Annotated in this window: 48 protein-coding genes, 1 tRNA gene and 2 pseudogenes; 27 read left to right on the top strand and 24 right to left on the bottom strand. The window is 67.6% G+C overall.

Annotated features, from left to right (window positions below):
* Positions 1–133: 133 nt before the first annotated feature.
* A complete protein-coding gene (locus tag ACFXHE_RS13080; RefSeq protein ID WP_379382685.1) occupies positions 134–415 on the top strand; it encodes a hypothetical protein in 282 nt (93 codons plus the stop codon).
* A gap of 42 nt (positions 416–457) precedes the next feature.
* Here the strand turns inward: ACFXHE_RS13080 and ACFXHE_RS13075 are convergent, their stop codons facing one another.
* The 7 genes from ACFXHE_RS13075 to ACFXHE_RS13045 all read right to left on the bottom strand — a co-directional run bounded on the left by ACFXHE_RS13075 (position 458) and on the right by ACFXHE_RS13045 (position 9,647).
* On the bottom strand, positions 458–1,201 hold the full coding sequence (locus tag ACFXHE_RS13075) for a DUF899 family protein (RefSeq protein WP_379382683.1): 744 nt from the start codon (positions 1,199–1,201) through the stop codon (positions 458–460).
* 266 nt (positions 1,202–1,467) lie between these two features.
* On the bottom strand, positions 1,468–2,775 hold the full coding sequence (locus ACFXHE_RS13070; RefSeq protein ID WP_379382681.1) for an FAD-binding oxidoreductase: 1,308 nt from the start codon (positions 2,773–2,775) through the stop codon (positions 1,468–1,470).
* Positions 2,776–2,800: 25 nt separating this feature from the next.
* Positions 2,801–4,264 carry an amidase family protein gene (locus tag ACFXHE_RS13065; protein ID WP_379382679.1) on the bottom strand — a complete coding sequence of 488 codons (1,464 nt, stop codon included), beginning with the start codon at positions 4,262–4,264 and terminating at the stop codon, positions 2,801–2,803.
* Positions 4,261–4,722: a DUF2871 domain-containing protein gene (locus ACFXHE_RS13060; protein ID WP_379382678.1), complete on the bottom strand. Its 462-nt coding sequence runs from the start codon at positions 4,720–4,722 to the stop codon at positions 4,261–4,263. Before ACFXHE_RS13060 ends, ACFXHE_RS13065 begins: the two co-directional genes overlap by 4 nt.
* 7 nt (positions 4,723–4,729) lie before the next feature.
* Positions 4,730–5,167: a DUF4267 domain-containing protein gene (locus ACFXHE_RS13055; protein WP_379382676.1), complete on the bottom strand. Its 438-nt coding sequence runs from the start codon at positions 5,165–5,167 to the stop codon at positions 4,730–4,732.
* Between the two features lie 73 nt (positions 5,168–5,240).
* Positions 5,241–8,504, bottom strand: coding sequence for a BTAD domain-containing putative transcriptional regulator (locus tag ACFXHE_RS13050; RefSeq protein WP_379382674.1), 3,264 nt, complete (start codon positions 8,502–8,504; stop codon positions 5,241–5,243).
* A 237-nt stretch (positions 8,505–8,741) separates the two neighbouring features.
* Positions 8,742–9,647 (bottom strand): TIGR03620 family F420-dependent LLM class oxidoreductase, encoded by a 906-nt coding sequence (locus tag ACFXHE_RS13045; RefSeq protein WP_379382672.1) that lies wholly within the window; start codon positions 9,645–9,647, stop codon positions 8,742–8,744.
* 79 nt (positions 9,648–9,726) lie between these two features.
* Here ACFXHE_RS13045 and ACFXHE_RS13040 point away from each other — a divergent pair, with 79 nt between their 5' ends.
* Positions 9,727–10,371 carry a TetR/AcrR family transcriptional regulator gene (locus ACFXHE_RS13040; RefSeq protein WP_379382671.1) on the top strand — a complete coding sequence of 215 codons (645 nt, stop codon included), beginning with the start codon at positions 9,727–9,729 and terminating at the stop codon, positions 10,369–10,371.
* 300 nt (positions 10,372–10,671) lie between these two features.
* On the opposite strand, the gene ACFXHE_RS13035 is transcribed toward ACFXHE_RS13040, so the two are convergent.
* The 3 genes from ACFXHE_RS13035 to ACFXHE_RS13025 form a co-directional block, all read right to left on the bottom strand.
* Entirely contained in the window at positions 10,672–11,778 is a 1,107-nt protein-coding gene (locus ACFXHE_RS13035) for a YncE family protein (RefSeq protein ID WP_379382669.1), read from the bottom strand.
* 190 nt (positions 11,779–11,968) lie between these two features.
* Positions 11,969–12,331, bottom strand: coding sequence for an SLOG family protein (locus ACFXHE_RS13030; protein ID WP_379382853.1), 363 nt, complete (start codon positions 12,329–12,331; stop codon positions 11,969–11,971).
* A gap of 425 nt (positions 12,332–12,756) precedes the next feature.
* Positions 12,757–13,317, bottom strand: coding sequence for a hypothetical protein (locus ACFXHE_RS13025; RefSeq protein ID WP_379382667.1), 561 nt, complete (start codon positions 13,315–13,317; stop codon positions 12,757–12,759).
* Positions 13,318–13,474: 157 nt separating this feature from the next.
* Here ACFXHE_RS13025 and ACFXHE_RS13020 point away from each other — a divergent pair, with 157 nt between their 5' ends.
* Both ACFXHE_RS13020 and ACFXHE_RS13015 read left to right on the top strand, forming a co-directional pair.
* Complete coding sequence (locus ACFXHE_RS13020; RefSeq protein WP_379382665.1) at positions 13,475–13,720, top strand: hypothetical protein; 246 nt, start codon at positions 13,475–13,477, stop codon at positions 13,718–13,720.
* Positions 13,721–14,027: 307 nt separating this feature from the next.
* Entirely contained in the window at positions 14,028–14,231 is a 204-nt protein-coding gene (locus ACFXHE_RS13015; protein WP_379382663.1) for a hypothetical protein, read from the top strand.
* A 132-nt stretch (positions 14,232–14,363) separates the two neighbouring features.
* On the opposite strand, the gene ACFXHE_RS13010 is transcribed toward ACFXHE_RS13015, so the two are convergent.
* Positions 14,364–15,308: an NADP-dependent oxidoreductase gene (locus tag ACFXHE_RS13010; RefSeq protein WP_379382661.1), complete on the bottom strand. Its 945-nt coding sequence runs from the start codon at positions 15,306–15,308 to the stop codon at positions 14,364–14,366.
* Between the two features lie 780 nt (positions 15,309–16,088).
* Between ACFXHE_RS13010 and ACFXHE_RS13005 the strand changes: the two genes are divergently transcribed.
* The 5 genes and pseudogenes from ACFXHE_RS13005 (at position 16,089) to ACFXHE_RS12985 (ending at position 21,614) form a co-directional block, all read left to right on the top strand.
* Positions 16,089–16,703, top strand: a complete 615-nt coding sequence (locus tag ACFXHE_RS13005) for a class I SAM-dependent methyltransferase (RefSeq protein WP_379382660.1) — start codon at positions 16,089–16,091, stop codon at positions 16,701–16,703.
* A gap of 160 nt (positions 16,704–16,863) precedes the next feature.
* Positions 16,864–17,145: pseudogene (locus tag ACFXHE_RS13000) on the top strand (tyrosine-type recombinase/integrase); the annotation flags it as partial.
* A 383-nt stretch (positions 17,146–17,528) separates the two neighbouring features.
* Positions 17,529–17,717: a hypothetical protein gene (locus ACFXHE_RS12995; RefSeq protein WP_379382658.1), complete on the top strand. Its 189-nt coding sequence runs from the start codon at positions 17,529–17,531 to the stop codon at positions 17,715–17,717.
* Positions 17,718–17,932: 215 nt separating this feature from the next.
* Positions 17,933–20,083 carry an MMPL family transporter gene (locus tag ACFXHE_RS12990; RefSeq protein WP_379382656.1) on the top strand — a complete coding sequence of 717 codons (2,151 nt, stop codon included), beginning with the start codon at positions 17,933–17,935 and terminating at the stop codon, positions 20,081–20,083.
* Between the two features lie 499 nt (positions 20,084–20,582).
* Complete coding sequence (locus tag ACFXHE_RS12985; protein ID WP_379382654.1) at positions 20,583–21,614, top strand: alcohol dehydrogenase catalytic domain-containing protein; 1,032 nt, start codon at positions 20,583–20,585, stop codon at positions 21,612–21,614.
* Positions 21,615–21,753: 139 nt separating this feature from the next.
* Here ACFXHE_RS12985 and ACFXHE_RS12980 read toward each other — a convergent pair whose 3' ends face one another.
* The 3 genes and pseudogenes from ACFXHE_RS12980 to ACFXHE_RS12970 all read right to left on the bottom strand — a co-directional run.
* Positions 21,754–25,011: a BTAD domain-containing putative transcriptional regulator gene (locus ACFXHE_RS12980; RefSeq protein WP_379382652.1), complete on the bottom strand. Its 3,258-nt coding sequence runs from the start codon at positions 25,009–25,011 to the stop codon at positions 21,754–21,756.
* Between the two features lie 631 nt (positions 25,012–25,642).
* Positions 25,643–25,894, bottom strand: a complete 252-nt coding sequence (locus tag ACFXHE_RS12975) for an SDR family oxidoreductase (protein ID WP_379382650.1) — start codon at positions 25,892–25,894, stop codon at positions 25,643–25,645.
* 121 nt (positions 25,895–26,015) lie between these two features.
* Positions 26,016–26,318, bottom strand: a pseudogene (locus tag ACFXHE_RS12970) (SDR family NAD(P)-dependent oxidoreductase); the annotation flags it as partial.
* Between the two features lie 146 nt (positions 26,319–26,464).
* On the opposite strand from ACFXHE_RS12970, the gene ACFXHE_RS12965 reads away from it, so the two are divergent.
* On the top strand, positions 26,465–27,337 hold the full coding sequence (locus ACFXHE_RS12965; RefSeq protein ID WP_379382648.1) for a helix-turn-helix transcriptional regulator: 873 nt from the start codon (positions 26,465–26,467) through the stop codon (positions 27,335–27,337).
* A gap of 313 nt (positions 27,338–27,650) precedes the next feature.
* Entirely contained in the window at positions 27,651–28,508 is an 858-nt protein-coding gene (locus tag ACFXHE_RS12960) for an alpha/beta fold hydrolase (RefSeq protein ID WP_379382646.1), read from the top strand.
* 784 nt (positions 28,509–29,292) lie between these two features.
* Here the strand turns inward: ACFXHE_RS12960 and ACFXHE_RS12955 are convergent.
* Positions 29,293–30,657, bottom strand: coding sequence for an MFS transporter (locus ACFXHE_RS12955; protein WP_379382644.1), 1,365 nt, complete (start codon positions 30,655–30,657; stop codon positions 29,293–29,295).
* 129 nt (positions 30,658–30,786) lie between these two features.
* Between ACFXHE_RS12955 and ACFXHE_RS12950 the strand changes: the two genes are divergently transcribed.
* Positions 30,787–31,668 carry a LysR family transcriptional regulator gene (locus ACFXHE_RS12950; RefSeq protein ID WP_379382642.1) on the top strand — a complete coding sequence of 294 codons (882 nt, stop codon included), beginning with the start codon at positions 30,787–30,789 and terminating at the stop codon, positions 31,666–31,668.
* Between the two features lie 615 nt (positions 31,669–32,283).
* On the opposite strand, the gene ACFXHE_RS12945 is transcribed toward ACFXHE_RS12950, so the two are convergent.
* A tRNA-Arg gene (locus tag ACFXHE_RS12945) sits at positions 32,284–32,357 on the bottom strand.
* A gap of 203 nt (positions 32,358–32,560) precedes the next feature.
* Between ACFXHE_RS12945 and ACFXHE_RS12940 the strand changes: the two genes are divergently transcribed.
* The 8 genes from ACFXHE_RS12940 (at position 32,561) to ACFXHE_RS12905 (ending at position 45,537) form a co-directional block, all read left to right on the top strand.
* Positions 32,561–34,600 (top strand): cytochrome c oxidase assembly protein, encoded by a 2,040-nt coding sequence (locus ACFXHE_RS12940; RefSeq protein ID WP_379382641.1) that lies wholly within the window; start codon positions 32,561–32,563, stop codon positions 34,598–34,600.
* Between the two features lie 11 nt (positions 34,601–34,611).
* A complete protein-coding gene (locus ACFXHE_RS12935; protein ID WP_354835310.1) occupies positions 34,612–35,556 on the top strand; it encodes a threonine/serine dehydratase in 945 nt (314 codons plus the stop codon).
* Positions 35,557–35,686: 130 nt separating this feature from the next.
* Entirely contained in the window at positions 35,687–36,136 is a 450-nt protein-coding gene (locus ACFXHE_RS12930; protein WP_354834641.1) for a single-stranded DNA-binding protein, read from the top strand.
* 10 nt (positions 36,137–36,146) lie between these two features.
* Positions 36,147–37,823 carry an energy-dependent translational throttle protein EttA gene (ettA, locus tag ACFXHE_RS12925; protein ID WP_379382639.1) on the top strand — a complete coding sequence of 559 codons (1,677 nt, stop codon included), beginning with the start codon at positions 36,147–36,149 and terminating at the stop codon, positions 37,821–37,823.
* 455 nt (positions 37,824–38,278) lie between these two features.
* A complete protein-coding gene (locus tag ACFXHE_RS12920; RefSeq protein WP_379382637.1) occupies positions 38,279–43,183 on the top strand; it encodes an NAD-glutamate dehydrogenase in 4,905 nt (1,634 codons plus the stop codon).
* A 95-nt stretch (positions 43,184–43,278) separates the two neighbouring features.
* The gene (locus ACFXHE_RS12915; RefSeq protein WP_379382851.1) at positions 43,279–43,674 is read left to right on the top strand and encodes an acyl-CoA thioesterase; all 396 of its coding nucleotides are present in this window, start codon (positions 43,279–43,281) and stop codon (positions 43,672–43,674) included.
* 31 nt (positions 43,675–43,705) lie between these two features.
* On the top strand, positions 43,706–44,362 hold the full coding sequence (locus ACFXHE_RS12910) for a hypothetical protein (RefSeq protein WP_379382635.1): 657 nt from the start codon (positions 43,706–43,708) through the stop codon (positions 44,360–44,362).
* 446 nt (positions 44,363–44,808) lie between these two features.
* Positions 44,809–45,537, top strand: a complete 729-nt coding sequence (locus ACFXHE_RS12905; RefSeq protein WP_379382634.1) for a dienelactone hydrolase family protein — start codon at positions 44,809–44,811, stop codon at positions 45,535–45,537.
* Between the two features lie 53 nt (positions 45,538–45,590).
* Here ACFXHE_RS12905 and ACFXHE_RS12900 read toward each other — a convergent pair whose 3' ends face one another.
* Together ACFXHE_RS12900 and ACFXHE_RS12895 are read right to left on the bottom strand one after the other, a co-directional pair.
* Positions 45,591–45,908 carry an AzlD domain-containing protein gene (locus tag ACFXHE_RS12900; RefSeq protein ID WP_379382633.1) on the bottom strand — a complete coding sequence of 106 codons (318 nt, stop codon included), beginning with the start codon at positions 45,906–45,908 and terminating at the stop codon, positions 45,591–45,593.
* 43 nt (positions 45,909–45,951) lie between these two features.
* Positions 45,952–46,698, bottom strand: a complete 747-nt coding sequence (locus tag ACFXHE_RS12895; RefSeq protein ID WP_379382631.1) for an AzlC family ABC transporter permease — start codon at positions 46,696–46,698, stop codon at positions 45,952–45,954.
* A 62-nt stretch (positions 46,699–46,760) separates the two neighbouring features.
* Here ACFXHE_RS12895 and ACFXHE_RS12890 point away from each other — a divergent pair, with 62 nt between their 5' ends.
* Positions 46,761–47,411, top strand: coding sequence for a helix-turn-helix domain-containing protein (locus tag ACFXHE_RS12890; protein WP_379382629.1), 651 nt, complete (start codon positions 46,761–46,763; stop codon positions 47,409–47,411).
* Between the two features lie 30 nt (positions 47,412–47,441).
* Here ACFXHE_RS12890 and ACFXHE_RS12885 read toward each other — a convergent pair whose 3' ends face one another.
* Complete coding sequence (locus tag ACFXHE_RS12885) at positions 47,442–47,804, bottom strand: hypothetical protein (RefSeq protein ID WP_379382627.1); 363 nt, start codon at positions 47,802–47,804, stop codon at positions 47,442–47,444.
* 60 nt (positions 47,805–47,864) lie between these two features.
* On the opposite strand from ACFXHE_RS12885, the gene ACFXHE_RS12880 reads away from it, so the two are divergent.
* The gene (locus tag ACFXHE_RS12880) at positions 47,865–48,320 is read left to right on the top strand and encodes a MarR family winged helix-turn-helix transcriptional regulator (protein WP_379382625.1); all 456 of its coding nucleotides are present in this window, start codon (positions 47,865–47,867) and stop codon (positions 48,318–48,320) included.
* Positions 48,321–48,324: 4 nt separating this feature from the next.
* On the opposite strand, the gene ACFXHE_RS12875 is transcribed toward ACFXHE_RS12880, so the two are convergent.
* Positions 48,325–49,056 (bottom strand): HNH endonuclease, encoded by a 732-nt coding sequence (locus tag ACFXHE_RS12875; RefSeq protein ID WP_354834668.1) that lies wholly within the window; start codon positions 49,054–49,056, stop codon positions 48,325–48,327.
* A 268-nt stretch (positions 49,057–49,324) separates the two neighbouring features.
* On the opposite strand from ACFXHE_RS12875, the gene ACFXHE_RS12870 reads away from it, so the two are divergent.
* The 5 genes from ACFXHE_RS12870 (at position 49,325) to ACFXHE_RS12850 (ending at position 52,844) form a co-directional block, all read left to right on the top strand.
* Positions 49,325–49,729 (top strand): globin, encoded by a 405-nt coding sequence (locus ACFXHE_RS12870; protein ID WP_379382623.1) that lies wholly within the window; start codon positions 49,325–49,327, stop codon positions 49,727–49,729.
* A gap of 134 nt (positions 49,730–49,863) precedes the next feature.
* On the top strand, positions 49,864–51,465 hold the full coding sequence (locus ACFXHE_RS12865; protein ID WP_379382621.1) for a glycoside hydrolase family 13 protein: 1,602 nt from the start codon (positions 49,864–49,866) through the stop codon (positions 51,463–51,465).
* Positions 51,466–51,541: 76 nt separating this feature from the next.
* Positions 51,542–51,820: a hypothetical protein gene (locus tag ACFXHE_RS12860; RefSeq protein ID WP_328289985.1), complete on the top strand. Its 279-nt coding sequence runs from the start codon at positions 51,542–51,544 to the stop codon at positions 51,818–51,820.
* Positions 51,807–52,274: a DUF5130 domain-containing protein gene (locus tag ACFXHE_RS12855; RefSeq protein ID WP_379382619.1), complete on the top strand. Its 468-nt coding sequence runs from the start codon at positions 51,807–51,809 to the stop codon at positions 52,272–52,274. The genes ACFXHE_RS12860 and ACFXHE_RS12855 overlap by 14 nt, the downstream gene beginning before the upstream one ends.
* 177 nt (positions 52,275–52,451) lie before the next feature.
* Positions 52,452–52,844 (top strand): helix-turn-helix domain-containing protein, encoded by a 393-nt coding sequence (locus tag ACFXHE_RS12850; protein ID WP_379382617.1) that lies wholly within the window; start codon positions 52,452–52,454, stop codon positions 52,842–52,844.
* Positions 52,845–52,913: 69 nt separating this feature from the next.
* On the opposite strand, the gene ACFXHE_RS12845 is transcribed toward ACFXHE_RS12850, so the two are convergent.
* The 4 genes from ACFXHE_RS12845 to pepN all read right to left on the bottom strand — a co-directional run bounded on the left by ACFXHE_RS12845 (position 52,914) and on the right by pepN (position 57,355).
* The gene (locus ACFXHE_RS12845; RefSeq protein ID WP_379382615.1) at positions 52,914–53,504 is read right to left on the bottom strand and encodes a ClpP family protease; all 591 of its coding nucleotides are present in this window, start codon (positions 53,502–53,504) and stop codon (positions 52,914–52,916) included.
* Positions 53,501–54,103, bottom strand: coding sequence for a ClpP family protease (locus ACFXHE_RS12840; protein ID WP_379382613.1), 603 nt, complete (start codon positions 54,101–54,103; stop codon positions 53,501–53,503). The genes ACFXHE_RS12845 and ACFXHE_RS12840 overlap by 4 nt, the downstream gene beginning before the upstream one ends.
* Before the next feature lie 81 nt (positions 54,104–54,184).
* The gene (locus ACFXHE_RS12835; protein ID WP_354834689.1) at positions 54,185–54,574 is read right to left on the bottom strand and encodes a hemophore-related protein; all 390 of its coding nucleotides are present in this window, start codon (positions 54,572–54,574) and stop codon (positions 54,185–54,187) included.
* 189 nt (positions 54,575–54,763) lie between these two features.
* Positions 54,764–57,355, bottom strand: a complete 2,592-nt coding sequence (gene pepN / locus ACFXHE_RS12830; protein ID WP_379382611.1) for an aminopeptidase N — start codon at positions 57,353–57,355, stop codon at positions 54,764–54,766.
* Between the last annotated feature and the right edge of the window lie 316 nt (positions 57,356–57,671).

The following is a 57,671-nucleotide window of genomic DNA, read 5'->3' as shown; positions in this document are numbered from 1 at the left end:
CTGAACCCTGTAGGAATCTCCAACCCGATGCGGCAACCCCGGACGTTCTGTTGGACTCCTCCCCGATTGATCGCACCGGTGCCGGAGGAGGACAGTCAACAGCACCGTTCACCCCCACCCCGGATCGCGATACATGTCAGCAACACCCGCACATCGCACACAACGGACCCGCTACACCTCCGTCGGCGGAAAACAGGCCGCATGGCGCATGATCGGCAGCAGCGTCGAAATCCTGGCCCTCACCGTCACAAATGCCGCCCGACCCCCCGACACCGCCGCCTTCGACGACAACACCTGCCACGACCTGTGCTGGGCCCGTGAACGTTTCACCAAATTCGCCGACCTCTGGGACGCGATCCGCAGCGAATACTGGCAACTCCTCTTCCACTCCGACGCCCCTGGATGCGGTCGATGAAGATGGTGAAATCCGCCATGAACCGGGTGAGGAACCGTGACGTCACCAGTTCGCGGGTAGGTGTCGAACTCGCCATTGGCGGAACCGGGGCGATGTGGCCAGATCGAACAGTGTCCAGAGCGGCTCCACCGTGTCGGGATGCTCTGGGTTCTGCCACGGATCATCCGGTGGTACGAACATGAGCTCGCTTGCCCAGTGCAGCCGTATCGTGCCGTCGGGCGAGCGCTTGAAGACGGTCAGCAGCGGTACAGGGTGGCCGGCAGCGCTGTCGCCGCCGTAGTCACTCCGAAAATTCGAGTTCGCCGCCGACAGCACCCGGGTGTGTCGCCACCCCCTGTCGTGTGCGAACGCCGCTACTCGCTCGATGGGGGCCTTGGCAACGATCGCCAAATTGCCACCCAAACCGTCGAAGTGGGGCGTTGTACTGTCCCACATGTCGATCAGCGCGGTGCACGACGGGCACGGTCCTTCGTCTGTGGGCAGTTCCGAGAAGATCCCGCTTGTCGGTCTGGGCCGAACATCTCCCGGGTGACGCGGGAACATGTAGTGATAAAGCATCAGTGTGTCGTTATCGCCGAACAGCTCGGACATACGCACTGTCGTTGCGGCGCCGTCGTCGCCGATTCGATCGAACACATAATCTTCGGGGACCTCGCCGCCAGGCGGAAGTGATTTCCGTTGCGCCGCAACGGACTCCATCAGCTGCTGGAGATCGGCCTCCCGCTGAAGCAACGCCTCACGCGCCTCGCGATACTCCCGCGACTCATTCGGAAAAGCTATCGACATACGGACCTCCTAGACCGTCATGCCATCGACTTACCCTGCTCTGGACACTACTCGCTCGTGGCTAACTGCCAGCGTTGTAGCTGGTCAGTCACCCCATGGATGCGCCCCCGGCGGGGCCCTATAGCTGGGAACGTACCGACCAGCATCTTCTTGCTGGTCTGCCAGTGGTCGAAGCCGAATTCGACCTGTGCAGCGCACTGCCCCGCCGATCACGGTCGGCGGGGCAGTGCTTCGCGGAGGTGCCCGAGGGGCTCGAAACCGAAGGTTCAGTGGGGAATCGGGAAGTTGGCGCGGAATACGCCGTGTGGGTCGCGGGCCTGCTTGAGCTTTCGCAGCCGGTCCAAGGTGCCGGTGTCGAAAACCTCTGCGACACTGTCGCCGGCGGACAGGACGGTATACGGTTTGCGGCCGCTGACCCGCGCGCCCAGATCGGCGAGGATGCGCTTCTGCGTGGCGTGTACCGCGGCAACCGTGTCGGGGTCCGAGCCGATGGCCTGCAGAGACAGTGCGTAGGGCTCCGTGAACGGCGGAACCGCGCCTCGGGTGGGCTCGGCGAGCGCACCTCCCAGCTGCCGGACCTGGATGCCCATCATCGGATCGATCGGCTCGTGCAGCAGGATCTCGGCGGCGGTCTCGTCCAGTGCGGTCAGCAGCTCGGCTCGCACCAGTCCGGGGCCCGGGGCGGTGGGCTCGTTGACGATGGCGCCCAACTCGGCCGGGGACAATTCCCGGCGCGTGTCCGCGAGAACGCCGTCGATCGTGTCCAGCCGTCGCAGCAGGTCTCGTCCACGTGCCGGTTCGCCCAGGTAGGCGGCGGCGATCGCGATTACCGGCGGGGCCTGCGGTAGCTCCAGCCGATTGAGCCAGACCGTGAGCTCGGCCGGTGCGTGATCGGTGATGTCCTGGAAGGCATCACGGACCGCCTCGGTCTGCTCGGCCGGCCAGGCGATCAGGCCACCGAACAAGGCCGGAGCCGCGAACAGATCGAACTCCACCGCCGTCACCAGCGCGAAATCCCCGCCGCCGCCCCGCAATGCCCAGAACAGCTCCGGGTCGGACTCCGCGGTGACCCGGGCTGGACGACCATCGGCATCGATGATGTCGAAGGCCCGGACGCTGTCGGCCGCCCAACCGTACTTGCGGCCGAACCACGACAATCCGCCACCGAGGGTATAGCCGACAACGCTGACCACCGGGGAGCTTCCGGCCAGCCCGGTCAAGCCGTGCGGGGCGGCCGCCGCCTGCAGCTGGCCCCAATTGGTTCCCGCGCCGACGCGGGCACGTCGCCGCGCCGGATCCACCTCGATCCGATCGAGCCGGCGCGTGCGCACCAGGATGGTGCCGGCGGTATTACCGGAAGCGCCGTGGCCGTTGGGCTGAGCGGTCACCGACAGGCCCGCGTCGCGCGCGTAGCCGACCACGGCGGCCATATCCTCCGCGTCTTCGACGTGCACGACGGCCGCGACCGGCTGGTCGATATTCAGATTCCACGGAGTCCGTGCCGTATCGAACTCTTCGTCACCCGGCAGCAGTACCCGTCCTCGCACGGCGGATCGCAATGTGTTGTGTGACATCTGGATTCCCTTCGCTAAAAAATGTTCACCGCGTCGTGCCCGAGCCACTGGACGGAGCCTGGCCCCGGGCGGGGGTCCGAGTGGCCGGGTCGGTCGCCGGGGAGATGGGTGTGGGCATCGGAAAGGCCGCTTCGATATGAGCGGCGGCGGTCAGCGCGCGGCGCTCGGCGAATGGGCCGGTGATCAACTGGACCCCGATGGGAAGACCCTCGGCCGAGACGCCCGCGGGGACCGTGACCGCGGGCAGGGCCAGGTAGTTGGCGGCGATCGTGAGGCGGTGCGCCGCATACATGGTCGCGACCTGTGCGGTGCCGCCGAGGTCGTAGCCGACCGGCCAGGGCAGTTCGTCCGAGACCGGGCCGAGCACGATCGGATGCTCCGCGAGGAAGCGGGACCAGGCCGCGCGGCGGGTGAGGCGCTCACCCAGCGCGGTCATGTAGCCTGCCAGATCCAGCGGCGGGAACAGGTCGATCGCCGCGTCCACGAAGGTGTTCAGTCCGGCGCTGCCGACTCGCCGCATGGCTTCGCGGCGCTGAACCACCACCTCGGTGGAGACCAATCGGCCGTAGTCCGCCGCCACCTCGCGCAATTGCGGCGGATCCAGTTCGGCCACTGGATATCCCGCGCGTTCGAGGGCGTCGGCGCAGCCGAGCAGCGCGGCCCGCACCTGCGGATCGATATCGTCACCGAGGGTGACGGCGATCGCGGGCAGGGCGGTATCGGTCGCGTCACGCACTGGAATCCATCCGGGATCGCGCAGGTCAGCGCTGTCACTGAGGACCTCGAAGGCGGTCGTCAGATCACGCACGGTGCGCGCCAACGGCCCTGGTGCCGCGAACAATTGGTTGGTCGGTGCGGGTGCGGCCCCGGGCAGGCTCGAGGCCACCGCCACCCGGCCGGGCGTGGTGCGCAGGGAGGCTACTCCGCAGAACGCGGCGGGTACGCGCAGTGAACCGCCGAAGTCCGTGCCCAGGCCGAGGGGTGTCATGCCGGCGGCTACCGCGGCGGCGTCACCGCCGCTGGAACCGCCCGGGCTGCGAGTCGGGTTCCACGGATTCACCGTCGGGCCCGCCTCGTCGTTGTCGGTGTGCCAGCGAGTGGCGAAGTCCGGCATGTTCGTTCGCCCGATGACGATCGCCCCGGCTCGCCGCAGTGCGGACACCGCGGGTGCGTCCGCTGCCGCGACGGCCTGTCCGAAGGCCGCCACGCCCCAGGTGGTCGGGCTGCCCGCGACATCGAGGTTGTTCTTGATGGTGACCGGAACCCCGTGCAGCGGCCCCGTTGGCGCCCGGCGGTCGGCTGCGGCCGCCTCCGCACGCGCGGTATCGGCGAATACCGTTGTGAGCGCACCGATTTCGGAATCGACCTGCTCGATGCGTTCGAGATGCGCCTCGACGACCTGGGCCGCGGTGACCGCGCCCTCGGCGATCAGCGCCGCGAGCGAGACCGCGTCCCGCGCCCACAGCGCGCCGTCCCGGCCGGTGATCACGATGCCTCCTGTTCGGCGAATACCGCTGCGGTGCGCGGTGTTCGGCTGTCGTCGATGGATTTGCCGAGGGTGATGAAGAAGACGATCAGCCCGGCGGTCAGCAGGATGTGGCCCAGACCCGCGCAGAGCGCGATCGCCTCATTGCTGCTGCTGCCCAGCACGGTGAGGGTGCCGTGCAGCGTCATGACCGCGACGGTGATGGCCAGGCCGATGTTGTACAGCCAGAAGAACCAGGCGTACAGGCCTTTCCGGGCGCTGAGCGTGAGCTGCTTCTCCAGGGGCAGCACGATGAGGAAGAACAGCATGCCCAGCGCCAGCACGTGGGTGTGCACGACACCGAGCTCCGTCTGCCCGGTGAAATGTTCGGCCTTGGTGATCTCGCGGTAGTAGAACCCGGAGATCAGGCCGATGATCATGTATATGTGAGCGGTATTGACCAGCGTCTTCATCGGGTTCATCGGGCGCTCACCGGCTTTCACGGCGCAGCAGCAGCGCGCCGCTGGCGGCCACCAGGGCGGCGGTGAAGCCGTGCACCTTCAGGGCGGTGGCGGTGGAGCCGCGGCGCACCAGGATGGTGAGCATGTCGCCGGTCGGGATGAGGGCGAGGCTGAGCACGGTGACGCCGACGGCGCGGCGCTGCCCGGCCGCGAGCAGGGCGAGCGGAATCAGGCCGGTGACCACATCGCGGACGCCTTTGACGTTCAGGAAGCCGTCGGCCTCAACGTGCGGCCACTCGGTGAAGCCGAACCCCGAGGCCATTCGCTGCGGGGCGAGCAGATAGCCGCCGCCGACGGACATGATGAACCCGGCGCCCAGGACGGCGCCGGCCGTGCCGAGACGTTCGCCGAGCCGGCGGGAACCACGTACGGAAACAGTTGATTCCGTGTTCGGGGGGACGGACATGAGCACTCCTGGATCGGTGGGATACGAGTCCCGAGCATCCAGTGCTGCCCGTACCGTTCGCTGACGGTCGTTGTCAGCGAACGGTACGAAGCAGTTCGAGCACCGCCTCGTCCGAAAGCCGAGCGCCCGCGAGGAATTCCGCGCCCAGGCGCACGGGCCCGAGCGCCGCTTCCGCCTGGTCGAGCGCCCGCCGCCGGAACGGGCCGATGCGGATCACCCCGGCCCTCCGGTTGATCCGGTCGGTGGCGCCGAGAATGCGGGCCGCGCGCCCCGGGGCGCCCGTCGCCAGAGCAACCAGGGCGTAACCGATACCGACCTCGGCCAGCAGCGCCGCCGAGGTCTGGGCGGCCAGATCGCGGGGCATGGCCAGCTCTCGCAGCGCGTCGTCCGGCCGGCCCGCCGCGACCAGGGTCGCCGCGTGCGCGGTGCTCACGAAGACCAGGTTCACGAAGCGAACGGTGTCGTGGCGTCCGGCGGGTGGCGGGGCGGCGGGGAGCGGACGCTCGGACATCCGCCGGAACAGTTCCATCGCGCGGTCGTTGTCGCCGCGCAGGTGCGCCAGGTGCGCCTGCGTCGCCGCCAGGAAGCGCCCGGGCGCGGGAATGATATGCGGGGTGATCAGGGCCTCGGCCCGCTCGATATAGGTTGCCGCGCAGTCGGTATCGCCGCCGACCAGGTGCATCTCCGCCGCGAAGAGCAGCACGCCCATGCGCTCACCGGCGCCCAGGTCGGGGCTGAGCAGTTCCAGCGCGCTCGCGATCAGCGGGCGGGCGCTGTCCAGGCCGAGCATGCGAGTCCGGTAGCTGGCCAGGGAGACCAGGGCGCGGCTGTGCGACCGGGGGTCACCGTGCGCGCTCAGACAGGTCAGCGCCGCTTCCAGGGTGGGCAGGGCGCGGGCCGGATGGTCGCCGCCGAGTTCATCGAAACCTTGTGCTATCAGCGCATTTCCGCGTAGCCATGGATCGTCGGAGGTGGTGCACGCGGTCAACAGGCTGTCGTCGTCGCCGAGCAGGTCACGCAGCGCCAGAATGAGCACGAACATCGGGTGCGGGGGCCGATCCTCGGTGAGGGCCGCGCGGGTCAGCCGCTCGAATTGCCCCGTGTTCTCCCGGATTTGGCCCCACCAGATGTTGGTGAAGTACGCCGGCAGCTCCTCGGCGTACCGGCAGGCCAGATAGGCCCCGGTGCACCCCGGCGGCGGTGTGTCGCCGAGCAGGGCGAGGACCTCGCGGCGGCGTTCGGAGATGTCGCCGTGCAACCCGCGCAGCAGCCAATACCAGACGAGATTCGCGTACAGGCGAACCGCACGCTCACCGTCGCCGACGTCCAGCGCCCAGCGCAGCGCGGTTTCGCAATTGCCGTGTTCGGTGATCAGGCGCGCGAGCCAATCGGGTTGTGCGGCAGTGCGTAATCCGTGGGCGGCGGTGTCGGTGAATTCCAGGAAGCAGTCGGCGTGGATGCGGGCGACCTCGTCGGCGTCGCCGGCGGCGGTCAATTCCGCTGTCGCATAGGCTCGGATGGTCTCGGCCATTCGATAGCGCCGGCCATCGAAGTCCACCAACGACTTCGTCACCAGTGAAGTGACCGTGTCGATGGCGTCCGGACCGCACACCCGGATGATGGCGTCCAAGGTCGCGCCGCCCGCGAAAATCGAAAACCGCCGGGCTGCTGCGGCTTCCGCATCGGTGAGCAGTCCCCAGCTCCAGGCGACGGCCGCGTACAAGGTGCGATGGCGCGGGACCGCGTGGCGAGTACTGTTGGTGAGCAGCCGGAAGCGATCGGTGAGCCGCTCGGCGAGGTCCGGCAGCGGCAGGCCCCGCAGGCGGGCGGCGGCCAGTTCGATGGCCAGCGGCATGCCGTCCAGGCTGCACACGATGGCGCGGATATCCGCGGAATTACTCTCGGACAGTACGAAATCCGGAAGTGCCGCGGTGGCGCGGTCGATGAACAGCCGGACCGCGGGCGACGCGGTGACCGCCACGATGCCCGCGTCGCCTTCGGGTAGGTCCAAGGTCCGGACCGGATACAGTCGCTCGCCGTCCACACCGATCGGCTCCCGGCTCGTGGTGAGCACCCGCAGCAGGGGCAGCCGCTGCAACAGATCGTCGATCAGGCGCGCGGTCGCCTCCACGACATGCTCGCAGTTGTCGAGTACCAACAGCATTCGGCGACCGGACAGCGTCCGCTCCAGTACTTCGGCCCACTCCGTGGACAGTTCGTCGGGTCGCTCGAACTGAGCGAGCGCGTTTGCTATCGCCACTCCGACCGCGTTCACCGCCGGTCGGGCGGTCCGTTCCCGCTCGAGTGCGGCCAGTTCGACGAAAGCGTAACCGTCCGCCCAGTCCATGGCGTGCGCCCCGACCGTCTCGGCGGCCAACCGGGTCTTTCCCACGCCCCCGATACCCGACAACGTCACCAGTCGGGCCTCGCGCAATGCCAGCCGCACTCCTTCCACGTCGCGTCCGCGTCCGACGAAGCTGGTGTGCCGCCTGGGCAGCAGCGGAGCGGACACCTTCGATGTCTCGCTGGTCCGGGATGCTGCCGTAACTCCCGTTCGACCCGATTCGGGCGTCGTCTCGATGGCAGGTCCGTCGACTGCGGGATCAGGGGGTGCGTTCGTGTGAATGTCGGCCAGGGCCTTGCGCAGCACCTCGGCGGGTGTCGTGCCGAGCTCGTCCAGTAACAGGGCCTCGGTCTGTTGAAACTGTTGTATCGCCTCGGATGTTCGTCCCGCTGCCGCCAGCGCCCGCACGAGTCGTGCGGCCAGTGTCTCCCGGAACGGATGTGCCGCTACTTCCGTGCGGAGTTCACGCAATACCTCGCCGCCTCGGCCCTGGGCTCGAAGGGCGTCCGCTCGCAGTTCGACCGCTTCGAGCCGCTGTTCGGTCAATCGCAGTGCCGCGGAGCGCAATACCTCCGATTCCCCTATATCGATCAACGGCTCCCCGCGCCACAACGCGAGCGCGGTATCGAAGCACGCGATGGCTCGTTCGGCCTCCCCGGCCGCGAGCAATGCCCGCCCCGCCGCGACCTCACGCGTGAATCGATGCACATCGACATCCTCGGGCGCCAGTTCGAGCACATACCCGCCCCCGTCACTCCGCACTGCACCCGGCGCCGCTGCGCGCAACCGACTCGCCAAGGTCTGCAACGCATTCCCGGTCCCCGCCGGCGGGTTCTCCCCCCACACCCCGTCCACCAGTCGCGCGACCGGCACCACTCGCCCGGCTTCGAGCGCCAGCAACCCCAGCAGTGCCCGCACCCGCGGCCCCCCGACCGACGTCCTCGTCCCGTCCGCGGCCTCCACCACCACCGGACCCAATAGCCCTACCAGCATGAATCGTCCATCTCACGATCGATCCTGCGTGGCGCCGGGCCTCTCGTCAACCTGGGCCAACCCGGGGGCTCGCCGCATCGCGGCCATCGAACCAGCTCAGGCGGAAGCCGACGGTCGCGAGGACCGGATCGGTATCGGCGCAGGGGATTTCGGGGCCGTTGCGGGGGCGCCGATGCGCATGCTGTGGGCATGGCGGACTCGGCCGGGCGCTAGGACGCGACGTGAACGGGCCGGCGGTCAGCGGCCGATCTCCATGGAGGCCAGTAGCTTCCACTGCTCCACCGGGATGGTGAACGGCTCGGCGGGTAGAGCCTGCAGACAGACGTGGTCGGCGCCGGCGGCGAGGTGGGCCGCGACCCGTCGGTCTACTTCGTCCTGGCCGACGGCGACCAGGGCGTCGAGAAGCCGATCGCTGCCGGTTCCGGCGAGATCGGCGTCGGTGAATCCGAGCCGGCGCCAGCTGTCACGGTATCCGGGATTGGACAGGTACGCACCGACATGCGCCCGGGCGCGGGTGCGGGCGTTGTCGTCGTCGCTTCCGACCACGACAGCCTGCTCGACCACGAGTGCGCGCTCCGGACCGAGAATGGCGCGAGCCTGCGAAGTGTGTTCGGGCGGAACGAGATAGGTGATCGCACCGTCGGCGCGGTCCGCGGCCAATCGCAGGGCGCGCGGGCCGAGTGCGGCCAGCACGCGGGGCAGCGGGCCGGGGTCGGGTAGCCCGAGCCGACCCCGCAGGGCGTCGGGCTGGTCGAGCTCGTCGAGGTATTCGCCCAGCGCGGCCAGTGGTTTGCGGTACTCCAGCCCGAGGACTCCCTCCACCACAAGGGGATTCGACGTCCCGAGACCGAAGAGGAACCGGCCGGGGTGCGCGTCGAGCACCGCCCGCGCCGAGGCGCGCATCCAATGGGGATGCCTGCCGTAGATCACCGCGATCCCGGTACCCACCACCAGCGACCGGGTCGCGGCGAGCAGCCCGGCGGCGGTGACGAACGGGTCGTGCGCGAGCCCCTCGCTGAGCCAGATCGCGCCCAGTCCCGTCGCCTCGAGTTCGGCGGCCAGTTCGGCGACCATCGTGGGTGGTTGTAGATCGAGGCCGTTCACCCAGAGTCCGGTGCGCGGCATGTTCGGTGGAAGAGTCACGGTCAACCTCGGTGATCTATGATTTGGAATACCGTTCCGAATATATGGAATGGCATTCCGTTTTAGCAAGGAGTAGTTCGTGAGCGATGCTGACTCGCCCCCGCCGGGCGGTGTGCGGGCCGATGCCAGGCGCAGCCGGGCGCGCGTGCTCGAGGCCGCGCGCGCCACCTTCGCTACCGAGGGTGTTGCGGTGTCGTTCAACGAGATCGCGCGCAGCGCCGGGGTCGGCGCGGCCACGCTGTACCGGCATTTCCCGAAGCGGGAGGACCTCATTGCCGCGGTGGTGGGCGAGAGCCTGGGTGAGGTGACTGCGCTGGCGGAATCCCTGTGTGCCGAAACCGATCTCGAGGACGTGCTGCGGCAGTGGCTGGTCGCGCTGGTGTCCCACATTCGTCGGGTCCGCGGGCTGTCGGAGGAGATCGTGCGCGCGCTCGAGACCCCAGGGAATCCGCTGGCGCCGCACTGTGAAGCGGCCATGGTCGCTGCGGAGCGCCTGTTGTCGAAGGCGCAGCGGGCCGGGTACGCGCGGGCGGGGGTTGCTGTCGACGACCTGGTCCGCATGGCGACGGCCATCGCATGGACCGGCGACCGGTCGGCCGGCGACGCGTCCGTCGACCGCCTGCTCGATCTGGTCCTGTGCGGAGTGCTCACTCGGCCGATCGCCCCGAACAATGCAGAGGCGGTGGGCTCCACGGAAACTCGTGACTGTGGAACCCGGGGATAGTGGTGCAGATGCCCGGGATCCGGCGGCCACGCCGACACCGCAGATAATCCAGCAGCTCGAGCATTTCCGCAGGTCCCGTACCGCACTACCGCAAGATGATGCCGGAATCCGCCGGGACCGGGCCTGCCGGTCTACGGTGCTCTATTGCTGATTCTTCAGCCGCCGGTGACCTGACCCCAGGATTCAGGTGCTGGACCGAATCACGGGTCCCGTCAGATCACCTCGATCGCAGGTCGGACGAGGTTCACGAACTCCAGGCTGCCGCGCAGCACCCGGGAGTGCGCGCGGCCCCCGGATCGGCTATGAGGTTGCGAGGATTTCGATGGTGCTGGAGGATTCGCCGTACGTCACATAGACCTCGTGGGTTGTGGGGTCCGCCGCGATCCCCCAGGTACAACGGCCACCGAAGGGAGATGACTTCGCGGCGAGGCGGGAGGCGGTGACGGTGCGCGTCCTGGTGTCGATCATCGTGACGCTGCCGAAGGCCGAAGTAGTGAAATAAAGAGTGTGTACGGCGGGATCGATCGCCACCGCGTAGCCGGCTTCGTGTTGCAACGAGATGTTGCCCACCGCATGGGTTGCGGTGTCGACGGTCATTATCGAGCTCACGTTGAATTTGGTGATGTAGGCCGTGTGTGTCTCGGGGTCGACGACGATGCCGTGCGGCTCTGCGCTGAGCGGGATCGTGGCACTCACCACAAAGGTGCCGGGGTCGATGACCGAAGCGCTGCCATTGCCCGCGACCCACACTTGGTGATTGCTGGGATCGACAGCCAGCGTTTCGGGCTCAGCATCGACCGGGATGGTGGCCACGACCGTCTGGCTGCGGATGTCGATCGCCAAGACCGTCCGGAAGTAGTGGTTGGCCACGTAGACGGTGTGACGATCGGAATCGATTGTGATGGCAGCGTAGTCGTGGGTGCCCTCGGTCGGGATGCGGGCGGTCACAGAATTGATCATCGGGTCTATCACCGACAGCATGCCAGCCGGCCCCTGACCGATGAGGTACACCAGGTGCGTCGCCGGGTCGACGGTGATCGACTGGGGCTTCAGAACATGTATGTCGTCCACTGCGATGGTGGCCGTGACTGCCTGCGTACGGGTGTCGATGACCGAAACGGTGACGGGGTAGGGAGCCGTGGAGTTTTGGCTGACGACGTATGCCTGCCGCAGGCCTGGGTCGACAGCCACGCTGCGCGGTCCTTCACCAACCTGCACGGTTCCGCGGCTGCGATAGGGCCCGATACCGACATTGTCGTACATCCGGTTGGTCGCGGGGTCCGTCGTCGTTGGGGTGGGGATCGGTGAGGAGGTCGTGGCCGACGTCGGCGACGTACAGCCGCTAACCGCGAGCGCGGCGGCCGCGGCAAGGCCGATCCCCCCAATAAGCCTTGTCGTGAAGAACATTCGTTGGAACCTAGCATCCCCATCTCGTGAGTTGTTGCGTAAACGAACCGATCGTCGGGTCGCGGTTCTAGGCCAGCTGATGAGCCAGTTACATTCCGCGGCAACAATGTTCGGAAGTTCAGTCGGGTCACGGATCCGCCGATTGACAGATCTGTGACCTCGTATCTATCGAGTGGACCCGCCGCCACCGTCAGCGCCCAACACCCTCGGGCACGATCCCGGACCGGAAGATGCGCGTCGGGATGCCGGCTCGTTGCGCCAAATCGGCAGTATGGCTGGCACCGGCCGAACCGTCGTGAATGAAGGCCAGGCACACATCGGCGCCCAACCGCACCAGCTCTGCGTTCCGCTGAAAGCCCGCGCGCCGACCGAACTGCTTCCAATCCGCCGGATGCCGTTCAACCTGCCCACCCCAATGAGCCCAGCACGCCTCACACAGCGCGTCGGCACCGGTCGTACACGCCCCCGATACGAGAACGGCATCCGGATCCCACACCTCGGCCAACGCATCCCGAATGATGCGCCGGTCCTCCCACGACCGCGAGCCGGTCACCAGAACCCGTCTTCCCACGCCGCGCAGACCTCCCTCGAATCAGCCGCTGCCACCTCGCCGCCCACTCTGCCAGCAGGTCCCGACACCCTCACCGACAGCGCCTCACACCCGAATCCCGGGCAAATGTTCCGGTCGACTCGAATCACACTGTCCTACAGCACATTTGGATCGTAGCGCCGAATTCCGGGCAGACGCACCACCACCCCTACTACAGCTGTTTCGGTCGCGAGGGCCGTGCTCGGGTCCAGAGCGCTGGCGCGAAAAGATCAAACAGGACTCCGTCCGCATCGACAACGACGTGTACGAAATCCACTACGGAACCCATACGCGAGGTCGAAACACCCTGGTATGAGCCGAGACGGGCAGCACCCGCCAACACCTGCCTGTACACAGCCACACCTGGGTACGGGCAGGGCGACCGCAGCTCAGTCGGCGCCGAGCGCCACGAGGGTGATTACGCCGAAGACGACCGCGCCGACCAGGAACCACAGGCTGAAAACGAACGCCAGCACCACGAACACGGCCAGCGGGACCGCGCCCACCGAAACCGGCAGCGCATCAGCCCTAGCCGTCTCCGGAGGCCTACGCACCGAGTAGGCCGGGGCGGCTGGCGGGGGGCTCGGTCGCGGGAGATCCGATGCTTGAACCGGTTGTACAGGAACAGGATTCGATTCCGGTGCGGGGTCCAGAAGCGGTGACGGTTCTGCAACTTCGTGATGCTCGCCGGGCTCGACTATCGCGTCGGGGAGATCGCCGGGCCGCAGGGCGAAGCGGACCTCGCGGATGCCGTTGTCGTAGGACACGAGGGTGTGTTTGCCCGAGGGGGTCCAGATCTTCCAGCGGTCGACCCCGCCGTGGTTGGTGCCGTTGCACGAGCGCACGCAGTCGTAGACGGTGCGCGGGTTCGCCGACTGGCACGCGGTGTTGCATATCGAGACGTCCGAGAACTGCAGGCGCACATCAACTTCGGCATACCGCGCGGACATCGTCCGGAGCAGCTTCCACAGATGCTCGGTCCTGACCTCCCACACACCCGAGCTCGGACCCTCGCTGATACGGACTCGTGGAAGCTGGCGCTGCAACCACGGCTTGTTCGATCGACCCCGATAGGGCATCCACACCAGCAGAGTGCGGTCCGGTTCGATGCCGGGCCCGCTACTCGTGATTTACGAGGGCACCACCCTCACCGAGGCCGCCAAGCGGGTGGGCGTCAAACCGACCACCATCCGCTCCCAGCTGATGCGCTACAAGAAGCGCATCGCCTGGCTGCACTTTCGCCGCGTGCTCGAAATCCCCGAAGCCACCGGTTTGGGCGAATGGGCCAGGAACACCATCGAAGCACGCGAGATCGCCGCCGAAGCCCGTTGCGCAAAGCGATCTGGCGCATGAAACGCGTTGTGCACCAACATCTCTCACTTCTTCTACTGGCGTGAGAGATAGATTGTGCAACATTCTCGAACTCGCTTGCCAACCTTGTTCCGCTGGATCGTTCAACACCGAACCTCCAGGGACACAAGGAGATACGCATGATCACACAGCTCACTGCCTGGCAAGGCGATGGACCCGTCCTACGGGACCGGGGCGTCGATCGGCGAGGCCCGCCGCGTATGTGCGCTGTCCCCGCCTGTGTCACCAGGCGGGGACAGCAGAACCACCTCAACACCCGCATACCCATGACAGATCATCGAGGCAGGAAATGACTGTAACCACCCCGTCGGACCAGCAGCCCCACCCCTGCGGGAACGTCCCCGTTCCGCAATCGTCGGCCGATCACGCCAAGGAAGGCTCGCGCAGGACCTTCTTCACCGCGGCCGCCGGCGCCTTCGTAGGCAGGTTTCTTGCCGACGCTGCCTCCGCCGCCCGCAGGGTGATGTGGCCGAAGCTCGAGGACTGGTTGTAATCGCGCTCGATCTGCCGTTGGCCCCGGCGCACCAGCCGGGGCCGACCGCACCCCGTGGCGGATCGTTTTCCGAACGAGGGGGCACCCGCGGACGATTCTCCTTACAGAAGGCTGTAGGTGGTTATCGCTTCCTCACGGACGAACGCGGATGACCGTCTTCCCCTTGCGTTGCTTGGGCGGGTTGAAGGCGGCGACGGCGTCGTCGAGGGTCGCAACTGTGCCAATGTTCGTCCGCACTCGTCCGTCCCGCACCCGCTGGGCGATCTCGCCCAACTGAGCACGGTCGGATACGACGACGAAGTCGATCGCCAGTCCGTGGGCGGGTCGAGCCTCAGGCGGCCCGGTGACGGTCACCAGCGTTCCTCCGGCTCGAACGAGATCCGCGGACCGCTTCTGGATGTCTCCGCCGAGGACATCGAAGACCAGATCGACTCCGCCGATGTCGTCCAGAGAGTCGTTCTGAAGGTCGACGAACTCGTGCGCCCCGAAGTCGAGCGCGGTCTGCCGACTGGCCGCGCGCCCGGTGCCGATGACGTAGGCGCCGGCCTCACGCGCGAGCTGGGTTGCCATCGACCCGACTACGCCGGCAGCACCGTGCACGAGGACGCTCTGCCCCGCCTGAAGACGGCCGTGATCTAACAGCCCCTGCCAGGCGGTCAAGCCTGCCATCGCGACGCCCGCGCCCACCGTGAAGTCGATGTCGCCCGGCAGCGGCGCGAGATTGCGTGCCTCGACGACTACGTACTCCGCCAGCGTGCCGTCGCGAGTCCAGTCGGTGAGCCCGAACACCCGCTGCCCCACCGACAGGCCGGTTGTGCCGTAGCCGAGAGCGCTGACCACTCCGGCCAGCTCGTGCCCAGGGATCGACGGCGTCCGGTCCCGGCCGAGCCGATCGATCCAGGTCGAGGGCCACTCCAACTCATCCCCAGTGAATCCCGACGCATGAACCTCAACGACGACATCGCCGTAGCTCGCGCCCGAGAGGCCAGCCAGCCTCGCCGCATCCGGATCGGGCCGCTCCACCAACGTCATCCCGGCCGTTCCGGCGGCCTGGTCCGTCACCACGATCGCCTTCATGTGAATGCCTCCCTGTTTCCAGGCCGTGCGGCCACGTGGTCGGGGAAGATCCGGAAGAACCGAACTTGTAGCAGACACCCCGCAGAGCGACATCGTGCGAACTGCACATCACACGCGAGGGCGCAGCCCATGCTACCTGCGCCGATGGGCCTGCGGACGCGCCTGAAGCACCAAGTAGGGACGGCCGGTAGCTGACGTGGTCCGGACGCATAGTGCGTCCGGACCGCTATCCGGATGCGCCACTACCCCTGAACGGCTTCAGACCTGGCCGACGCGATCCTGGCTGGAACGTAGCCTGCCGTTGACCTTGAATGCCTACTCTGGCGCGGGTCGGCCCCCTCTGTAGTGGTGCACAGACCCCTCGGCGTTGCCAGCGGCTCCGATGACGATGTGCCGGTGGTGCGCTGGCCGGATCCGAGTCAGCTCGAATCGTGGTGGCACGACGTCATGACCCCGCGAAGCGCCCCGATTCTGCGTGAACGTCATTCTGAGATTTGCCGGGTCATGGCTCGTCGATGACTTCGATGCGATGGCTATCGACGATGTGTCCGTTCTCGTCTTCGATCCGGAGGGCTGACCACCAAGCTGAAGATGCCTCGATGCTTCTTCGGGATCATCGACGGTCCGCATCTACGTGGTCACAACGCGCCGCGACCGCACACCTGACGATCAGCGCCCACCCGATCCCATATCCTCCACACGATCGCGGCCCACCGATGACGATGCCGCGCCTACCGCCGTTCCGAGTTGCCCATCATGACCCACGTGGGAGGACCGAGCATGGGCGTTTTCAGGTATCGGGTAGCGCATGCGCTGGGATTTCGCCCATGGGAAGCAGCGGCCCGGCAGCGCGATGTATCCCACATACTGGCCGCCGAGCTCGACCAGGAGCAGGCAGGAGCACAGTCGCCCTCCGGGACCGCCTTGGATCTCGGCTGCGGCACCGGCGGGCACGCCGTGGAACTGGCCCGCCGCGGCTGGCAGGTCACCGGGGTCGACATCGTGCCGAAGGCGATCCGGCTCGCTACCAGGCGCGCCCGCGCCGCCGGCGTCGATGCCCGCTTCCTGGAGGGCGATATCACCGCCCTCCCGGCCGAGGTCGGCATGGGATACCGGCTGATTCTGGACTTCGGTGTCTTCCACGGCCTCACCGACCCCGAACGGCACGCCATGGGCCGGCAGGTAGACACCGTCGCCGCCGCAGACGCAACCCTGCTCATGGTCGCGTTCGAACTGGGCCGCCATGGCCCACTGCCCCGCGGCGCCGCACCGGCGGACATTACGGCCGCATTCCCAGGTTGGACAATCATCGACGACGTGCCCCTACTGAAGGTGGCGGCCAGGATGGTCCACCTCTATCGGCTGCGCCGCACCGGGGTTCCGGGGTGTCGGTAAGAATCCCCCCGCGAGCACCGTCAAAGTGCCCAGTCTCCTGGCCTCGGAATCTTGAAGCCGGCCCGTGCCGCAAAGTAGCTTCGCGCTCAGGCTGATTCGTCTACTGTTGCCGGGCGTGCGTCAGCCGTGGTCTCGCCGTCCACACCGGTGGCCCAGGTACGACCTGGTGTTTCCCGCGAGGTGGACGATGAGGGATCCGGACAACGTCCAAGTCCAATGGCAGCGGGTTCGCGAAGCGCTCGGCATTCCAGATGACATCACTGTGCACAGCTTCCGCGGTGCCGTGGCGACGATCTTGGACGATGCCGGCTTGTCCGCTCGTGTCGCAGCCGATGCCCTCGGGCCCGCCGACCCCTCGATGACCCGGCGTCGGTACATGGCCTGCGGGCTGGTGCATCCGGCGGCGGCCTCCGCGCTTCACAACGCGGTCAGTGCCGAGTGAATTCGTTGGGAGTTGGTTGGGGCTACAGTGCGGTTTGCGGGTTCCCCGGTACGGGTATTGGTGTAACTGCCAGCGTTGTCGCTGGTCAGTCACCCCTTGTGCGCCCCCGGCAGGACACGTAAAACATGGGCAACCGGAAAACGCCTGGTCATCGTGGGTGTGTATCAGATCGAGCAGCCAGGGCGGCCCCACTCCGAATGAATAGCTGTTCCTATCCTTGTGGCGCCTGTCAACGGCGGCTGAATCCTGTCTTGACGTGCCGTCGACAGCGCCCTCGGCGGGGCTCGATAAGGATAGGAACGGTTCTGGCCAGCGGTTTTCGAGGGGGACACTGTGGTCGAAGCGGATTCGGGGCGGGCGTTGCTGTATCGCTGCTCGATGTGATGGCCCGCACTCCCCGCGACCTGTCGGCGCTGCTCGATGTGATGGCCGGGCTAGGTCCGCTGACCCTCGGTGTGGCGTACCAGCTCACGCTGCCGCCACGCGCTACGAGCGGCTCGGCGACTTCCAGGTCCTGGTCCTCGATGAACACCCGCTCATTCCGGTCGGGTCCGCTGTGCGCGCGGGAGTGAACCGGTAGCCGATGCACTTGTCTCCGCCGGCGCCCGCGTCCAGCAGCACTGCGTGTTATGCGGCCGGAAACGCGATCAGGTGTAGGGGACGTGTCAGGCGTATGTCAGGTCGATATCAGCCCGGCTGACGACAGTGATTCCCGTAAGGAATCCAGCGACTCCAGCGCCCGGGCTGCCACGGCGACCGTGGCCGGCGATTAGGAAAGGAAACCCCAATGTTCGCTCTAATGGGGCGCATTGCCGTCAACCATCCGTGGAAGGTGATAATCCTCTGGGTGCTCGCCGCCGTCACGGTGGTGGGACTGGCACCGAAACTCTCTCCGACCACCGACCAATCCGCCTTCCTGCCTTCGCACTACGAATCCATCGAGGCGATGGAACTACAGCAGCAGGCGTTTCCAGACGACACCACGCCAGCAGCGCTGATCGTGGTGGAACGCGGCGACGGAGCCGCGCTCACAGCGAAGGACTCCACTGCGATCGCCGATATCACGAACGACCTGTCCGGGATCGGTATCAAGGGCGTCACCAGGATTCAGGCCACGTCGCCGTCGCAGAATCGGTTGATCCAGGTCATCGCGGTGCAGATGGTCAAGGTCACTGATCCGAGTGACAAGACGCAGACCGACGCCGTGAAGAAACTGCGAGACGAGTTGAAGCACAAGGTCGACGGCACCGGCCTGAAAGCCGGCATCACCGGCACCGCCGCGCAGACCCTCGACCAGACCGAATCCGGCAACAAGGGGATGGCCATCATCGGGATCGCCACCGTCGCGCTGATTCTGGTGCTGTTGCTGGTCATCTTCCGGAGCCCGATCATCGCGCTGCTTCCGATCGTCACCATCGGCGCCATCTCCAGCACAGTCGGCGGGCTGATCGCCCTGGCGGCCAAGACCTTCGACCTGAAGGTGGACAGCTCGGTCAACTCGCTGCTGACTGTCGTGCTGTTCGGTGTCGGCACCGACTACATCCTGTTCCTGATGTTCCGCTACCGGGAGCGGCTGCGCGCCGGTGAGGATTCCAAGACCGCCATGATCAGCGCGGTCACCCGGGTCGGCGAGGCCATCACCTCCGCTGCGGGCGCGGTGATCATCGCCTTCATGGCGCTGACGCTGTCCACCCTCGGCATGTTCCGGGCGCTCGGCCCGGCGCTGGCCATCGCCGTCGCGATCACCATGCTGGCGGGGCTGACCCTGGTGCCGGCCATCGTGTCCAAGCTGGGCGCCAAGGTGTTCTGGCCGTCCAAGGCCTGGCAGCGGGAACCGAAGGGTGTGCTGTTCGCGGCGCTCGGCCGCGGGCTGGGCAAACGGCCCGGCGTGTTTGCCGTCGCATCCGGCGCGGTGCTGATCGCCCTCGGCGTGGTGGCGTTCGGCTTCCACCCGACCTTCGACATGAGCTCCGGATCCACCTCCGACACCGCCGAATCCTCGGTCTACGGAAAGGAACTGCTGAAGGGCATGCCGGCTGGCGCGACCCAGCCGTCCCTGGTCTACCTGCGCTCCGACGCGCCGCTCACCGATGCGCAACTGGGCGCGTATCGGATCGCGCTGGCGGGCACCCCAGGTATCGGGACCGTCAGCGAGCCGCGGGTAGCGAACGGTGGTGAGGTCGCCGAGTACCAGGTGGCGCTCAGTGCGGAACCCGAATCCGACGCCGCGCTGGCGACCGTCCGCGGGCCGCTGCGGGACACCGCACACGCCGCAGCCCCGGTCGGCAGCATCGCCTACGTGGGCGGCATGACCTCGGTGTACGTCGACTTCCAGGCGGCGATGAACCACGACTACAAGATCGTGTTCCCAGTGGCGGCCATCCTCATCGCCGCGGTGCTCGCCCTGCTACTGCGCAGCGTCGTCGCACCCTGGTACCTGATGGCTTCGGTGGGTCTCGGCTTCGCCGCCACCCTCGGCGCGGCGGTGCTGGTCTTCCAGCACTTCCAGCACAATTCCGGCCTGATCTTCAACCTGCCGGTGGTCATGTACATGTTCGTCGTCGCCCTCGGCACCGACTACAACATCCTCATGGTGGCCCGCCTCCGCGAGGAATCCCGCGAAGGCAACACTCCGCACCAGGCCGCCGCCCTGAGCGTCCGCCACACCGGTCCGACCATCGCCGCAGCGGGCATAATCCTGGCCGGAAGCTTCGCCTCGATGATGCTGGCGGGCAACACGATCCTCTCCCAGATGGGCTTCGCGATCTCGGTGGGCATCGCCATCGCCGCTTTCGTCATGGCCACGTTCTTCACCCCGGCCATCACCGCGATCCTCGGTGACCGTGCTTGGTGGCCCAGCCGCACCATGCCCAAGCGGAACCGTCCGCACAACAACGAATCCGCCTGGAAGACAGCGGAATACAGCTACAACCGGTAGCGGTCTACTTCTCCGACAACGCCAGGACCGGCGGCCCGATGGGCCGCCGGTCCTGCATTCATGAGTCCAGCGTCCTCGCATCATTCGGCAACTGGGTGAGCGCGGGTGGGCGGCCGCCGACTCGTCCTCGGGCGCGGGCGGATTCGAGTCTTCGAGGGTGCCTTCGCTGAAGAGGTCGGCGAGCATCTCGTCCATCGCGGCGATGACGTGGAACAGGAACCGCCCCGCGGGGGTGGTGGTGTCGATGCCTTGTTCGAGCGATCCAGCATCTGATCGCGATGGCGGAATCATCCTGGAGCAGCCCCCGATCGGCGAGCACTTCGGACAGTTGCCCTTACATATCTCCACTTCCTAACCCATTCCCGCGTAGCCGAATTGATAGCGGCCGGGGATGTCAGCAGTTCGTGACTTCCGGCGCTGATGCCGCACGCAAGCGGATGTCAGCTCGGTATCAGTGCGGTATCAGCGCCGTCGGACATTGTCCATGACCGTGACGGAAATGAATGCGACGATGCGAGCCGCCTACGTCCCGGCGGTCGATGCGATGTGGGAAGTGCGGGAATTGCCGAGGCCGGAGCCAGGTCCGGGCGAGGTGCTGATCCAGGTACGGGCCAGCGGTATCTGCTACACCGACATCTGGTCTACCACCGGCGTGATTCCGGTGGGTGTGCCCGGGGTGGTCGGGCACGAGACGGTCGGCGAGATCGTCGCGGTGGGCGACGGGGTGCACTCGCGAGTGGTCGGTGACCGGGTCGCGACGACCTGGATCCTGCAGACGTGCGGTCGGTGCGAGTACTGTCGGCGCAACAAGTCGGTGAGCGGGGTGGCCGGATTGAGTTGTGCCGCACCGAAAACCAGCGGGTTCAGTGTGCAGGGTGGGCATGCCGAATACCTCGCCGCGCCGGAGGCGGCGACGGTGCTGTTGCCCGAGGGCTTGTCTTTCGAGCTGGCGGCCCCGGTGGCGTGCGCGGGTTACACCACGTGGAGCGCGTTGTGCGCTGGCAACCCCCAGCCGCACGAGCGGGTCGCCGTGCTGGGGATCGGCGGGCTCGGACACATGGCGGTGCAGTACGCGAAGGCGGCCGGGTTCGAGACGATCGCGATCACGCATTCACCGGACAAGCGCGCGCTTGCGCTGAAACTGGGTGCCGACGAGGTGGTTTCGGACGGCCGCGAACTCGCGGCGGTAGGTGGCGCCGACATCATCCTCATGACCGGCAACTCCAATCGCGCGGCCATGGACAGCCTGCACGGATTGCGCCCGGAGGGCCGGATGGTGCTGATCGGCCTGCCCCACGACACCGACTTCGTCATTCCCGGGCCGGAGACCGGCGTCAATTTCGTGGTCAATCGCAATCAGATCATCGGCGCGACGCATAGCGGCTTCGAATACCTCACCCAAGCCCTCGACTTCGTCGCCACCGGCAAGGTGACACCGATGATCGAAACCTTCCCACTGGCAAGAGCCGCTGACGCCTACGAACGCGTAGCCAGTGGTGCCGTACGCTTCCGCGCCGTTATCACCTACTGAGACCAGCAGACTCGGCCGCGACCGGTCGGCATCGATCATTCGGACTCGGGTACCGCTCACGGCCGAGATATGGAGATGGACATGGGGATCGGTGTCGGTTCGCGGATGCCAACGCCGCGACCTCGGTCGCGTGCCATGGTCAGCAAGCGAGTATGGCCGCGGCCAGCTCGTGCCAGTTCGCCTGCGCGCCTTCGCTCGTGGCCTGTGCGAACCGTTGTTCACCCAGGCTACGTCGCGTGGCCTGCTCGATTCGCGCCAGATCCGGCTGGGATCGATCCGGCAATCCGCGCACGCCCGCACTTGCCGCGAGCAGCCTCGCGGCCTGCTCGTGCTGGTCACCACGTAGCGCCAGGTCCGCGATCCCGATGAGTATCTGCGCGATCAGGGGCGCATGTCCCGCCTCGGACGCCGCGTCGAAGGCTACGGCGCGATGTTCGCGGGCTTTGTCGAGGTTGTCGGCGAGGTAGCCGAGCAGGTCGTGTGTCACCGCCCGGATACTTGCCCACTTCGTGTCCAGAACGGTTGTCGCGATGTCGAGTTGGCGGTACGCCTGCTCGGTGTCGCCGTTCCAGCGCGCGAGTTCAGCCTTCGCCAACGCCAATTCGGCCAGCGCGTTCGGCCAGGCGACCCGTTCCGCGCATCGCCGTGCCTCGGCCATGGCGGCCGTGCTCGCCTGCGCATCACCCAGCAGCCAGTACAGCTGGGCCTGCCGCGCCCGCGCCTGAACCACGTCTTCGATGGCGCCGATCTCGGCGATCACCGCGATCGCCTGGTCGAAAAGCTCGCACGCGGCGGCGAACTCGCCGCGCATAGCGATTCGATTCGCCAGCTCGGTCAAAACGTACGAGATCCCCCACCGCTCACCGAGCGCCTGAAATTCAGCGAGCGCCAGCTCGAGATTCTCATCCACGTCCTGCCCGTCCTGGCCGAGCATGATCTGGACCTTCGCGATGTGCAGCCGACCCAGTGCGCGTGCCCACGGATCTTCATCGACGAGCAGTGGGTCGAATGCCGGGAGAAAGTCATCCGGTGTCGTCTCCAACATTCGTTTCAGCGGGGCGGCGAATCCCAGCATCGTGTAGCGGTGCCGGCCGTGCCGAGTGATCTGGTAGGTCTTGTTGATCCACTCTTCAGCCTGGTATTGGTCACCCCGATCGAAGGTCTGCTTTCCCCGATAGTATTGACGGGAATATCGACGCCGCGCGGTCGTGAACAGCATGCCGAGCGAATACACCGTGGCCCGCGTGGCCTCGTCCACCTCGCCGGGCAAAGCGGCTGCTGCGGTGATCAATTCGATGCCTGTGGCCTTGTGCCCTCGGAGCCACCAGTACCAGGCCGCGACCGCCGCCAGGCCCATCGCCCCGGCTGCATCCCCGGTTTTGAGCGCGCCGTGCATAGCGGCAGTGATGTTGTCGTGCTCGGCCTCGAGTACGGCGAGCCACAGCAATTGCTCAGATTCACGCAAGCGAGGTTCGGCAGTCGCGGAGAGTTCGGTGAAGTAGGCGAGATGCGCACGCCGGACCACATCCGATTCCTCCGCCTCCGCGAGCCTCTGCTCGGCGTACTCCTTGATCGTGCCGAGCATCCGATAGCGTGGCGCTCGGCCACCGTCGGCGAGCACCAACGATTTCTCAGTCAGCGCAGTCAGCAGCTCGAGCACTTCCCACCGCTCGACCGCCGTGTCCTTACCACCCTCCGTGCCCGAGCAAACCCGTTCAGCCGCTTCGAGACTCGCACCACCGGCGAAGACCGAGAGCCTGCGTAGCACCATCCGCTCGGAGTCGGTGAGCAGCTCCCAACTCCAGTCGATCATGGCCCGCAGTGTCCGATGCCGTGGCAGCGCGGTACGGCTGCCGCCGGTCAGCAAACGGAACCGATCGTCGAGCCGGTCGGCGAGCTGGTCGAGCGACATGGTGCGCAATCTGGCCGCGGCCAGTTCGATTGCCAGTGGCATGCCGTCCAGTGCCCGGCACACGCGCGCCAAGGTCGACAGAGTGTGGACGTCGGTCGCGAGGTCCTTACGCACCGCGCCGACTCGATCCCGCAGCAGCTGCACGGCCGGCGAGGACTCGATCTCGCCGGGATCGGCGCCCACCGCGGGCACGACCAACGGCACGACCGGGCACAGTGCCTCACCGGTGATACCAAGCGGTTCCCGGCTCGTCGCGAGGATCCGCAGTCCCCGGCACTGTCCGAGTACTCGATGGGCGAAGGCCGCGGCGGACTCGATCACATGCTCACAGTTGTCCAGAATCAGCAACATCGCCCGCTCGCGGATCGCGGCAATCACTCGATCCGTCGGCCCCACGTCCGATGCTCCACCGAGCAGACCGTCCCGCAGTCCGAGCGCGGCGAGAGTCGCTTGCGCCACATCACCGTCGGAGCCGATGGCCGCGAGTTCGACCACCCAGGCCCCCTCCGGCAGGTCGCCGAGCAGTGTGTGCGCGGTTTCGCCGGCCAGCCTGGTCTTCCCCGAACCGCCCGGCCCGATCAGGGTGGTAAGCCGATGTTTCGCGATGAGTTCGCGAACGTCGGCGACATCGGAATCCCGGCCGACGAAGCTCGTCAGCTCGGCACGCAAGTTGGTCTGGTGGCCCTCCTCGCCCCGTCCCAACTCGCCCCTCAGCAACGCGACATGCAGTTCGGACAGCTCCGGTGAGGGGTCTACGCCCAGCTCGCCGGCCAGGGTTTGTCTGGTGCGCTCGTACACCCCCAGCGCCTCGGTGTCACGACCGGTTGCGACGAGGGCACGCATAAACGCGGCGACAAGCCGTTCCCGCAACGGATGTTCGGCCACCGCATCGGCGAGTTCGGTGACCAGACCCGCACCGCGGCCGAGTCCGATCTCCGCATCGAACCGATCCTCCAACGCAGACAGGCGTAACCCTTCGAGCCGGTCGACCACCGCATCGAACGCCGCACTCCCTTCGAGACCGACGCCCTGCAGAGCCGCACCGCGCCACAAGGCGAGAGCCTCACCCAACAGCTGAGCCTGCTCCGATTCCTCACGGCCACGGGCCTGTTCGACAAGCCGTTCGAACCGTATGGCATCGACGGCGTTCGGTTCCACGATCAGCCGATACCCACCTGGCTGCGCCTCGATAGCCCCATCCGGCAGCACCTTGCGCAACCGGGATACCAACGCCTGCAAGGCATTCGTCGCATCAGATGGCGGCTGCTCCCCCCAAATCCAGTCGACCAACCTCGTTTTCGAAACCACACGACCCGGCTCCAGCCCGAGCGCAATCACCAACCCACGTAACCGGGTACCCTGTACCTCCACCGAACCGCCGTCGCCCATTCGAACCTCGAGCGGTCCAAGCATCCCGATCTGCACCGCACTATTCTGCCGTGCCGGCTGGCAGGTCGCCTCGCTGCCCGGTTTGCCGATGATCACCGCCCCCTCTTCATTCCGCATCGCCATCTGACGACACCGACGTCCCTCAGCAACCGCAATATCGGCGGAATTCTGCAGTTCAGAGTGGGTAATACCAATGGATTCTGTCGTCTTGGCCAGTTCCAGCAGGGTTCTCCCAATTCAGCACAGCGGCAACACAGCCCGGCCGCGCGCAGAAGTCTCCGAGACACGCTGCGGTTCCGACGGTGGCGCATGCTGCAGGACTTGGGGTGCAGTGGATCCGGTCGGGGACCCATCCCATCACCAGAATCGCTTGCCGCACATCGGTTCGACGCGGTCGGCCCGTCCAGGCGACAAGTAAACCGTGCGCGGTTCTCGAACCACTGTGGACTACGCGTGTCGGCGAACATCGGAACGCCCGTTCGGATCAATGGTGCATCGGAGTTTTCGCTGCCACCTGCGGCGGCGCGGCAGTCGTGGTCTCGGACGATCCGGTGAAATATCGGGGGTTCCAGTGTCGATGTCGGATGCAGTGGTGCACCCGTGATCTCGCTGACTGCCCTACGGGCGCCGAAGCCTTCGATGCCCGACCGGAATCGGGCATCGAACAGGGCTTCGGTGATCTCGAGGGGCACCTGGTCATGGTGCTCTGACGATGGATCCCGCCCGTTTACACCAGGTGATGTCCGCCGTCGACATGGATCACGGTGCCGGTGATGAATTCGTTTGTCATCACGGCATGGAAGGCGGCGGCGATGTCCTCGGGACGGTCGATGCGTCCCGCGGGCAGTTTCGCGGCCATGGCGGCATGGCGTTCGGCTTTGGAGTCGGCGGCGAACTGGTCCCATACCGCGGTGTCGACCCAGCCGGGGGAGACGGCGTTGACGCGCAGCGGGGCCAGTTCGAGCGCCAGTGCGTGCACCAGCCGCTCCAGGGCGGCGTTGGCCGTGGCCGACCATGGTGCCGCCGAGGCCGGGCCGGTAGGCGGCGATGCCGGAGGTGACGGTCAGCGAGCCGGTCACCGTGCCGGCGGCGTGCTTGGCGACCAGCCAGGGGCCGAGCACCTTGATGTCGATGACGGTGCGGGCGTCGGTGAGGGCGAAATCGGCCAGCGGTGCGTAGCCGCGGCTCATGTCCACGGCGGTGACAACGACGTGGTCGAGCGGGCCGAGGTCGGCGAACAGACACTGGACGGAGTCTTCATCGACGATGTCGACCGGGTGGGTCTGCAGCCGCTCCGGCGTACCCAGCGCGGTCGCGGCGGCATCGAGCCGTTCACTCGAGCGGCCCGCGATGGTCACCTGCTGGCCGGCGGCGAGCAGACGGGCAGCGAGCGCGAATCCCATGCCGGAGCCGCCGCCGATGATCAGAGTGTGCGAAATGTCGGTCATGCCATTCACTGTCGGTCCGGACCGCGCAGCCGGGGAGGCCGTGCGTGGCCTGGTCCTGACAGGGCCACCCCGATCAGCGCCGGAGCGGGCAGACTGAACGAGTGAGTGAACGCCGTGTCCTCGGGGACTTCCTGCGCGCCCGCCGTGACCGCATCCACCCCGCGCAGGTGGGACTGCCGGAAGAGACCGGTCGGCGGCAGACGCCCGGCCTGCGGCGCGAAGAAGTGGCGACCATGGCCGGGCTGAGCGTCGACTACTACATCCGCTTGGAGCAGGGCCGCGACACCAATCCGAGCCTGGCTGTGCTCGACGCCCTTGCAGCGGCGCTGCGATTGGACGAGGACGAGCGCGCTCATCTGTACAACCTGGCCCGGGAGGTGGCCGGCCGGCGGAATCGGCCGCGGCCGCCGCAGACGCCGGCGCGGCCGGGGCTGGTGCAGCTGCTGGAGTCGGTGCGGCCGACGCCGGCGTTCGTGCTGGATCAGGTGAGCAATCTACTCGCGGCCAATCCCGAAGGGCTGCGGCTGCTGTCGGGTGTCGGGGACTGGGAACCGGCGGACCGCAATCTGATCAGATACGTGTTCACCCATCCCGAGGCGCGTTTCGTCTTCGAAGACTGGGAAGGCATGGCGATGGACTGTGTCGCGCACCTGCGCACGGTGCAGGGCAACGACCCCGGCTCGCTGGCCCTGGGCGCACTGACCACCGAATTGTGCGCGGCCAGCGCCGAATTCGAGCGGTTGTGGGCGCACTACGATGTGCGCACCAAGCGTGGGGCCCGGCGGGTGTTCCGGCACGCGGGTTTGGGGCGGTTCGCGTTGACCTCGGAGATCTTGTCCGCGCCGGACGGTCAGCGGTTCGTCGCGTTCCAGGCCGCACCGGCCAGCCCGGATAGTGACGCGCTCACCCTCCTAGGGCTTGTGGGTGATGGTGTACCGAGCTGCAGCGAGCATGCCGAGCGCGAAAGGCCGTGACAGAAGCCAGGGTTCTTGTGGCCGGTTCATCGGCAGGCAGATGTGCTGCCGCAACAGCCGAAACAACCGGCGGCCGGTGTCGGTGAGGTAGTCGACGACCGGATGAGGTAGCGCGCCTTGCCCGACCGAGTACGGCAGCCAGGCAGCGGGGCCGCGAAAGCGTCGAGCCGGGTTTGTGCATCGCCGGGTGCGGACCCCGGCCCGCTGCGTGGCCGGGTCTGCCATCGTCCTCGATCCCGGCGGCGTTCTGCCTTCAACTCGATCATCACACAGTGTGTCCCTGCCCCGCAGGGACCTGAGGAGAGACGGAGCAATGACCGAATTTGTGGAATTGTCCGGTGGCCGGATCGCGTGCGACGTGCTCGGGGAGGGGCCGCTCGTACTGCTGGCGCACGGCATCGGTGACCATCGCCAGGCTTACCGGGACGTGGTGCCCCGGCTGGCGGCGGCGGGCTACCGGGTGGTCAATATGGATATCCGCGGGCACGGTGAGTCGTCCCTGGACTGGGTGTCGGAGACCGGGCGGGCAGCTATCAGCCGGACCGATGTGGCGCGGGATATGGTCGAGGTGATCAAGCATTTCGGCGGTCCTGCCGTGGTCGTCGGACACTCGATATCGGGGGGCGCGGCGACGATCGCCGCTGCCACCGCACCCGGGCTGGTCGCGGCCGTGGTGGAGATCAACCCGTTCACACTGGTCCAAAAGTTCAGTGTGCCGGGCTTCTTCACGGTGCGCCGGTATCGGCAGGGGATGCTGCGGCTCGGTATGGCTTCGACGGGAAGCCTGCGCTGGTGGCTGCGGTACCTCGATCTGGCCTACCCGAGCAAGCCCGCCGACTATGCCACGTACATGACGGAATTGGCGGTCACGTTGCGCGAACCGGGCCGGATGGCGGAATTCATGAAGACCGGCAAATCCACGCCGGCCGACGCGCAGGCGCAGTTGCCCAACGTCGGCTGCCCGGCGCTGGTGATCATGGGCACCTCGGACCCGGATTTCGTCGATCCGACGGCTGAGGGAGAAGCGGTCATCTCCGCGATGCCGTCCGGTGTCGGGCAGCTCGCGACCATGGCGGGCGGCCACTATCTGCATTCGGAGAAGCCAGAGGCCACAAACGAACTCATCGTCAGCTTCCTCGAAACCCAGGTGCCGGGACACCGGATCGACTGACGCGACATATCCACCTCAGGCGTGTGGCCGGCCCACAGGCGTGGCTCCGGCCGTCCTGCCACGCCTCCTGTCCCAGGCCGAAAAGACCCCCGGCGGGCACAATAAGGATGGGAACGGTGCCGACCAGCGGTTTTCACGGGGGACGCTGACGGTCGAAGCGGGATTCGGCTATCAGGGTCGAGATTGATCCCGCCGATCGGGTTGGGCTGGGTGACCCGGTGGCGGAGTGTCTCGTGAGCAGTCGGCGAATGCCGTTCAGCCCATCCAAAAACCGGCGATCGTATTGTCTCCCTGGCGTCGAGCCTCATACATCCACTCCGCGCACTTCTGGATCTGTTCGAATACCCCGGGATGCAGGCCGGAGCGCTGCTCGGGACTGGACAACTCCCACTGCTGCAGAGCCCTTCGACATGAGTTTCGGCCACCACTCAACGTCATTCCCGAACGCGAACACCCGCCTCGCCATGAAACCTGACTTCCAGCACGCCGATCGAACTCATCGACAGCCAAGCCGCGCACCGACAGCGCCCGTTCGCAGCCCGAGGCGCTACGGCACATAACCGCTGGTAAAGCTTGAATCAACTCAGGATTGGACCGGCTCAGGAGCCAGACTGCGCACGCTCCCACTAGGCGTTCTCGTGGGAGCGTGCTTCGCTGCGGCCGCAGTGGCCGTCACCCTGCTTCCGATGCCGACGGCCAAGCCAGTGGAAGCCAGCGGGATGATGCGGGGCTGCCCACGCCGAACCTGCCGTCTGCGGAACTCGGGCTCCGGCGTCGACCACGGTCAGGACGCGGGTTGGCGGCGGTAGCCGAACACGATCAGGGCGATCGAGCAGGTCACTGCGGAGAGCACTAGCGCCCAGCCGATTCCCGTGGTGACGAAGGCGCCCATGATCGCTACACCCAGGGTCGCTCCGACCTGCCGGACGGCGTTGAGCAGGCCACCGACAGCGCCGGCGGTGCCGAGCGGGGCGGCGTTCACGATCGAGGCAACCAGCGAGGGCAGGGCGAAGGAGACACCGAAGCCCGACAGAAGCAGGCCGAGAGCCAGGATCGGATAACCCGCCGAGGCGAAGACGGCGAGGGCCAGTACCGCACCGCCGACCGTCAGCAAAGACAGTCCGGCCAGGATCAGCAGGCGAGGTTCCAGTCGGGCTGCGATCTTGCCCACAAAGGGCGGGATGACAGCGAAGGGCACCGTCAAGGGCAGGAACGCCAGCCCGGTTTCCAGTGGTGTCAGATTGCGCTGTCCCTGTAGGAGCATCGGCAGCACGAACAGTCCGCCGGCGAGCGCGAAGTTCACCGCCGCCCCTGCGAGCAGCCCTGCCCGCACCCGCTGCGACCGCAGCAGCAGGCGGTTCAATACCGGTGCGGCACTGCGCCGTTCGAGGATCACGAAGACGATTGCCGCAACGATGGTGCCTGCCACCGACCAGGCGCTGTGATGCCACGACTGCGATCCGGCCGCGATCAGTGCGTCGGTGCCCAACGCCAAGGCCACAGCTCCGGTCAGCTGGGCGGACCAGTCGATATTGCGGTCTCCGCGAGCGCACGTCACCGCTGATCCCGACGTCATGGCCAAAACCACCAACGCGATAGGCGCGTTGACGAGGAAGATCGAGCGCCACCCGGCCAGACCGACCAGCGCGCCACCCATGATCGGGCCGGCCGCGACCGCCGCACCGCTGATCGCCGCCCAGCTCGAGATCGCCTTCGCCCGCACGGCGGGCTCAGGGTACAGCTGGGTGATCATCGCCATCGACGCGGGCACGGAAGCGGCTGCAGCGACGCCGAGCAACACCCGTAGCGCCACCAGCACCCACAGGCTGGGCGCTACGGCGCTCAGCAGCGAGGCCAAACCGAAAGCCGTTATACCGCTGCGGAATACCCGATGTGCGCCGTAACGATCGGCGACCGCACCGGCGGACAGCAACAGTGCCGCGAACGCGACCGTGTAGCCGGTGGTGGCCCACTGCAGGCCCGCGATGGAGGTATGCAGGGACGCTGCGAGATCGGGTTCAGCCACCGACAGCACCGTCATGTCCAGCAATACCATGAAGTATCCGAGTGATATCCCGAGCAGGGCACGAGTGCGCCCGGGGTATGAGACATCGGGCGAGGTGATCACCGCTGATTCAAGAATGCTCATGTGGAACAACTACTTCCGTGTGATCGGCTTTGACCTGATCAACTCTGCTCGGCTCGGTTGGGCGACTCCACCGGCTGAGCCGCATACCGCGTTCGGAATATCCGAATGCTCGGACGACGTTCCAGGACCATGGAGTTACGTCAGCTACGGACGTTCGAAGCGGTTGTGCGCCACCGCACGGTCACTGAGGCCGCGATCACGCTCGACCTCGCACCGTCATCGGTATCGCAACAGATCCGAACCCTTGAGCACTCGCTCGGAGTGCGACTGTTCGTCCGCGATCCCAAAGGCATGCAGCTCACCGCCGCAGGCGAACGCCTACGCCCATGGGCAGGACGCCTGCTCGAGCAAGCCGAACTGGCCGAGCGCGAAATACGTGACCAGCGCCCGATACTGCGGTTGGGTGCGCTGGCAAGCATCGCGGGAGTCTATGTGCCGCAAGTGCTTGCGCGATTGGAGCAACGCCGCCCCGATATCGAAGTCGACGTTCACGCCGATCAAGCCCGCAGCGGACTACTCGCGGACGTGGCCGGCGGCGCCCTGGACGCGGCCCTATTTCTCGATTCCGGAGAAGCAGTCGGAGATCTCGGCTTTCCCGTACCCGCCGCAGCCCTTGACTTCCTCGATCTCGACCCGGTCCCGCTGGTCCTCGTTGCCGCACCCGGTCACCGATTGGCAGGCAAGGCCACCGTGACACAGCCCGACCTCACCGGTGAACGCCTGCTGGTCAATGTGCCCGAATGCTCGTTCAGGATGGCGGCCGACAAGAGCCTCGGGCCAGGTCTCAAACGAGTCAAAGCCGGCGCGGTTCCGGTCATGCGTGCGTGGGCCGAGCGCGGACTGGGCATCTCACTTCTCCCCGAGTTCGCCGTCGCAGACAGCCTTGACCAGGGAAACCTCGTTCGACTGGACTTCTCGGTCCCCGACCTCAGTCTGCGCTTGGCGTGGCGACCGGACCAGGAATCCGTGCCAGGCATGCGCGAGGTCCTCTACGCCGCCGCCCAACCATGATTCCGCCGAAGGTGACCAACAGTCGTCGGGTCCTCGAGGGGCCGTCACCCGCTTCACCTACGAGAACACCACCGCATGATCGGTCCTGGCCGTGATCGTGGGGCGGGCTGTTGTCAGTGCGTCCTGCCTGGGTGGGCATCTCTCTGGTCGAGAACCTTACGGGTGACTGCGACGACGCGATCGTGACGGTACGGTGGCACCCGAGTCGGACGTGCCGGGGTGCGGTCCGTAATTCATGACAGGGGCTGCTGCGACGACGACGCACCGGCCGGTTCGGATGGTGGTCAGCTCAGGTTCCCTGTCGAGCGGGGTGTGGCGGTTGACGGGCTGACCGTGTCTTCCGAGGTCCGGTATGTCGGTGGTGCGGAAGGTGAGCGGGTCGCCGCGGCGCAGGCGAAAGCGATTGCTGCCCTGTTGAGGTGCCAGGCGGGCTGCTCCGGGGATGGCCGGTCCTGAGTTTCGGCGAGTTGCTGGGCCTGCTGCCCATGTTTTGTGGTTCTTCGGGAGACCCCGTCCCTGTCCGGGGGCAACCGTTTGACCTGCGCGTTTCGGAATCCGGAGGCGAGGTGGGTGCCCGGTATGCCCGCTGAACTGCGTAAACGTGTCGCAGGTATGTGCCCCCGGCAGGAATCGAACCTGCGACCTAGGGATTAGAAGGCCCTTGCTCTATCCAACTGAGCTACGGAGGCAGTGCGGGCATCGGCGGTGATGCGGGCTCCAAACACCTTGACCGAAATCGATCTCGGTGTCCAGCGCGTTAAGTATAGCGAGCGTCCAGATCAGCAAAGCTGGGTCGCGTAGCAACTGTTCGGCGCGTCGGGGCGGTTGTGCAGACCGGAGGACCGGAAACCCCAGGGGAGTCTGGACGGGCGCTCCGAACTACGCTGGGCCCATGTCGTCAGTGCAGGACCCGCCCGCAGGATCGGATGTTTCGGCGAATCGGTCGGGTTCGGGGGTGACGTTCGCGGCGATCACGGCACTGGGTGGCGCGGCGACCGCGCTGGTGGCGGCGCTGGTCGTGGCGTTGTCCGCGGCGCAGGCGCTGACCCTGCTGGGTATTCCGGATCCGGGACCGCTGACCACCTATGGGCTGCCGGCGGTCCGGGCGGTCGCGGATTTCTCGGCGGCGCTGACCGTCGGGTCGCTGCTGTTCGCCGCGTTCTTCGTGCCGCCGCAGAGCAGCGGGCTGCTCGACGTGGGCGGGTATCGGGCGCTGCGGCGCGCCGGGAACGCGGCGCTGGCATGGGCGGTCGCGGCGGCGTTGCTGGTGCCGTTGACCCTGTCGGACACCACCGGGCAACCGCTGCAGGATTCACTGCGGCCCGAGGAGGTGTGGCGCGCCGCGGACAAGGTCGATGTGGCCGGGTCGTGGCGATTCACCGTGTTCATGGTGGTGGTGCTGGCCATCGGCTGCCGGGTGGCGCTGCGCTGGGGCTGGACGCCGGTGCTGCTGTGGCTGTCGGTGCTGTCGCTGCTGCCGGTCGCCCTGACCGGGCACTCCTCGTCGGGCGGCGCCCACGATCTGGCCACCAACAGCCTGATCCTGCACCTGGTTTCGGCCTGCTTCTGGGTGGGCGGCTTGTTCGCGGTGCTGGCCTACGCACTGCGGGACGGCAAATACACCGCGCTCGCCGTCCGCCGGTTCTCGAAAGTGGCGACCGTCTCATTCGTGGTCATCGCGATCAGCGGTGTGATCAACGCCTATGTCCGGGTGCCGCTGTCGGATCTGTTCAGCACCACCTACGGCAAGCTCGTGCTGGCCAAGGCCGCCGCGCTGATCCTGCTCGGCATTGTGGGGTTGCTGCAACGGCAGCGCGCCATCCCGGATCTGGAGAAGGATCCGCAGGATCGCGGCGCGCTCATTCGCTTCGCGGGCGTCGAGGCGCTGATCTTCGCGGCCACCGTCGGCCTGGCCGCGGGCCTGGGCCGCACCCCGCCGCCGGACCTGCGCACGGTGCCCACGCCGACCGAGGTGGAGATCGGCTACAACCTGGCCGGTCCGCCGAATATCGAGCGCCTGCTGTTCGACTGGCGTTTCGACCTCGTCTTCGGGACCCTCGCACTCGTGCTGGCCGTGGTCTACGTGCTGGGCGTGCTGCGGCTGCGCAAGCGCGGCGACTCCTGGCCGGTCGGCCGGACCATTGCCTGGCTAGCGGGTTGCGCCACCCTGCTGATCGGCACCAGTTCCGGTGTCGGCCGCTACGCCCCGGCCATGTTCAGCGTGCACATGGCCCAGCACATGATGCTGTCCATGCTGGCCCCGATCCTGTTCGCGCTGGGCGGCCCGGTGCTGCTGGCGCTGCGGGCGATTCAACCGGCCGGTCGGGACGCACCGCCCGGGCCGCGCGAGTGGATCCTGGCGGCCGTGCACAATCCGGTGTCGCGCTTCATGACGCAGCCCGTCGTTGCCTCGGTGTTCTTCGTGGCCGGTTTCTACGCGCTGTACCTGGGCGGCATCTTCGACAAGTTCGTCGGCACGCACGGCGCGCACCTGGTGATGAACGTGCACTTCCTGCTCAGCGGATACCTCTTCTACTGGGTGGTGATCGGCATCGATCCGAAGCCGCGCCCGGTGGAGCCGCTCACCAAGCTGGGCATGGTGTTCGGTTCGCTGCCGTTCCACGCCTTCTTCGGCATCGCGCTGATGAGCATGGATACCGTGATGGGCGGCTGGTTCTATCGTGGTCTGGGCCTGTCCTGGAACCATGATCTGCTCGGCGATCAGCACACCGGCGGTAGCCTCGCCTGGGCCAGCGGCGAAGTGCCGCTGGTGGTGGTGATGCTGGCGCTGCTCATCCAGTGGTCACGCAGCGACAAACGCCTGGCGAACCGGCTCGATCGCAAGGCCGAACGTGACGACGACGCGGACCTGACGGCGTACAACGCCATGTTCGCCGAACTCGCCCGGCGTGACGGAGAGGTGCGCAAGTGAACGACGTCGCCATGGCGACCCGGAAAGTCAAGCGGCTCTACCGATCCGATGTGCGGCAGGCCCGCCGCCTGCTGCGCGGTCACACCCGCAAGACCCCCGTCTTCCACACCGACATCCTGGGACCGCGCGGCCCGGTCCCGGTGACCCTCAAGCTGGAACACCTCCAGCACGGCGGCACCTTCAAGGTGCGCGGCTGTCTCAACGCCCTGTTGCAGGCGCGCGGTGACCAGACCCATGTGGTGCTGGCCTCGGCCGGCAATGCCGGGATCGCGGCGGCGCTGGCCAGCGCGTTGCGCGGAATGTCGTGCACCGTGGTGGTTCCCGAGTCGGCCTCGCACACCAAGGTGGCGGCCATGTGGTCACACGGCGCCGAAGTGCTGTGGCACGGAACGACTTACGCCGAGGCGCACCGGTACGCCCGCCAGCTCGCGGCCGAGCGCGGCGCCATGCAGTTGCACGCCTACGATCTGCCCGAGATCGTGGCGGGCGCGGGTGTGGTCGGGCTCGAGATCGAGGAGCAGGTGCGGGGGAGACCGCCCGTGCTGGTCGCGGTCGGTGGCGGCGGTCTGGTCGCCGGTGTCGCGGCGGCGCTGGGGCTGCGTGGCCGGGTGATCGGGGTCGAGCCGCAGGGTGCGCCGACTCTGCACTCGGCGCTGGCGGCCGGGCACCCGGTGGATGTCGAGGTCTCCAGCGTGGCCTCGGATTCCCTGGGCGCGAACCGGATCGGCGATATCGCCATGGAGGTGGCGCAGCGCTATGCGGTGCGTTCCATCCTGGTCAGCGACGATGCCATCGTGATGGCACGCGAGTATCTGTGGCGCGAGTTCCGCATCGTGGTGGAGCCGGCCGGTGCCACGGCGGTGGCGGCGATCCAGAGCGGCGCGTACGTGCCGGCGCCGGGGGAGCGGCCGGTGATCGTGTTGTGCGGGGCCAATACCGACCTGGCGACGCTGTAGCGCGCCGCGAACCTATCCACACCCCGCGAGTTGTCCACACTCGCCGATTCGGTCCTGTCGCCGCCCGCGCCCGCGCGGGAACCTTGAGGTCAACGGCAGGCACAGGCTCGAATCGACAAGGGGGAGTGCAATGTACGAGGCGAACACCGCGGTGATCGGCCGGATCGTCACCCATCCGGTGCGGCGCGCGCTGCAGAACGGTGAACAGCTGTTGAGTTTCCGGTTGGCCAGTACTGCCCGCCGCTACGATCAGGGCGCGGGGGACTGGGTGGACGGTGGCACCCTGTACCTCACCGTAAACTGTTGGCGACGGGGGATCATCGAAGGAGTCGAGGCGTCACTGCAGCGAGGTGATCCGATCATCGCGTACGGGCAGCTGCGCTCGAACGAGTACACCACCCGAGATGGCGCGGAGCGCACCGACCTCGAGATGCGGGCCCTGGCGTTGGGTCCCGACCTGGGTCGTTGCACCGCCCCGGTGGTGCGCAAAACCTTCGGTCGAACCGACCGGACCGAACCCGTGGAACGGCTGTCCGTGGATGCGGACACTGCCGGAGAACCCGCTACTACACACAGTTAGGCTTGCCGATATGGCTGAGTTCATTTACCAGATGGTGAAGGTGCGAAAGGCGCATGGCGACAAGGTCGTGCTCGACAATGTGACCTTGAACTTCCTTCCCGGCGCCAAGATCGGTGTCGTCGGCCCGAACGGCGCGGGTAAGTCCAGTGTGCTGAAGATCATGGCGGGACTGGACCAGCCGAACAACGGTGATGCATGGCTCGCGCCGGGCGCGACGGTCGGCATCCTGCAGCAGGAGCCGCCGCTCAACGAAGAGAAGACCGTGCGCGGCAACGTCGAGGAGGGCCTCGGCGAGATCAAGGTGAAGCTGGACCGCTTCAACGAGATCGCCGAGCTCATGGCGACCGACTACTCCGATGAGCTGATGGAGGAGATGGGCAAGCTCCAGGAGGAGCTCGACCACGCCGACGCGTGGGATGTCGACTCCCAGCTCGAGCAGGCCATGGACGCGCTGCGCTGCCCGCCGCCGGACGAGCCGGTCACCAACCTCTCCGGTGGTGAGCGCCGTCGCGTCGCGCTGTGCAAGCTGCTGCTGAGCAAGCCCGACCTGCTGCTGCTCGACGAGCCCACCAACCACCTCGACGCCGAGTCGGTGCTGTGGCTGGAGCAGTTCCTCGCCAGCTACCCGGGCGCGGTGCTGGCCGTCACCCACGACCGGTACTTCCTCGACAATGTGGCGCAGTGGATCCTCGAGCTGGACCGCGGCCGCACCTTCCCCTACGAGGGCAACTACTCCACCTACCTGGAGAAGAAGGCCGAGCGCCTCGAGGTGCAGGGCAAGAAGGACCAGAAGCTGCAGAAGCGCCTGAAGGAGGAGCTGGCCTGGGTCCGCTCCGGCGCCAAGGCGCGGCAGGCCAAGAACAAGGCGCGTCTGGGCCGCTACGAGGAAATGGCCGCCGAGGCCGAGAAGATGCGCAAGTTGGACTTCGAGGAGATCCAGATCCCGGCCGGTCCGCGCCTGGGCAATGTGGTCGTCGAGGTCGACCACCTGGACAAGGGTTTCGGCGACCGGCAGCTGATCAAGGATCTGTCGTTCACCCTGCCGCGCAACGGCATTGTCGGCGTCATCGGCCCGAACGGTGTCGGTAAGTCGACGCTGTTCAAGACCATCGTCGGTCTGGAACAGCCGGACAGCGGCGCGGTGCGGGTCGGCGAGACGGTCAAGCTGAGCTACGTCGACCAGGGCCGCTCCGGCATCGATCCGAACAAGACGGTGTGGCAGGTGGTTTCCGACGGGCTGGACTTCATCCAGGTCGGCAATCAGGAAATGCCTTCCCGCGCTTACGTTTCGGCGTTCGGCTTCAAGGGTCCGGATCAGCAGAAGCCGGCCGGTGTGCTTTCCGGTGGTGAGCGCAACCGCCTGAACCTGGCGCTGACCCTCAAGCAGGGCGGCAACCTGATCCTGCTCGACGAGCCCACCAACGACCTCGATGTCGAGACCCTGAGCTCGCTCGAGAACGCGCTGGAGAACTTCGCCGGCTGCTCGGTGGTCATCTCCCACGACCGCTGGTTCCTCGACCGCACCTGTACCCACATCCTGGCGTGGGAGGGCACCGAGGACAACCCGGCCTCGTGGTTCTGGTTCGAGGGCAACTTCGAGGCATACGAGGCCAACAAGATCGAGCGCCTGGGTCCGGAAGCGGCGCGCCCGCACCGCGTCACCCACCGCAAGCTGACCCGCGGATAACGGGCCACCCCAACCGAATTCACCGCCGCCCTCACCCGCCGACGCGGGTGAGGTAGCAGGGTCGCGTCCGTCATCGGTCCGCTATCGAGCGCTGGATTCCGTACGGTCCATCGAAGAATGGCCGTTTGATCACCGTTTCGTCGGGCCGAAGACGTTTGCTGGACGGTTCGCGGCCCGCTGGATGGCGGGCCGTGACCGGCCAGATGAAAGGTTATCGAACAGCGAACTCAGCGGTTTCGCATTAGCAGTTGTGCGTGAAAACTGTTTTGGTGCAAGGTTTGTCGTATGCGACCTGGCGATATCGGACGAAGTCGGCGACGGCCGAACCGTCCGGTTCGTCCGTATGATTAGACGCGGCGCGGCATTGAGAGGAATTAAGCCCGGCAGTTCTTGCGCCCAGCTACTCTCGCATCGGCGTCACTTTGTTACGGAACCGAATCCGAGGAGTTGGCGAAATGACGGTCTCGTCCGAATTGTCCAGCGCGGCCTGGGCTGCGAGTTTGCCCGCGTCTCTGCGGGGCAATCTCGTATCCCTCGAGGAGGCGTACTTCCGCCACGTCGACGCCGGCGATGCTGACTGCGCGATCCCCGCGACATCCACCCACATCTTCCGCTGCCATCTGGATCTCGGCATCCAGCGCACCCCCGGCACCGCGAATGTCCGTGTGTACCATGCGGATGACGAGGCCGGGCTCGGCGTCGCCATCCAGCTCGTGACCGATGACATGCCACTGCTGGTCGAATCAGTGACCTCCTCGCTGAGCCGGATCGGCGTCAGCGTCAGTGAGGTCGTGCACCCCATCTTCGAGGTGACCCGAGACGCCGCGGGCCGCCTGGAGAAGGCGGTGCCGCACGAGGTCGACGCCAATGGCACCACGGGCCTGCCCGAGTCCTGGATGCACGTGCAGCTGCACCCCGCCACCAGCCGCGCCCAGCTCGAGCAGATCGAGACCGCGCTGCCCGACGTGCTCACCGACGTGCGCCGGGTCATCGAGGACACCGAGGCCATGCGCGAGGCACAGGAGCGGGTCGCCGCCGAGCTCGACTCCGCGGCCACCGCGGGCAGATCCGCCTTTCCCGCAACGGATCTCACCGACTGCGCCAACCTGTTGCGCTGGCTGGCCGACGGCCACTTCACCGTGCTGGGCTACGCCCGCTACGAGCGCAGCACCGTGGACGGTCAAGCCAAGTCCATCATCGTGCCGGAGACCAGCCTCGGCGTGCTGCGCCCCAATGTCGGCACCGACTTCCGGGTCCCCGACAACAGCGGCGACCAGCCGCTGCTCATGCTGACCCAGGGCCTCGTCCCGGCCACCGTGCACCGCGCGGTCTACCCGTACTTCGTCGGCGTCGCCGAGATGGACGAATCCGGTGCCGTCACGGGCGAGCACCTGTTCATCGGCGTCTTCACCGTCACAGCCCTGCACGCGAACGTGCTCGACATCCCCGTCATCGACCGCCGGGTGCGCTCCATCATCGAGTCCAGCGGCTTCGACCTGGACTCCTTCTCCGGCCAGGAGATGCTGGAGGTCATCCAGGCCTTCCCGCGCACCGAGCTGTTCTCCTCCGAAGGCGAGGCGCTGCGCCGCACCGCCAGCGCGGTGCTGAATGTCGGTATGCGCCGTCAGGTTCGGCTGTTCATGCGCATGGACGGCTACGGCCGCTTCGTGGCCTGCATGGTGTATCTGCCGCGTGACCGCTACACCACCCGCGTCCGGCTGGAGATGCAGGACATCCTGATGCACGAGCTGGGCGGCGCATCCATCGACTATTCGGCCCGCGTGTCCGAAAGTGATCTCGCCAGTGTGTATTTCACGGTCCGGCTGCCCGATCAGGGCACGGTGGCCGACACCGGCGAGCCCAACCGGCTGCGCATCCAGCACCTGCTCGCCGAGGCCAGCCGCACCTGGGACGACCACCTGCGCGACGAGGTGGCCAACTCCACCGTGCTCGACCCGGCGGTGGCGCAGCGCTACGCCGAGTCGCTGCCGGAGAGCTACAAGGAGGACTTCGAGCCCACCCGTGCCGTGGCCGACATCCTGCGGCTGCAGCGACTGCCCGACGGGGGCATCGACCAGCACCTGTACCGCTGGTCCGACTCGGCCCCGGGCTCTTGGCGTTTCACGCTCTACATCGGTGGTGGTGGCGGCATCTCGCTGAGCCAGGTGCTCCCGCTGCTGCAGAGCCTCGGCGTGGAGGTGATCGACGAGCGCCCGCACCACGTCGAGCGCGATCAGGGTCCGGAGCAGTGGATCTACGACTTCGGCCTGCTGGCCCGTCCCGAGCTGCTGCGCAGCGCCCTGGACCGGAACATGGACGCCGAACTGGTGGAGTCCGTGAACCGGCTCGACGTGCTCGACGCCCAGGTGCGCGGTTTACGCGAACGCTTCACCGAGGCGTTCGCAGCGCTCTGGTACGGCCGCGCCGAGGCCGACGGCCTCAATGAGCTGGTGCTGCGCGCCGGCCTGCACTGGCGCGGCGTCGCGATCCTGCGCGCCTACTCGAAGTACCTGCAGCAGGCCGGATTCCAGTACAGCCAGGCCGCCATCACCCGCGTGCTGCTGGCCTACCCGGAGGCGGCGAGCATGTTCGTCGAGCTGTTCACCGCGCTCTTCGATCCGGACTCGGCCAACCCCGACCATGCCACCGAGCTGGAGGCCGCGGTCCGCTACCGCATCGACGAGGTGGTGAGTATGGACGCAGACCGCATCCTGCGCGCCATCCTCGGCCTGATCAAGGCCACCCTGCGCACCAACTACTACGTCACCGACGCCGAGGGCACTGTGCGGGACTACCTGTCGTTCAAGGTGGAACCGCACGAGATCACCGAATTGCCCAAGCCCAGGCCGCAATTCGAGATCTTCGTCTACTCCCCGCGGGTGGAGGGCGTGCACCTGCGCTTCGGTCCGGTGGCGCGCGGCGGCCTGCGCTGGTCGGACCGCCTGGAGGACTTCCGCACCGAGGTCCTGGGCCTGGTCAAGGCGCAGGCGGTGAAGAACGCGGTGATCGTGCCGGTCGGCGCCAAGGGCGGTTTCGTGGTCAAGCAGCCGCCGGCCGCGACGGCCGATCCGGTCGCCGATCGGCAGGCGCTGCAGGCCGAGGGCATCGCCTGCTACCGCACCTTCATCTCCGGCCTGCTCGATGTCACCGACAATGTCGATCGCGCCACCGGCGCGGTGCTGCCGCCCGAGCGGGTGCTGCGCCGCGACGCCGACGACACCTACCTGGTGGTCGCCGCCGACAAGGGCACCGCGTCCTTCTCCGATATCGCGAATGATGTTGCCCTGCAGTACGGTTTCTGGCTCGGCGACGCCTTCGCCTCCGGCGGTTCGGTGGGCTACGACCACAAGGCCATGGGCATCACCGCCAAGGGCGCGTGGGAGAGCGTGAAGCGGCACTTCGCCGAGATGGATATCGACACCCAGTCGCAGGACTTCACGGTGGTCGGCATCGGTGACATGTCCGGTGACGTGTTCGGCAACGGCATGCTGCTCTCGCGCCACATCCGGCTGGTCGCGGCCTTCGATCATCGCCACATCTTCCTGGACCCGAACCCCGATGCCGCAACGTCTTTCGCCGAGCGCGAGCGCATGTTCGCGCTGCCACGCTCGTCGTGGGCCGACTACGACCGGTCCCTGATCAGCGAGGGCGGCGGGGTCTACGACCGAACGGTGAAGGCCATCCCGGTCACCGATCAGGTCCGCGAGACGCTCGGCCTGGCCGCCGACGTCGTCTCGCTGTCCCCGCCGGAGATGATCCGCGCCATCCTGCAATCCCCCGTGCAGCTGCTGTGGAACGGTGGCATCGGCACCTACATCAAGGCCAGTACCGAGACCAACGCCGAGGTGGGCGACAAGTCCAATGACGCGGTCCGGGTGAACGCGAACGCCCTGCGGGTCAAGGTGATCGGCGAAGGCGGCAACCTCGGCGTCACCGCTCTGGGCCGCATCGAGTTCTGCCGCCACGACGGCAAGATGAATACCGACGCGCTGGACAACTCCGCCGGTGTGGACTGCTCCGACCACGAGGTCAATATCAAGGTCCTGCTCGACGGCGTGGTCTCCTCCGGTGAGCTGCCCGCGGCCGAGCGCAATCCGCTGCTGGCCTCCATGACCGACGAGGTCTCCGCACTCGTGCTGCAGGACAACGTCTCCCAGAACATCCTTATGGGTATGTCCCGGGCTGAGGCCCCGCACATGCTCAATGTGCACCAGCGCGTCATCGAGCATCTCGAGGGACGCCGTGGCCTGGACCGCGAGCTCGAGGCGCTGCCGAGCGACGCGCAGATGAAGTATCGCGCCGAGGAGGGCACCGGCCTCACCTCGCCGGAGCTGTCGAATCTCATGGCGCACGTGAAGCTTTCGTTCAAGGCCGACTTGCTGGCCAGCGATCTGCCCGATATGGCCTACTTCTCCGCACGGTTGCCGCTGTACTTCCCGACCCCGCTGCGCACTCGCTTCGGGGTGGCCATCAAGCGGCATCGCCTGCGCCGGGAGATCACCGCCACGATGCTGGTGAACGAGGTGGTCGACCTGGGCGGCATCACCTATGCCTTCCGCCTGGGCGAGGAGATCGGGGCCTCGGCCTCCGACGCGGTCCGCGCCTTCACCGCGGCGACCCAGATCTTCGATCTGCACTCGGTGTGGGGTCGTATTCGCGCCGCGGAGATCTCCACCGGGATGAAAGACGTGCTGGAGCTGGAGACCAAGCGCACCCTGGACCGGGCCTCGCGCTGGCTGCTCAACAACCGCCCGCAGCCGGTCGCGGTGGGCGCCGAGATCCATCGCTACGCGCAGGGTGTGCGCACGCTCTCGCCCAAGGTGCCGGGCTGGCTGCGCGGTCACCATATCGACAGTCTCAATGCGCAGTCCCAGGCGATCGTCGAGCAGGGCGCGCCCTCGGAGCTGGCCACCGAGGTGTTCGGCCTACTGAACCAGTTCCCGCTGCTGGATGTGCTCGATATCGCCGACATCACCGATCGCAGCGGTGAGGAGGTGGGCGCGCTGTACTACGCGCTCAACGATCACCTCAAGATCGACTGGCTGTTGCAGGCGGTCAGCCACCTCGAGCGCGGTGATCGCTGGCACGCGCTGGCCCGGCTCGCGCTGCGCGACGACATGTACGGCTCGCTGCGCTCGCTCACCCTCGACGTGCTCTCCGGCGGTGACCCGGAGGAGACGGCCGAGGAGAAGATTGCATACTGGGAGTCCAAGAACCAGTCCCGGCTGGGCCGTGCGCGCTCTGCCCTGTCGGAACTGTTCGAGTCCGGAACCCACGATCTGGCCACGCTGTCGGTTGCGGCGCGGCAGGTGCGCAGCATGGTGAGTGGGGTGGGTGCGCAATCGGAGGTACCGCGTTGACGAGTGTCGGTTCGCTGAACGGCCAGGCGAAGACGGCAGCACCGAGTCCGGGGGAGTCCCCGGTTTCGGCCGAGCCGAAGCGTTTCCACACCACGGTGGAGGTGCGCTGGTCGGATATGGACGCCTTCCAGCACATCAACCATGCCCGCATGGTCACCCTGCTGGAGGAGGCGCGCATCCCGTGGCTGTTCCTGGATGAGCGACCGACGGTTGCGCTGCGGTCCGGCTGTGTGCTGGCCGATCTGCGGGTGCAGTACAAGGGCCAGCTCCGCCACGAGGATTCGCCGCTGGACGTGTCCATGTGGATCGACCGGTTGCGCGCGGTGGACTTCACCGTCGGCTACGAGGTGCGCGCCGCCGGCGCCGCCCCGGACTCCCCGCCGGCGGTGATCGCCTCGACCCAGCTGGCCGCCTTCGACATCGACACCCAGCGCCTACGCCGCCTCACCGCCGAGGAACGCGATTACCTCGCGCAGTGGCTGGCCGACTGACCGAGTACGACCGTTGTCGGGACAACTGACCATGCACGTTCCGGATCCCGCGGAACGCGAGAACCTGGCCACCTTCATCACGCACGCCGTCCGCCTCGACCCGGCGGCCGTCATCCGGCTGCGCCGACGCGGGAACCGCTACGTCTCCGCCTGGGCGACCACCGGATTCGAGGTGCTGGCGGTGCGCACGGTGGTGGCCGACCTCGGGATGGACGATGTGTCCGTCGGCGCGGACGCCGTCCTCGCCGGGCTGCACGGGCCGGACGCGGGCGCCGCGTTCGGGCTCGGCTATGCCATGGACTCCGCCTGGCGCGCCGCGCTGCCGCCGGAGGCGGGCTTCGTCCACGTGGAGGACGTGCCCGCCCGCATGCTCGTCGAATTGGCCGAGCGCGGAGCCGAATTGGCGCAGGAGCACGGCAGCCAGCACGGCCCGCCGGCCGCCCTGCTGGATCAGACGGTGCTGACCGTATCCGGCGGCGGCGAGCAGGTCGAGGTGCCCATGCGGGTGGTGTTCGCCCTCGCCGCCATGGATTTCATTCCGCACGGCGGCGAGAAGACCGACTCCCGCCGCATCCCGGTGGACGAGATCGTGCGGGTGCGTGCGGCCCGGACCTGGCTGCGCCTGGACGCCCGCTACGGTTCGGTGGCCCGCCGTCGCGGCCCCGCCCTGCCGCTGCTCCTGCACTGAGGCCATGCCGCTGCTCCCGCACGGAGGCCCTGCCGCTGCTCCCGCACGGAGGCCCTGCCGCTGCTCCCGCACGGAGGCCCTGCCGCTGCTCCCGCACGGAGGCCCTGCCGCTGCTCCCGCACGGGGGCTCTGCCGTCCTTCCGGCACCGAGTCCCGCCCGAACCCGCCCCCAATGCGCTGGGCACCGAATATCCTGGCTCGTAAGGTTTTTCGAGCCCGGCTAGGTTCGAGTCGGGCCGAACGCAACCACAGGGAGGGGCCATCATCATGACGATCCTGAGGTGCATTCTCGCAGGTGTGGCGCTGGGCATCGCCCTGCTGGCTCCGGCCTTCGCGCCCGCCGTGGGTGGCTGATACGACAGCCGGTCTGCCGGCCATCGGAATCGCGATGGCCGGCATAGCCGCAACGATTGGTCGCCCCGCCCGGTGCCGATTACCTTTGCGGCATGAGCGATGCCGCGATCGTGACCGAGTGGACCGACCTGAAGGTCGGCGATGCCGTGATGAGCGCCTACGTGGCCCGTCCGGCGGAACCGGGTGAGTATCCCGGAGTCGTTGTGGGACACGAGATCTACGGCCAGCACGCCACGGCGCGAGCGGCCGCCGACCGCCTGGCGTCCCTGGGCGTCATCGCCGTCCTGCCGGACCTGTTCCACCGCGTCGCGCCGCGCGCCGAGCTGGAATTGCACGTCGACCGGGAACGTGGCCTGGAACTGCTGCGCACCCTGACCCGTCCCGGGGTGGTCGACGATGTCTCGGCCTGTCTCGACGAATTGCGCGGCCGCGGCGCGGTCTCGCTGAACATGGTCGGCTTCAGCGCGGGCGGGCACGTCGCCTACTACGCCGCCACTCAACTTCCGCTGGCTGCCACCGCCGCGTTCTACCCGGGTTGGCTCACCAATACCGATATCCCGCTGTCCACACCCGAACCCACCGTCGAAGCCACCCCCGGCATCACGGGCCGGGTCGTATTGTTCTTCGGCGGTGAGGATCCGCTGATCGATGCCGAGGCTCGCGACGAACTCGAAGAGGCGCTGAGCACGGCCAATATCCAGCACGAGATCGTGGTCTACGACGACGCCCCGCACGGCTTCCTCTTCCCCGGCCGCGATTGGTACCGGCCCGAGGTCGCCGAGGACTCCTGGGCCCGGCTCGCGGACCTGCTGCGCGGCTAACGAATTCGGCACGCCGAGGACTCGCTCCTCAGCAGACACCGAGGACTCTTTCCTCAGTGCACGCCGAGCATCCGCAGTCCCGCCGTGACCACCGCCGCGGAGAGGATCACCACCAGCAGCGGCGCGCGCTTCCACGCCAGCCCCGCCGCGACCAGCACGCCCGCGGGCAGCGCCCAGCCGAATTGGCCGCTGCCCGTGGGCACCAGCGTGGTGACCGCCAGCGCGGTCAGCAGCACGACCGACGCGATCTCCAGCAGCCGGATGGTGCGCGGCGAAATCTTGACCCGGCTGCGCAACAGCGGCCCGGCGAATCGGAAGGCGAAGGTGCCCATGGCCAATGCCATGGCACCCACCAGAAGAGTCTTGGTCATCGGCGCGCGCTCCTGGAGCCGAGCCGTCGAAAGATCGCCCGCATCACACGGTCCCGGCCGCAGCGGTGGTGCTCTCGGTCCTCGCCGCCTGATCCGCGTTCGCGGTGGTGGTGGCTTCGCTCGCGCCCGCGCGGCGCACGACCAGCAGTACCGCGGTCAGGGCGAGCAGTACCGGCAGCCCCGCGCCCAGGAACGGCGTGGTCGCCGCGGCGACCACTGCGCCGGCCAGAGCGGCTGTGCGGGTGAGAGGTTCGCGCAGGGCGGGCAGCACCAGCGAGAACAGCACGGCCGGGAGGATGGCGTCCAGACCGAACGCATTGGGGTCCGGCACCACCGCGCCGAGTATGGCGCCGAGCGCCGCGCCCAGCGGCCACGCGGCCAGCACCGAGAGCCCGCACACCCAGTAGGCGGCGCGCCGCCGATCCCGATCCGGCTGGGCCAGGGCCATGGCCACCGATTCGTCGTTCATGACGTGGGTGCCCAGCAGCCGCCGCCAGCCGGTGCCGACCACATCGGGCACGGACAGTCCGTAGGGCAGGTGCCGGGCGTTGACCAGCAGTCCCGCCAGCACGGCGGCGACCAGCCCGCCGCCAGCGGTGAGAATGCCGATGAAGACGAATTCCGAGCCGCCGGCCACGACGGCGACGCTCATGAGCACCGGCAGCCAGCCGGGCAGTCCGGAGGTCACCGCGGTAGCGCCGTAGGATACGCCGATCATGGCGACTGCCAGGCAGATCGCCGCGATACCTGTGAGCACACTCCGATCGAGTGTTCGCCATGCCGAACGCATGTTTTCTATAATGAACACAACCGGCCAGGTTCGTCAAAGGGACGTGCCGACATCCCGGTACTGTGAACGCCACCATGACCCAGCAGTCCGACCGCTCCGAGCCTGTGTCTGCCCAGCAGGTGCCCGAGTCTCCCCCGCAGGCGCCGGCGTCCCCGCAGCAGGCGCCCGCGTCGCCGCAGGAGGCGATCGCCGCCGCTCTGCGCCGGGAGCGGGCTCGCTCCGGACTCTCGCTGACCGAGGTCGCCCGTCGCGCCGGGATAGCCAAATCCACACTGTCCCAACTGGAATCGGGCTCCGGCAACCCCAGCATCGAAACGCTGTGGGCGCTCTGCCTCGCCCTCGACATCCAGTTCTCGCGGCTGCTGGATCCCCCGACCCCGCAGGTTCAGGTGATCCGCGCGGGTGAGGGTCCGGTCCTCGCCTCGGCGCGGTCCGAGTACCGGACCACCCTGCTCGCGGCCTCCCCGCCCGCGGCCCGCCGTGACGTCTACCGCGTCACCGCCGAACCCGGCCACCCCCGTGACTCCGCCCCGCACTCCCGCGGCGTCGTCGAGCACATCGTGCTGTGCGCCGGTCGCGCCAAGGTCGGGCTCGCCGAGGATCCGGTGGAACTCGGGCCCGGCGACTACATCTGCTACCCCGGCGATCTGCCGCACGTCTTCGAGGCCCTCGAGCCGGGCACCTGGGCTCTGCTGGTCAGTGAATACAGCTGATCTGCGAATCCGGCTGCCGCACAGCTGATCTCACCGACCGGCCACCCACCAGGCGGACAGCAGGTGCACGGCCGCCAATCCGACGCAGGTGGCCGCCATCGGCCAGTTGCGCCGTCCCGCACCGATAACCGCGTCGCCGATCTGAGCCAGTCCGGCGACTACCAGGATCGGCGCGAGTCCGCTCCGGGCCCCGACCGCGAGCAGGATCAGCATCACGACGCTCAGCGGCACCGCCCGCGCCCCGTACGCATACGCGAAAAACAGTGTGCCCGTATTGATCTGGCCACCGTCCGGCACCGCCATCGCGGGCCGCGCCATGCCCACCACGCTGGAGACTCCCGAGATCAAGGCGACCGCCGCGTTCGCGATGGCGATTCCGGTGTACGCGTCCATTTCCTTCACTCCCTAAATCATTCAGAGTCTGAATGTTTCGAGGGAAGTATCATCTGACCCGTGAACGATGTCAAGAAGCCGACCGGACTCCCGAAGACCGTCTCGTTCCGGCTGGGCACGGTGGGTTCGGTGGTCGCCGACCGCTTCGCCGCACGCATCGAAACCCTCGATCTGAAGCCCAAGCACGCGGGGCTGATGACCGCGCTCAGCCACGACGAGGCCGCGTCACAGCAGGAATTGGCGGGCCGGCTCGGCGTCGCGCCGAGCCTGGTGGTGGCGCTGGCCGATCATCTGGAACGACTCGGCGCGATCGAGCGCGTGCGTGATCCCGGGGACCGGCGCCGGCAGGTGCTGACGCTCACCGGGCACGGCTACGCGCTGCTGGCGGAATGCGAAAAAGCCGCGCGAGACCTCGACGACGAACTCACCGCCGGGCTGACCGCCAAGGAGCGCACGGCCTTCCTGCGCGCGCTCGGCGTACTGGCCGCCGAAGCCGGTCTGCCCACGGGGGAGTGACGCGTCAGGCCGCGCCCTCGCCGAGGTACTGCAGCCACATCGGATCCAGTTCCGAGCTGGCCGACAGCAACCGCCAGTGTGGACCCTTCGGCGCGACCATCGGATGATGCAGCGTCCAGCCCAGTTCGCTCAGGAGCTTGTCGGCCTTGCGGTGATTGCAGGGGGCGCAGGACGCGACGCAGTTCTCCCACGAGTGGGCGCCGCCGCGGCTGCGCGGAATGACGTGATCGATGGTTTCGGCCTTGCCGCCGCAGTAGGCGCAGCGGTAGCGGTCGCGATGCATGAGGGCGGCTCGGGTCATGGGTACCCGTGCCCGGTAGGGGACGCGCACGTAGTTGCGTAGTCGGATGACCGAGGGGAGCGCCACCGAGGTGCCGGCCGAATGCACGACCGGACCCTCCGGATTGTCGTGCACGGTGTCGGCCTTGTCGCAGATCAGCAGCACGATGGCGCGACGTGCGGACAGGGCGGTGAGCGGCTCGTACGTGGCGTTCAGCAGCAGCACGCGGCGTTTGGCCCAGGCGGGAACGGGTGCTGCGGTGGGCGGATGATGCGCGTGCTCGCGGTGGTCGCCCGGATGGGCGGGCTCGGGATGAGCGCCCAGGTGATGCTCGGAATGAGAATGTTCGGACAGCAAGTGCAGCGGAGTAGCCCCCGACCCACGATTGTGGACGTCGGCGGGCTGGAGTTGTCGGTGGGTCCGCGCCTCGTGTCGGGCGCCGTGCCGCTGCTTCATGGGCCATACCCCGGTTTCGTATTCGTCCGATTGTGTGGTATCTCGGCAGACTGCCACCCAGTTGACCATGACTTGCCGCATATTGCACGGTGATTTCGCACATTGTCGGGCACATTCGGATGAACGGGACGTGACAATCGTGCACGCGGGCCGGCCGGGTGTCGAGAAACGCTGTTCCGAGCTGCGAACGGTGTGCTCGGAGGCGTCGATCGGCCGCCATCGAGGGTGCACCCGGGCCGGACGTCGCGGGAGTGGGCACAATGGGGACGTGACTTCCGGCGAGCAGACTGCAACCTCCTTCTATCAAGCCGTGGGCGGCGAGGAGACGTTCCATCGGATCGTCGCGGCGTTCTACCGCGAGGTGGCGCAGGACGAGGTGTTGCGGCCGCTGTATCCGGAGCAGGACCTGGGCCCGGCCGAGCGACGCCTGCGGATGTTCCTGGAGCAGTACTGGGGCGGGCCGCGGACCTACTCCGACGAGCGCGGGCATCCGCGCCTGCGGATGCGGCACATGCCGTTCAAGGTCGGGCCGATCGAGCGGGACGCGTGGCTGCGGGCCATGCGCATCGCGGTGGCGGAGATCGAGCCGGAGGTGCTCGACGACGCGCACCGGCAGCAGCTGCTCGACTACTTCGAGATGGCCGCGAATTCGCTGATTAACTCGCCTTTCTGAGTTGGATCCGTAGAAATACCAGCGCCTCACAGTGGTTCCGGGCGCCCGCAGCTGTCCGCTGATCATTTGCTGAAACTGGACAAGTCCATTCGACGTGACCGCGAAAGTCACTGTGCTTTGGCACCATTACGGCTGTGACTGATTTTTCCGCCGCAGCCGGGGGCGGGGCCGGTCCGGCTCCGTGGTGGCGATCGGCTGTGTTCTACCAGGTGTACCCGCGTTCCTTCGCCGATTCCGGCGGTGACGGTGTCGGTGATCTGGGTGGACTGCGTGACCGTCTGGGATATCTCGAGCTACTCGGGGTGGACGCGCTGTGGATCTGCCCGGTGATGCGCTCGCCCATGGCCGACGGCGGCTACGACGTGTCGGACCCGCGCGATATCGACCCGCTGTTCGGCGGCCTCGGCGCGCTGGACGAGATCATCGCCGAGGCGCACGACCGGGCCATGCGGGTGACCATGGACCTGGTGCCCAACCACACCAGCGATCAGCATCCGTGGTTCCGGGCGGCGCTGGCGGCGGGGCCGGGGAGCCCGGAGCGGGCGCGGTACTTCTTCCGCGACGGCCGCGGGCCGGACGGCGCTGTGCCGCCGAACAACTGGCCGAGCATCTTCGGTGGTCCGGCCTGGACCCGGGTGATCGAACCGGACGGTAGACCGGGGCAGTGGTACCTGCACATCTTCGCCGCCGAACAACCCGACCTGAATTGGGAAAACTCTGAGGTCGCAGCCGATTTCGAACAAACCCTGCGGTTCTGGCTGGACCGCGGCGTGGACGGCTTCCGGATCGACGTGGCGCACGGCATGGCCAAACCCCCGGGCCTGCCCGATATGGAGCGCGTCGACACGCGGATGCTCCACCTCGAGGACGACGATCCGCGCTTCAACAACCCCGGCGCGCACGACATCCACCGGCGGATCCGGAAGGTGATGGACGAGTATCCGCATGCGGTCGCCATCGGCGAGGTGTGGGTCGACGACAACACCCGCTTCAGCGAATACGTCAGGCCCGACGAACTGCACCTGGCCTTCAATTTCCGGCTCGCCCAGACGCCCTTCCGGCCGGATCGGATCCGCGCGGCCGTGGACAATTCGCTGCGCGCGGTGTCCGGGGTCGGCGCGACGCCCACCTGGACGCTGTCCAACCACGACATCGAGCGCGAGGTCACCCGCTACGGCGGCGGGCCCGTCGGGCAGGCGCGGGCGCGGGCCATGATCCTGCTGGAGCTGGCGCTGCCGGGCAGCGTATTCGTCTACAACGGAGCCGAATTGGGGCTGGCCAATGTGGACGACCTCCCCGAGTGGGCGCTGCAGGACCCCACCTGGGAACGCTCCGGGCACACCGAGCGCGGCCGGGACGGCTGCCGGGTGCCGCTGCCGTGGGAGGGGGAGTCGCCGCCGTTCGGGTTCACGACGGGGGTGCCGTGGCTGCCCATGCCGCCGGAGTGGGCGGCGCTGACCGTGGAGGCGCAGCTGGAGCGACTGGATTCCATGCTGTCGCTGTACCGGATGGCGATCGAATTGCGGGCCGTCCGGCCGGAATTCGGGGGGTTCGGGCTGGAGTGGTACGCGAGTCCGCCCGGCTGCCTCGCGTTCCGGCGCGAGGGCGGTCTGCTGTGCGTGCTCAATGCCACCGATTCGCCGATCCTGCTCCCCGCGGGTGAGGTGCTGCTGGCGAGCGCGGCGATCAATGCGCGGCGGGAACTTCCGGCGAACTCGACGGCCTGGCTGGTCTGAAAGAGGTTTGTCACGACACGGCCGCATAACCCTTACCGGTCGTAGTAGTCACATGGGCATCGACTACCGTTGGCCCGTGAGCATTCTCCAGACAGTGCTGATCTACGTCGGCATCCCGGTCGCGATCTATCTGGTGATCGCCGGATTGTCGTTCCTCGGCAAGCCGCTGCCCGGCAAGAAGCCGGAACACTACGAACTCGGTGCGAAGTGGACCCAGCCCCCGGTGCTGTGGAGCGCGACCGACGAGGTGACCGGATCCGGCCACCACGACACTGCTGATTCGCATGGTGACCATGCGGCTATCGAATCCGCCCACGCGGAGCTGATCGGAGGCCGGGCAAGTGGCAAGTTCTAATTGGCCCGCGGTGGACGAGGCCGACCTACCCCACGGTTACGCGATCACCACGAGTGGACGCGTCTCCGGTGTGCACGAGGCCGGCGACGTCTTCAAGGAGGCGCCGTTCAGCGACCGCGAGCGGCTGCTCATGGACAATGCGCTCACCGACGCCACCCGCGCCACCAAGGTGCGTTTCAACGTCTACATCGGTGACCTGGGCTCCGACTCGGCCGCCGGCGTGGACGCCCTGTTCCCCTCCACCCCCGAGGCCGCCCGCTCGGTGCTCATCGCGGTGGACCCGAACACCAACTCCGTCGAGGTGCGCTCCGGCCGCGACGTCGCCGAACGCGCCAACGACCGCGTCTGCCAGCTCGGCGCCACTGCCGCCACCAGCTCCTTCCGCCAGGGCGAGCTGATCGACGGCCTGGTCTCGGCCGTGCGCGTGATGGCCGCCGCCATCGGACGGGTCTAGCCGACTCTCGGCTCTTCTCGGGGGCTTCGCCCCTGAAACCCCAAGGGACGTTTGGGGGCTCAGCCCCCAAACCCCGAGGGGTGAAGGTCGCGCACCGACCCCCGCACGCCCCGACCGACATTTCGCCCTGAGCAGATCGGGGCGCGGGGGCGGGGTGGGGGAATTTACGCTCGGGAGATGGCCGAGCATCCGCGTTTGCAAGCAATTCCCGGTGGTCTCGACGAAGGGGCCGGAGTGGTGCGACGTGCAGTGCGTCCGGCGCCGGTGCGCGAGCCGCTGTGGCGGGAGGCACTCGGCGGTCAGCTGCGCTCGCTTCGGCTGGAGCGGGGGGAGAAGCTGACGGAAACGGCTGGGCGGGCGGGTATTTCGCCGCAGTATCTGTCCGAGGTCGAACGGGGGCGCAAGGAGCCGTCCAGCGAGATGATCGCGGCCTTGGCGGGGGCTCTGGGCACCAGTTTGGGTTCGCTCACACGGCAGGTGGCCGAGGACCTGCTTCGCGCCCGTCCCGCCCCGGCTCGGCACCCGGCCATCTCGCCGCTTGCGATCTCCCCCGTCCTGCTGGCCGCCTGATTCACGAGCATGCGTTGGCGCACCTGCCTTTTCGGCGTTGTGCGTGCACCAGCGCATGCTCGTCGGCGTTCAGGCGCGGGGGCCCAGGAGATGGTCGGCCAGGCCGTAGTCGAGCGCCGTTTGCGCGGTGAAGACCCGGTCCCGATCGGTGTCGCGGCGCAGGGTTTCCGCGGACTGGCCGGTGTGGGTGGCGAGGATGGCTTCGATCTGGGCGCGCATGCGGACGATTTCGTCGGCCTGCAGGATCAGGTCGGGGATGGTGCCCTGACCTCGAATCGCGGGCTGGTGCAGGACGATTCGAGAGTGCGGGAGGACATTGCGGCGCCCCTTCGCGCCGCCGGCCAGCAGCACGGCGCCCACCGCGATCGCCTGACCGACGCAGGTGGTCACCACGGGCGACTGGATGTGCTGCATGGTGTCGTAGACCGCGAGCATGGCCGGCAGGTCGCCGCCCTCGCAGTTGATGTAGAGGTTGATGTCCTGGCCCGGGCTTTCCGCGTCCAGGTGGAGGAGCTGGGCGATCAGGGCATTGGCGACACCGGAGTCGATGGGCGTGCCGAGATAGACGATGCGTTCGGTGAGCAGATGCGAGTAGACGTCCATGATCCGCTCCCCGCGCGGGTCGCGGGCGATCACATTCGGAATCGTGTAGCTGCTCATGCCGAGATCCCCAGCTTCTGGCGCTGCGGGACGACCTCGTGGAAAGAGTCCACGATGCCGTCGATGAAGCCGTACTCGCGGGCCTGCGTCGCGGTGAACCAGCGGTCGTGCAGGGAGTCCTCGAAGACCTGGTCGTAGGGCTGGCCGGTGTCGGCGGCGATCAGGCCGAGCACGGTCTGCACGGTGTAGCGCAGGTCGTCGGCCTGCACCTCCACCTCGACGGCACTGCCGCCGATGCCCGCCGAACCCTGGTGCATGAGGATGCGGGCGTGCGGCAGGGCGTAGCGGTGCCCGGGTGTCCCCGCCGACAGCAGGAATTGTCCCGCGCTGCAGGCCAATCCGAGGGCCAGTGTGGACACCGTGCCCGGCACCAGTCGCATGACGTCGCGGATGGCGAGCATGGCGGGCACGGACCCGCCGGGCGAGTGAATCCACAGCGAGATGTCGGCCTCGGGGTCCTCGGCCGCCAGCGTGAGCAGCTGGGTCATGAGCAGGGTGCCGTTGTCGTCGTCGAGCGGTCCGTCCAGTACGAGCACCCGGCGGGCGAAGAGTTGTTCCCTGGTGTGCCAGTTGAACATCGGAGTCTTGTTCTCTGCCATGCCTTCACGGTGCCGCAGCGGACCGCCGGAAGTCCTGCCGCGCTGCTGTGGGCGGATCCGCCCACAGCAGCGCCTGCCGGGCTAGTGCCGGTGGCAGGTGTCGGCGACGCGGTCGAACTTGGCACGCACGGGTTCGCTACCGGGGGCGTGGTCGTGGCGGATCTGCTCGATGCGGTCCTCGACGTCGGGGTACTGGGACACGATGCGGAAGAAGGACTCGGGCCGGGCCTCGGGCGGCAGCTGGTACATCACGGCGAGCCCGGAGGTGAGTTCCGGGTGGCCGTCGATGAGCCGGGCCAGCACCGGATCCTGATCGTTGAGCGTGGTGTCGATCTGGGCCCAGCTGCAGGTGGAACGGGTGAGCGAGTCATCGTCGTCGGCGGCCGCCACCCCGGTGCCGGAAAGCACTGCGGCGGAGCAGATTCCGGTGACGGCGAGAGCGGCGGCGGCGTGACGGGTCCAGGATGTCATGGTGGATGGCCTCATTCGGTCGGGATGGCTTGCGGCACCGATCATGTCGGACTCCAGGCCCTGCAGACCCCGTCCGTCGGGGGTTCTTCAGCGACTCTTCAGTCGGCGGCCCCACACCGCCGACAGCCCCTCCCGAATGGATTCGGGAGGGGCTGTCGGCGGTCGAAATATGCTGCCGTGCAGCGCTTTCTAGCTGCGGTCGAAGGCGCGAGCGCGCAGCGAGCGCTCGATGCCCGCCTTGCCCTCCACCACCAGGCGGCGCAGCGCCGGCGGGTGGTCACCGGCGAGGAACTTGTCGGCCACCGCGACGGCCTCCTCGGTGACGGCCCAGTGCGGGTACAGCCCCACCACGACCGTCTGGGCGACTTCGCTGGACCGCCGCTCCCACACCGCCGCGATCTCGGCGAAGTAGCGCTCCACGTACCGGGCCAGCAGCGCGGCCTGGCCCGCCGGGGCGAAACCGTTGACGATGGCGCGCGCGGTGATGTTCGGCACCGTGTCGTCGCCCATGACGGTGTCCCACGCCGATTCCTTGACCGCCGCCTGCGGGCGGGCGGTGGCCGCGGCCGCGGCCTGGCGGCGGCCCGCGGCGGTGTCGTCGCGCGTGAGTTCCGCATCGATGACCGGGGTTTCGATGCCGTCGGCGTCGATGGCCCCCGCGGCCGCGAGCGCCTGGGTGATGCGCCAGCGCAGGTCGGTGTCGACGGTCAGGCCCGGCAGGCCGACGCCCTCCGGGTCATCGGCGTGCAGCCGGCGCAGCACCTCGATGTGCTGCGGCGAGAGCAGCGCGCCGGTCAGCGCGTTGACGAACGCCAGCTGGTGGTCCGAGCCCGCACCGGCGGCGCGGGCCAGTTCCAGCAGGCGGTCGGCGTAGGCGGGCCAGCCCTCGGCGCGCGCCCACTCGGGGTCGGCGTAGGCGCCGAGTGCGGTGCCGGCCTGCATGAGCAGCCGCTGGACGACGCCGATCTCGGTTTCCGCGCCGACGCCGCGCTGCACCAGCGCGACGAAGTCGCGGGCCTTCATCTCGGCCTGCCGGGTCATCTCCCAGGCGGCCGACCAGGCCAGCGTGCGAGGCAGCGGCTCGGCGATATCGGCGATGCGCGCCACCACCGTGTCGAGGGAGCCGGCGTCCAGGCGGACCGAGCAGTAGGTGAGGTCGTCGTCGTTGACCAGCACCAGCTTGCCGCGGCCGACGCCGACCAGCTCGGGCACCTCGGTGCGCTCGGCCGGATCGATGTCGAGCTCGACGCGCTTGGTGCGCACCAGCTTTCCGTCCTGGTCGTCGTAGACGCCGATGGCCAGGCGGTGCACGCGGCGCTCACCGGCGCCGGGCTCCGCGCCCTGCTGGACGACCGCGAAGGACGCGAAGTTGCCGTCCGTGTCGACGGTGAAGTCCGGGCGCAGGATGTTCAGGCCGGTGGTCTTGAGCCACTGCGCGCCCCAGTCGGACAGGTCGCGGCCGGATGCCTTCTCCAGCGCGCCCACCAGATCGTCGAAGGCGGCGTTGCCGTAGGCGTGTTCGGTGAAGTAGTCGCGCAGACCGGCCAGGAACGGCTCCTCACCGACGTAGGCCACCAGCTGCTTGAGCACGGAAGCGCCCTTGGCGTAGGTGATGCCGTCGAAGTTCACCTCGACCGCGGCCAGGTCCGGGATGTCGGCGGCGATCGGGTGGGTCGAGGGCAGCTGGTCCTGCCGGTACGCCCACGACTTCTCGACATTGGCGAAAGTGGTCCAGGCATTGGTGTATTCGGTCGCGCCGACCTGGCACAGCACCGAGGCGAAGGTGGCGAACGACTCGTTCAGCCACAGGTCGTCCCACCATTTCATGGTGACCAGGTCGCCGAACCACATGTGCGCCATCTCGTGCAGCACGGTCTCGCAGCGGCGCTCGTAGGAGGCGCGAGTCACCTTGGAGCGGAAGACGTAATCCTCGAGGAAGGTGACCGCGCCCGCGTTCTCCATGGCGCCCGCGTTGAATTCGGGCACGAACAGCTGGTCGTACTTGCCGAAGGCGTAGGGCACACCGAAATTGGTGTGGTAGAAGCCGAAGCCCTGCTTGGTCTCGGTGAAAAGCCGTTCGGCGTCCATGAATTCGGCCAGCGAGGCGCGGCAGTAGATGCCGAGCGGGATCTCGCCGTGCGAATCGCTGTAGGAGTCGGTCCACTTCGCGTACGGACCGGCGATGAGTGCGACCAGGTAGGTGCTCATGCGCGGGGTGGTGGCGAAGGTGTGGCGGACCACGGTGCCGATGGTGTGGGTGTCGGCGACCGCGCCGTTGGAGATGACCTCCCAGTCCTCGGGCGCCGTGACGATCACGTCGTAGGTGGCCTTGAGGTCGGGCTGGTCGAAGCAGGCGAACATGCGCTTGCAGTCGGCGGTTTCGAACTGCGAGTACAGGTAGACCTTGTTGTCGGTGGGGTCGACGAAGCGGTGCAGGCCCTCACCGGTGTTCGAGTATTCGCCGTCGGCCTCGACGACGAGCTCGTTGTTCGCGGCCAGGTTCGGCAGGGTGAGGCCCTGCTCCTCGTCGTAGCCGCTCACATCCAGGGCCACGCCATTGAGCACGGCCGAGCGCACACCCGCGCCCACGAAGTCGATGAAGGTCTGCGCACCCGGGGTCGCGGTGAAGGTCACGGTGGACTTCGAGTGGAAGGTCTCACGGCGCGGCTCTTCGGCACCGGTGGGCTGTCCGGTCAGGTCCAGTTCGACCCGATAGTTCTCCACCTGGACCGTCGCGGCGCGTTCGATCGCCTGCTCGCGGGTGAGATTCGGTGCGGACAAGGGGGCTCCTTAGCTCTCGGAGAACTTCTGCCGTGCAGGTGCACCCGGCTCGCTGAGCGGCGCTGCCCAGGGCTCGGTGCGGGATGCGATGCGCCCGCGCTAGGCATCGAGCGGACCGAACAATTCTCCACTCGCGACCCGGCGCGGACACGACGTTCCCCACAATGCCACGTCCCGCCGACCCGTGGCGTGGGCCCGGGGGGGGCGGGGGGTTCCCGGCCCCGCCGGGCCGGTGGGGCCCGGGGCGGGGGCTCGGGGGGTGGCGCCGGGGGCGGGGGGGCCGGGGGCCGGGGCGTAACGGAGGGGGGGGGCCACA

Source organism: Nocardia sp. NPDC059229 (assembly GCF_042754165.1).
Taxonomy (GTDB): domain Bacteria; phylum Actinomycetota; class Actinomycetes; order Mycobacteriales; family Mycobacteriaceae; genus Nocardia.
Note: the sequence above shows the minus strand (reverse complement) of the source record. Positions and strands in the feature narration are given on the sequence as shown.

Coding starts and splice junctions, on each gene's coding strand:
- ACFXHE_RS13055 (WP_379382676.1), bottom strand. CDS start 5,167: ATGTCCGTCCCCCCGAACACGGAATCAACTGTTTCCGTACGTGGTTCC.
- ACFXHE_RS12875 (WP_354834668.1), bottom strand. CDS start 49,056: ATGAAGCAGCGGCACGGCGCCCGACACGAGGCGCGGACCCACCGACAA.
- ACFXHE_RS13010 (WP_379382661.1), bottom strand. CDS start 15,308: ATGAAGGCGATCGTGGTGACGGACCAGGCCGCCGGAACGGCCGGGATG.
- ACFXHE_RS12845 (WP_379382615.1), bottom strand. CDS start 53,504: ATGAGCAGCTACACGATTCCGAATGTGATCGCCCGCGACCCGCGCGGG.
- ACFXHE_RS12840 (WP_379382613.1), bottom strand. CDS start 54,103: ATGGCAGAGAACAAGACTCCGATGTTCAACTGGCACACCAGGGAACAA.
- ACFXHE_RS13080 (WP_379382685.1), top strand. CDS start 134: ATGTCAGCAACACCCGCACATCGCACACAACGGACCCGCTACACCTCC.
- ACFXHE_RS12960 (WP_379382646.1), top strand. CDS start 27,651: ATGACCGAATTTGTGGAATTGTCCGGTGGCCGGATCGCGTGCGACGTG.
- ACFXHE_RS12930 (WP_354834641.1), top strand. CDS start 35,687: ATGTACGAGGCGAACACCGCGGTGATCGGCCGGATCGTCACCCATCCG.
- ACFXHE_RS13070 (WP_379382681.1), bottom strand. CDS start 2,775: ATGTCACACAACACATTGCGATCCGCCGTGCGAGGACGGGTACTGCTG.
- ACFXHE_RS13050 (WP_379382674.1), bottom strand. CDS start 8,504: ATGCTGGTAGGGCTATTGGGTCCGGTGGTGGTGGAGGCCGCGGACGGG.
- ACFXHE_RS12895 (WP_379382631.1), bottom strand. CDS start 46,698: ATGCGTTCGGCATGGCGAACACTCGATCGGAGTGTGCTCACAGGTATC.
- ACFXHE_RS12940 (WP_379382641.1), top strand. CDS start 32,561: ATGTCGTCAGTGCAGGACCCGCCCGCAGGATCGGATGTTTCGGCGAAT.
- ACFXHE_RS13035 (WP_379382669.1), bottom strand. CDS start 11,778: ATGTTCTTCACGACAAGGCTTATTGGGGGGATCGGCCTTGCCGCGGCC.
- ACFXHE_RS13060 (WP_379382678.1), bottom strand. CDS start 4,722: ATGAACCCGATGAAGACGCTGGTCAATACCGCTCACATATACATGATC.
- ACFXHE_RS12835 (WP_354834689.1), bottom strand. CDS start 54,574: ATGACATCCTGGACCCGTCACGCCGCCGCCGCTCTCGCCGTCACCGGA.
- ACFXHE_RS12955 (WP_379382644.1), bottom strand. CDS start 30,657: ATGAGCATTCTTGAATCAGCGGTGATCACCTCGCCCGATGTCTCATAC.
- ACFXHE_RS13020 (WP_379382665.1), top strand. CDS start 13,475: ATGCCGGGCCCGCTACTCGTGATTTACGAGGGCACCACCCTCACCGAG.
- ACFXHE_RS13015 (WP_379382663.1), top strand. CDS start 14,028: ATGACTGTAACCACCCCGTCGGACCAGCAGCCCCACCCCTGCGGGAAC.
- ACFXHE_RS13005 (WP_379382660.1), top strand. CDS start 16,089: ATGGGCGTTTTCAGGTATCGGGTAGCGCATGCGCTGGGATTTCGCCCA.
- ACFXHE_RS13025 (WP_379382667.1), bottom strand. CDS start 13,317: ATGTCCGCGCGGTATGCCGAAGTTGATGTGCGCCTGCAGTTCTCGGAC.
- ACFXHE_RS12985 (WP_379382654.1), top strand. CDS start 20,583: ATGAATGCGACGATGCGAGCCGCCTACGTCCCGGCGGTCGATGCGATG.
- ACFXHE_RS12905 (WP_379382634.1), top strand. CDS start 44,809: ATGAGCGATGCCGCGATCGTGACCGAGTGGACCGACCTGAAGGTCGGC.
- ACFXHE_RS12950 (WP_379382642.1), top strand. CDS start 30,787: ATGGAGTTACGTCAGCTACGGACGTTCGAAGCGGTTGTGCGCCACCGC.
- ACFXHE_RS12885 (WP_379382627.1), bottom strand. CDS start 47,804: ATGGACGCGTACACCGGAATCGCCATCGCGAACGCGGCGGTCGCCTTG.
- ACFXHE_RS13075 (WP_379382683.1), bottom strand. CDS start 1,201: ATGTCGATAGCTTTTCCGAATGAGTCGCGGGAGTATCGCGAGGCGCGT.
- ACFXHE_RS12910 (WP_379382635.1), top strand. CDS start 43,706: ATGCACGTTCCGGATCCCGCGGAACGCGAGAACCTGGCCACCTTCATC.
- ACFXHE_RS12920 (WP_379382637.1), top strand. CDS start 38,279: ATGACGGTCTCGTCCGAATTGTCCAGCGCGGCCTGGGCTGCGAGTTTG.
- ACFXHE_RS12935 (WP_354835310.1), top strand. CDS start 34,612: ATGGCGACCCGGAAAGTCAAGCGGCTCTACCGATCCGATGTGCGGCAG.
- ACFXHE_RS12850 (WP_379382617.1), top strand. CDS start 52,452: ATGGCCGAGCATCCGCGTTTGCAAGCAATTCCCGGTGGTCTCGACGAA.
- ACFXHE_RS12900 (WP_379382633.1), bottom strand. CDS start 45,908: ATGACCAAGACTCTTCTGGTGGGTGCCATGGCATTGGCCATGGGCACC.
- ACFXHE_RS12995 (WP_379382658.1), top strand. CDS start 17,529: ATGGCCCGCACTCCCCGCGACCTGTCGGCGCTGCTCGATGTGATGGCC.
- ACFXHE_RS12990 (WP_379382656.1), top strand. CDS start 17,933: ATGTTCGCTCTAATGGGGCGCATTGCCGTCAACCATCCGTGGAAGGTG.
- ettA (WP_379382639.1), top strand. CDS start 36,147: ATGGCTGAGTTCATTTACCAGATGGTGAAGGTGCGAAAGGCGCATGGC.